Source organism: Pseudomonas sp. 18058 (assembly GCF_902706155.1).
Lineage (GTDB): Bacteria > Pseudomonadota > Gammaproteobacteria > Pseudomonadales > Pseudomonadaceae > Aquipseudomonas > Aquipseudomonas rustica.
The window spans coordinates 1-45,512 of the sequence record NZ_CACSJY010000046.1; the positions used below are offsets into that span (position 1 = coordinate 1).

At 57.6% G+C, this 45,512-nt stretch carries 43 protein-coding genes and 2 tRNA genes; 17 read left to right on the plus strand and 28 right to left on the minus strand.

Annotation, left to right across the window (positions count from 1 at the left end):
• Positions 1-277: 277 nt before the first annotated feature.
• The 4 genes from GVL50_RS21505 to GVL50_RS21520 form a co-directional block, all read right to left on the minus strand.
• A complete protein-coding gene (locus GVL50_RS21505) occupies positions 278-1,573 on the minus strand; it encodes a virulence factor family protein (protein ID WP_159814998.1) in 1,296 nt (431 codons plus the stop codon).
• Positions 1,573-4,212: a bifunctional lysylphosphatidylglycerol flippase/synthetase MprF gene (mprF, locus tag GVL50_RS21510; protein WP_053117756.1), complete on the minus strand. Its 2,640-nt coding sequence runs from the start codon at positions 4,210-4,212 to the stop codon at positions 1,573-1,575. Before mprF ends, GVL50_RS21505 begins: the two co-directional genes overlap by 1 nt.
• Before the next feature lie 278 nt (positions 4,213-4,490).
• Positions 4,491-4,567: transfer RNA gene (locus GVL50_RS21515), tRNA-Met, on the minus strand.
• Between the two features lie 221 nt (positions 4,568-4,788).
• Positions 4,789-4,865, minus strand: a tRNA-Met gene (locus tag GVL50_RS21520).
• Positions 4,866-5,145: 280 nt separating this feature from the next.
• Between GVL50_RS21520 and dinB the strand changes: the two genes are divergently transcribed.
• On the plus strand, positions 5,146-6,207 hold the full coding sequence (gene dinB, locus GVL50_RS21525; protein ID WP_159814999.1) for a DNA polymerase IV: 1,062 nt from the start codon (positions 5,146-5,148) through the stop codon (positions 6,205-6,207).
• An 88-nt stretch (positions 6,208-6,295) separates the two neighbouring features.
• Here the strand turns inward: dinB and GVL50_RS21530 are convergent, their stop codons facing one another.
• The 4 genes from GVL50_RS21530 to GVL50_RS21545 all read right to left on the minus strand — a co-directional run bounded on the left by GVL50_RS21530 (position 6,296) and on the right by GVL50_RS21545 (position 11,068).
• On the minus strand, positions 6,296-7,249 hold the full coding sequence (locus GVL50_RS21530; protein ID WP_008083883.1) for a hypothetical protein: 954 nt from the start codon (positions 7,247-7,249) through the stop codon (positions 6,296-6,298).
• A 17-nt stretch (positions 7,250-7,266) separates the two neighbouring features.
• Positions 7,267-8,982, minus strand: coding sequence for a proline--tRNA ligase (locus GVL50_RS21535; protein ID WP_159815000.1), 1,716 nt, complete (start codon positions 8,980-8,982; stop codon positions 7,267-7,269).
• A 129-nt stretch (positions 8,983-9,111) separates the two neighbouring features.
• Positions 9,112-10,671 (minus strand): AmpG family muropeptide MFS transporter, encoded by a 1,560-nt coding sequence (locus tag GVL50_RS21540; RefSeq protein ID WP_053117762.1) that lies wholly within the window; start codon positions 10,669-10,671, stop codon positions 9,112-9,114.
• Between the two features lie 43 nt (positions 10,672-10,714).
• Entirely contained in the window at positions 10,715-11,068 is a 354-nt protein-coding gene (locus GVL50_RS21545) for an MGMT family protein (protein WP_159815001.1), read from the minus strand.
• 164 nt (positions 11,069-11,232) lie between these two features.
• Here GVL50_RS21545 and GVL50_RS21550 point away from each other — a divergent pair, with 164 nt between their 5' ends.
• Positions 11,233-12,240: a DUF481 domain-containing protein gene (locus GVL50_RS21550; RefSeq protein WP_159815002.1), complete on the plus strand. Its 1,008-nt coding sequence runs from the start codon at positions 11,233-11,235 to the stop codon at positions 12,238-12,240.
• 154 nt (positions 12,241-12,394) lie between these two features.
• Here GVL50_RS21550 and GVL50_RS21555 read toward each other — a convergent pair whose 3' ends face one another.
• Positions 12,395-12,604: a cold-shock protein gene (locus tag GVL50_RS21555; RefSeq protein WP_002554837.1), complete on the minus strand. Its 210-nt coding sequence runs from the start codon at positions 12,602-12,604 to the stop codon at positions 12,395-12,397.
• Positions 12,605-12,958: 354 nt separating this feature from the next.
• On the opposite strand from GVL50_RS21555, the gene dcd reads away from it, so the two are divergent.
• Together dcd and GVL50_RS21565 are read left to right on the plus strand one after the other, a co-directional pair.
• Positions 12,959-13,525, plus strand: a complete 567-nt coding sequence (gene dcd / locus GVL50_RS21560) for a dCTP deaminase (protein WP_053117768.1) — start codon at positions 12,959-12,961, stop codon at positions 13,523-13,525.
• A 107-nt stretch (positions 13,526-13,632) separates the two neighbouring features.
• The gene (locus GVL50_RS21565) at positions 13,633-13,842 is read left to right on the plus strand and encodes a hypothetical protein (RefSeq protein ID WP_053117770.1); all 210 of its coding nucleotides are present in this window, start codon (positions 13,633-13,635) and stop codon (positions 13,840-13,842) included.
• Positions 13,843-13,960: 118 nt separating this feature from the next.
• Here GVL50_RS21565 and pdeM read toward each other — a convergent pair whose 3' ends face one another.
• From pdeM to GVL50_RS21620, 11 genes are all read right to left on the minus strand, one after another.
• Complete coding sequence (pdeM, locus tag GVL50_RS21570; RefSeq protein ID WP_159815003.1) at positions 13,961-14,617, minus strand: ligase-associated DNA damage response endonuclease PdeM; 657 nt, start codon at positions 14,615-14,617, stop codon at positions 13,961-13,963.
• Entirely contained in the window at positions 14,614-17,103 is a 2,490-nt protein-coding gene (locus GVL50_RS21575; RefSeq protein ID WP_159815004.1) for a ligase-associated DNA damage response DEXH box helicase, read from the minus strand. The genes pdeM and GVL50_RS21575 overlap by 4 nt, the downstream gene beginning before the upstream one ends.
• Positions 17,104-17,286: 183 nt before the next feature.
• Entirely contained in the window at positions 17,287-18,051 is a 765-nt protein-coding gene (locus tag GVL50_RS21580) for an ABC transporter ATP-binding protein (protein WP_159815005.1), read from the minus strand.
• Between the two features lie 13 nt (positions 18,052-18,064).
• Entirely contained in the window at positions 18,065-19,183 is a 1,119-nt protein-coding gene (locus GVL50_RS21585; protein ID WP_159815006.1) for a succinylglutamate desuccinylase/aspartoacylase family protein, read from the minus strand.
• 28 nt (positions 19,184-19,211) lie between these two features.
• Complete coding sequence (locus GVL50_RS21590; RefSeq protein ID WP_158832068.1) at positions 19,212-19,922, minus strand: ABC transporter permease; 711 nt, start codon at positions 19,920-19,922, stop codon at positions 19,212-19,214.
• Entirely contained in the window at positions 19,919-20,647 is a 729-nt protein-coding gene (locus GVL50_RS21595; protein WP_008083898.1) for an ABC transporter permease, read from the minus strand. Before GVL50_RS21595 ends, GVL50_RS21590 begins: the two co-directional genes overlap by 4 nt.
• 56 nt (positions 20,648-20,703) lie before the next feature.
• Entirely contained in the window at positions 20,704-21,486 is a 783-nt protein-coding gene (locus GVL50_RS21600; RefSeq protein WP_159815007.1) for a transporter substrate-binding domain-containing protein, read from the minus strand.
• A gap of 325 nt (positions 21,487-21,811) precedes the next feature.
• Positions 21,812-23,500: an ATP-dependent DNA ligase gene (locus GVL50_RS21605; RefSeq protein WP_159815008.1), complete on the minus strand. Its 1,689-nt coding sequence runs from the start codon at positions 23,498-23,500 to the stop codon at positions 21,812-21,814.
• The gene (locus tag GVL50_RS21610; RefSeq protein ID WP_159815009.1) at positions 23,497-24,531 is read right to left on the minus strand and encodes a ligase-associated DNA damage response exonuclease; all 1,035 of its coding nucleotides are present in this window, start codon (positions 24,529-24,531) and stop codon (positions 23,497-23,499) included. The genes GVL50_RS21605 and GVL50_RS21610 overlap by 4 nt, the downstream gene beginning before the upstream one ends.
• A gap of 161 nt (positions 24,532-24,692) precedes the next feature.
• A complete protein-coding gene (locus GVL50_RS21615; RefSeq protein ID WP_159815010.1) occupies positions 24,693-27,143 on the minus strand; it encodes a penicillin acylase family protein in 2,451 nt (816 codons plus the stop codon).
• 286 nt (positions 27,144-27,429) lie between these two features.
• Complete coding sequence (locus GVL50_RS21620; protein WP_053117786.1) at positions 27,430-28,074, minus strand: glutathione binding-like protein; 645 nt, start codon at positions 28,072-28,074, stop codon at positions 27,430-27,432.
• 147 nt (positions 28,075-28,221) lie between these two features.
• Between GVL50_RS21620 and GVL50_RS21625 the strand changes: the two genes are divergently transcribed.
• Positions 28,222-28,779, plus strand: coding sequence for a cysteine hydrolase family protein (locus GVL50_RS21625; RefSeq protein WP_159815025.1), 558 nt, complete (start codon positions 28,222-28,224; stop codon positions 28,777-28,779).
• A gap of 270 nt (positions 28,780-29,049) precedes the next feature.
• Here the strand turns inward: GVL50_RS21625 and GVL50_RS21630 are convergent, their stop codons facing one another.
• Together GVL50_RS21630 and GVL50_RS21635 are read right to left on the minus strand one after the other, a co-directional pair.
• Complete coding sequence (locus tag GVL50_RS21630; protein WP_008083915.1) at positions 29,050-29,259, minus strand: SEC-C metal-binding domain-containing protein; 210 nt, start codon at positions 29,257-29,259, stop codon at positions 29,050-29,052.
• The gene (locus tag GVL50_RS21635) at positions 29,256-29,750 is read right to left on the minus strand and encodes an LEA type 2 family protein (RefSeq protein ID WP_159815011.1); all 495 of its coding nucleotides are present in this window, start codon (positions 29,748-29,750) and stop codon (positions 29,256-29,258) included. Before GVL50_RS21635 ends, GVL50_RS21630 begins: the two co-directional genes overlap by 4 nt.
• Before the next feature lie 859 nt (positions 29,751-30,609).
• On the opposite strand from GVL50_RS21635, the gene GVL50_RS21640 reads away from it, so the two are divergent.
• From GVL50_RS21640 to GVL50_RS21675, 8 genes are all read left to right on the plus strand, one after another.
• Positions 30,610-31,290 (plus strand): hypothetical protein, encoded by a 681-nt coding sequence (locus GVL50_RS21640; protein WP_159815012.1) that lies wholly within the window; start codon positions 30,610-30,612, stop codon positions 31,288-31,290.
• Positions 31,287-31,529, plus strand: a complete 243-nt coding sequence (locus tag GVL50_RS21645; protein WP_159815013.1) for a hypothetical protein — start codon at positions 31,287-31,289, stop codon at positions 31,527-31,529. The genes GVL50_RS21640 and GVL50_RS21645 overlap by 4 nt, the downstream gene beginning before the upstream one ends.
• Entirely contained in the window at positions 31,526-31,897 is a 372-nt protein-coding gene (locus tag GVL50_RS21650) for a hypothetical protein (protein ID WP_159815014.1), read from the plus strand. Before GVL50_RS21645 ends, GVL50_RS21650 begins: the two co-directional genes overlap by 4 nt.
• Entirely contained in the window at positions 31,894-34,125 is a 2,232-nt protein-coding gene (locus GVL50_RS21655; protein WP_159815015.1) for a hypothetical protein, read from the plus strand. The genes GVL50_RS21650 and GVL50_RS21655 overlap by 4 nt, the downstream gene beginning before the upstream one ends.
• A complete protein-coding gene (locus GVL50_RS21660) occupies positions 34,125-34,415 on the plus strand; it encodes a hypothetical protein (protein WP_159815016.1) in 291 nt (96 codons plus the stop codon). The genes GVL50_RS21655 and GVL50_RS21660 overlap by 1 nt, the downstream gene beginning before the upstream one ends.
• Positions 34,416-34,551: 136 nt before the next feature.
• Positions 34,552-34,734, plus strand: a complete 183-nt coding sequence (locus GVL50_RS21665) for a hypothetical protein (protein ID WP_130926754.1) — start codon at positions 34,552-34,554, stop codon at positions 34,732-34,734.
• Positions 34,735-34,881: 147 nt separating this feature from the next.
• Positions 34,882-36,168 (plus strand): hypothetical protein, encoded by a 1,287-nt coding sequence (locus tag GVL50_RS21670; protein ID WP_159815017.1) that lies wholly within the window; start codon positions 34,882-34,884, stop codon positions 36,166-36,168.
• 1,174 nt (positions 36,169-37,342) lie between these two features.
• On the plus strand, positions 37,343-37,957 hold the full coding sequence (locus GVL50_RS21675) for a recombinase family protein (RefSeq protein ID WP_159815018.1): 615 nt from the start codon (positions 37,343-37,345) through the stop codon (positions 37,955-37,957).
• A gap of 379 nt (positions 37,958-38,336) precedes the next feature.
• Here GVL50_RS21675 and GVL50_RS21680 read toward each other — a convergent pair whose 3' ends face one another.
• The 6 genes from GVL50_RS21680 to GVL50_RS21705 form a co-directional block, all read right to left on the minus strand.
• Complete coding sequence (locus tag GVL50_RS21680; protein WP_159815019.1) at positions 38,337-38,720, minus strand: Rap1a/Tai family immunity protein; 384 nt, start codon at positions 38,718-38,720, stop codon at positions 38,337-38,339.
• An 83-nt stretch (positions 38,721-38,803) separates the two neighbouring features.
• Positions 38,804-39,235: a response regulator gene (locus GVL50_RS21685; protein WP_256671922.1), complete on the minus strand. Its 432-nt coding sequence runs from the start codon at positions 39,233-39,235 to the stop codon at positions 38,804-38,806.
• Positions 39,236-39,283: 48 nt separating this feature from the next.
• Positions 39,284-39,433, minus strand: a complete 150-nt coding sequence (locus GVL50_RS21690; RefSeq protein ID WP_159815020.1) for a hypothetical protein — start codon at positions 39,431-39,433, stop codon at positions 39,284-39,286.
• Between the two features lie 546 nt (positions 39,434-39,979).
• Positions 39,980-41,644, minus strand: coding sequence for a recombinase family protein (locus tag GVL50_RS21695; RefSeq protein WP_159815021.1), 1,665 nt, complete (start codon positions 41,642-41,644; stop codon positions 39,980-39,982).
• Between the two features lie 16 nt (positions 41,645-41,660).
• A complete protein-coding gene (locus GVL50_RS21700) occupies positions 41,661-42,140 on the minus strand; it encodes a YchJ family protein (RefSeq protein ID WP_159815022.1) in 480 nt (159 codons plus the stop codon).
• Positions 42,141-42,144: 4 nt separating this feature from the next.
• The gene (locus GVL50_RS21705) at positions 42,145-42,642 is read right to left on the minus strand and encodes a DUF6231 family protein (protein WP_159815023.1); all 498 of its coding nucleotides are present in this window, start codon (positions 42,640-42,642) and stop codon (positions 42,145-42,147) included.
• Positions 42,643-42,841: 199 nt separating this feature from the next.
• Here GVL50_RS21705 and GVL50_RS21710 point away from each other — a divergent pair, with 199 nt between their 5' ends.
• The 4 genes from GVL50_RS21710 to GVL50_RS21725 form a co-directional block, all read left to right on the plus strand.
• Positions 42,842-43,537 (plus strand): OmpA family protein, encoded by a 696-nt coding sequence (locus GVL50_RS21710; protein WP_053117794.1) that lies wholly within the window; start codon positions 42,842-42,844, stop codon positions 43,535-43,537.
• 88 nt (positions 43,538-43,625) lie between these two features.
• Positions 43,626-44,348: an OmpA family protein gene (locus GVL50_RS21715; RefSeq protein WP_053117796.1), complete on the plus strand. Its 723-nt coding sequence runs from the start codon at positions 43,626-43,628 to the stop codon at positions 44,346-44,348.
• A gap of 162 nt (positions 44,349-44,510) precedes the next feature.
• Positions 44,511-44,792, plus strand: a complete 282-nt coding sequence (locus tag GVL50_RS21720; protein WP_053117797.1) for a DUF1145 domain-containing protein — start codon at positions 44,511-44,513, stop codon at positions 44,790-44,792.
• On the plus strand, positions 44,785-45,512 hold a 728-nt coding region (locus GVL50_RS21725), incomplete at its 3' end, for a collagen-like protein (protein WP_159815024.1). The genes GVL50_RS21720 and GVL50_RS21725, both read left to right, overlap by 8 nt.

A 45,512-nucleotide genomic window follows, 5' to 3' on the forward strand; every position in this document is an offset into this window, starting at 1 on the left:
CGGTGGATCAGCTACCGGAGATGTCGTCTGACACAACGCCTTCGCGAGCAAGCCCGCTCCCACAATGATTCTGGGTATTTCCTGTATCCCGTGATCAACACAATCCTCCTGTAGGAGTGAGCCTGCTCGCGATAGCGGTGTGTCAGTTGGCAAATAGGTGGCTGACACTCCGCTATCGCGAGCATGCTCACTCCTACAGGGGATTGGGATGATCCTCTGAATGTAAAAAGCCCCCGCCATCGTGAGATGGCGGGGGCTTTTTTAAGGACGCTTCAGATCACTCTTCCGCGACCTGGCTCGCCGCCTGACGCTTCTCGATCAAGTCCACCAAGCGCTTCGCCAGCGCCGGGTAGTTCTCGTCGAAGTGGTGGCCGCCGGGCAGTTTCACTGCTTCACCGACTGCGGTCTTGTCGGTGCAACCACTTTCATCCGCCTCTTCTTCGCCATAGATGCAGATCACCTTGGCCGGTGGCAACTTGGCCATTTCCGGGCCAGTGGCGGCTTCTTTGCCGGCGTTGCCCAGCCAGCCCTCGACTTCGATTTCGAAGCTGCCGGTGCGGGCGAAGGCGAGCAGGATGATGGCGTCTACGCGTTGCTGCTCGGTGTCCGGCAGGCGGTTGTAGATTGCCGGCAGAACGTCTGCACCGAACGAATAACCGGTGAGGATGAAGCGCTTGGTGCCCCATTTTTGCCGGTAGTGCTGCATTAATTCACTCAGATCCAGTGCGCTTTGCTCCGGGCTCTTGTGCTGCCAGTAGTAGCGCAGGGTGTCGATGCCGACCACCGGGTAGCCGATCTTGGCCATTTCACCGGCCACATCGCGGTCGAGGTCGCGCCAGCCGCCGTCACCGGAGAGGAACAGGGTGACAGTGTCTTTGGCCTGACCGGCCGGCACTTCAACCACCGGAATCGCCAGGCCGCCGTTAGCCTTGTCGCCGCCAACGAGGATTTTGCGCAGTTCGTTGTTCAGCACTTGCGGCAGGTTGATGTCGTAGTCGCTGATGCTGGTTTCGGCGTTCGGTTGATCGCGCACGAAACCTGCGCTGGCGTCGTCCGGGTTGTCGTTCCACGCTGCCAGCCAGTGGCCGTGGGCAGCGGATTTCGGCAGCAGGTGCGTGCAGCCACCTTTTTCCAGTGCCAGGTCGACGGAAATGGCCTGGGCCTTGTCGTCTTTCTGTTCCGCCAGCCAGCGCCAGGCCAGCACGGCGCCCGGGCCGATGCCGCTGACCAGAGTGGCCGGGCCGTTCAGCTCGCGCAGACCGGTTTGCAGGGCGCGGCTTTGTTGCAGGCAGTCCTTGGGCAGAATCACCTGAACGATCTGCGCCGAGGCAGTGCGGCTCAGGGTGGTCAGTTGATTGTCGGTCAGCTTCTGCTCGCTATTGACCGCCACCAGCACCTGCGCCTTGGGCTTGGTGCCGGGGATGATGCGGGTCAACACGGTGCCGTCGGCTGCCGTAATGGGTTCGAGCGTCGGTTCCGGTGCCGGGCGTTTGAGGTACCAGTAACCGCCGCCGGCAATCACGGCCAGCACGATCAGTGCGGCCAGGATGTACTTCAGGGAGCGTTGAATCATCAGCGTTTCACCAATCCAGTCAAGCCGCCCGCGATCAGGGCAGCAGTGTCGGCCAGCGCCACCAACGGATCGAGTCCGGCGGGCACGGCCATATAACGGGGTTCCCAGTCAGGCTGGAACTTGTCTTTGAAGCGGCGCAAGCCTTGGAAGTTGTACAGCTGCTCACCACGGCGGAATACCATCGAGCCCAGACGCTGGGTCAGCGGTGCACCACGGCGGGGTTGCAACCCCGACAACGGCACCATGCCCAGGCTGAAACGCGCGTATCCGTGACTCTTATAATGTTGAATCAGGCCGACCATCATGAATTCCATGGTCAACTTCGGCGCGTCCGGGTGCGCGCGCATCAGGTCGAGACTGGCCAGATCATGGCTGAACGTCTCAAGCAAGTTGGCGAACGCCACTGGGCGACCTTCGAAGCGAATCACCGCGATGCGGAAATGCTTCAGGTATTCGTCGCTGAAACGGCCGAGGGAGAAACCTTTCTCGCGCACGTTCTTACCGGTCAGCCAGGCATCGGAAATCACTTTCAGCTCATCCATTGGCGCCTGGCCCGGCTCGTGGATCTCCAGCGACAGACCGTCGCGGGTGCCTCGGTTCCAGGTGTAACGCAGATCCTTCATCTCTTTGCCCTTGGCTTCCAGGTCAAAGCGATGCAGATCGACGCGGGCTTCTTCGCCGAGCTTGATCGCGGTCAGGCCGATGTCCATGTAGTACGGCAGGTTCTCCGCGCGAACCTGATAGAACACCGGGCGCGCATGGTAGATGTCGCAGAGGTCGCGGAACTGCCAAATCATTTCTGCGCGTTGCTGGCCTGGGCCGATCGGGTCGTACAGCGCCACCAGACTGCGGCCACGGCGGGCGTACATCAGAAACGCCTCGTCGTTGGGGTGGAACAGCAGCGCCTTGTCACCGGTCAGCGCGAGGCCGCCGTCGGGTTGCGAAGAGGCCATCAAAATCTTCGAGGCGCGCTCCAGTTCATCCGGCGTCGGCAAGTGAATCACCGGGCGCGCAGTGCGCAGCAGCCAGGTCAGAGCGATCACCAGCAACAACACCGCAGCGCCAAGCAGCGAACGCAAACCACGCGGTGCATCAGCGTCAAGGGTGAACTGCCACCACAGCTGATGGCTGTAAGGAACGTCCTGATAGGCGAACAGCAGCAGCCACGTCGATGCACCGAGAACGCACAGGCTGGCGACCAGATACAGCGGCGAAAACGGCAATTCGGTCAGGCGGCTCGGGCGGTAGAACGAGCGACGGAAAACCCCCAGCAACGCGGCGGTGAGGGTCATCAGTGTGGCTTCTTCCCAGTCGAAGCCTTTAAGCAGCGAGAGCAGGGCGCCGACCAGCAACAGAATGGTGGTCAGCATCCATGCAGCCGACAGGCGACGGCGCAGACCCTGGGCGAGCATCAGGCACAACACGCCAATCAGGCTGGCGCCGAAGTGCGAAGCGTCGACCAGGCGATGTGGAATCAGAAAACCAATGTGCTCAAGACGCGTGTCGATTTCAGGAGTGGCGCCAGAAAACAGCAGCACCACACCCGATAAGAACACCAGCACCGCAAGGATCGGCGCGGCCAGACCCGAGGCAGCGCGCATTGTTTGCGATTGAAACAGGCGCTGACCTTCGTTGATCAGTAGCACCACGCAGGCCACCAGCAACGGCAGCACTACGTAGATCAGGCGATACAGCAGCAGGGCTGCGGCCAGTGGTGCGGCGCCGAGTTTGTCGGCAAACGCTGCCAGCAGAATCGCTTCGAACACGCCAACGCCGCCAGGCACATGGCTGAGCACGCCAGCGGCAAGGGCGAGCAGATACACCAGCAGGAACGCGCCAAACGGTGGCGCTTCGGGCAGCAGCAGATACAGCACGGTCGCGGCGGCGGCGACGTCGAGTGCGGTGATGATCAGTTGCAGAAAGGTCAGACGGCGACCCGGCAGGCGCAAGGTGCGGCGACCGACCCGAACCAGCAGGTTGTCACGCAGTGGTTGTTCCGGCAGACGCCGACGATAGATGCCGATAGCCAATACCGCGCCAAGCAACAGGACGACAGCGGCAACTGTGCCGAGCAGACCTTCGGACAGACCGAGTGCCGCAGAGGCAGCCGGCAGGTCGCTCAGCGTCGCAAGTGCAGCCAGTGGCGGCAGGGCGCAACCCAGCGACAGGCTGGCGAACAGGGTCATGTGCGCGACTTCCGCCGCCCCCAGACCATGCCGTGCATATAAACGATAGCGAACCGAGCCGCCGGACAGCAGCGACAGGCCAATGGCGTTGCCAATCGCAAACGCGGTGAACCCGCCCATCGCCAGAGTACGCGGCGGCAAGGTCACGCCGGCATAGCGGCTGGCCGACCATTCATAGCCGAGCAGAATAATGAAGCCGACCACCGTCGCACCGAAAGCGCCGAGCAGGGCGGGTTTCGGTACCTCGAGAATCGAGTCGTGCAGAGCGTCGAGATCAAGCTCGGCCAATAGATGGCGACAGGCAATCAGCGCAATGGCGAACAGCAGCAACGTAACGGCCAGACCAATTGGCTGACGGTATTTGCTCAAACGATCCAGCAAGCGCAAACGCTCGGGCTTGATCGGATGTTCCGCTGTGACGGTGTCTTGTGGATCAGACGAGTTGGCGCGCATCAATCACCTCTTGGATTGTGCGCGACAGGATGGAGGTATCCAGCCAAGTTACCAATCCCTGTAGAAAAAAATAATCACAAAATACTACGCCTCTCACCGGGTATCGGCGAGGGCAGTTCCTGGATTGCAGACGTCGTGCCTGCGACACAAGCATAGTCGCAAGTCGGCGAGTCTGAAGATCCCAAGCGTTCACTGCACGGTGACAGATCATTGTTGCGAAAGGACTTTTTCAACAGATACAAAAAAGGCCACTCTTTCGAGTAGCCTTTTTTGATGTTTGGTTGCGGGAGCCGGATTTGAACCGACGACCTTCGGGTTATGAGCCCGACGAGCTACCAGACTGCTCCATCCCGCGTCTGTGTGGCGGCATTCTACAGAGGAACGACGGGGTGTCAACCGCTATTCCCGTAAAGGGTCAAATAAGTGTGCAATCGCGTCAAACGGTCGCAGGTCGCGCCTAAGTTTCGGAAATGCAACGAATTCCTGTTTGGCGATCGCTTCCTTATAAGTAGAAGAAATCTGCAAAACAGACGCGCACAAAAAAGGCCACTCTTTCGAGTAGCCTTTTTTGATGTTTGGTTGCGGGAGCCGGATTTGAACCGACGACCTTCGGGTTATGAGCCCGACGAGCTACCAGACTGCTCCATCCCGCGTCTGTGTGTCGGCATTCTACAGAGGATCGCCGGGGTGTCAACCCGCAATCTGGATAAAATCTGTTGAGGTTCAATCGGTTAGCGCTTTTTGCAGTGCCTGAAAAGGCGTGCAGGGCAGGTGGCACAAGGGTTTCAGCTCTATCGAATGGCTTCTTTCGATTGAGAAAATAAATTCATCGGCCTTTTCCTACGTGTCGAAAAGAACATTCTTACCACTGGTGCTATATACAGGTGTCAGTGAGATACTGCCGATCCGGCTCGCCATGTTTCCTTTTCTGTCATGACTCAGCGAAAAATCATCCACGTCGACTGTGACTGTTTCTACGCCGCCATCGAGATGCGTGATGACCCGAACCTCGCCGGCAAGCCTTTGGCGGTAGGCGGTTCTGCGGATCGGCGCGGTGTCATCGCCACCTGCAACTACGAGGCGCGGGCCTATGGCGTACGCTCGGCGATGTCGTCGGGGCATGCCTTGAAGCTGTGCCCGGATCTGACCATCGTCAAGCCGCGCATGGACGCCTATCGCGAAGCCTCGAAAGAAATTCATGTGATTTTCAGCGATTACACCGACCTGATCGAACCGCTGTCGCTGGATGAGGCATATCTGGATGTCTCGGACAGTGCGCATTTCGGCGGCAGCGCCACGCGTATTGCTCAAGACATCCGTCGACGCGTCTCCAATCAGTTGCATATCACCGTGTCGGCGGGCGTGGCGCCGAACAAGTTTCTGGCGAAGATCGCCAGCGACTGGAAAAAACCCAATGGTTTGTTCGTGATCACCCCGGATCAGGTCGAGGACTTCGTCAGCGGTTTGCCGGTGAGCAAGCTGCACGGCGTCGGCAAGGTCACCGCCGACAAGCTGGGCAGGCTCGGCATCGTCGACTGCTCGCAATTGCGCGAGTGGGGCAAGTTGGCGCTGGTGCGCGAATTCGGCAGTTTCGGCGAGCGAATGTGGAGCCTGGCGCGTGGGATTGATGATCGTCTGGTGCACAACGACAGTCGGCGTCAGTCAATCAGCGTGGAAAATACCTACGACGTTGATCTGCCGGATCTGCGCAGTTGCCTGGATAAATTGCCGGAGCTGCTGGAAACCCTGAAAACCCGCATGGCACGCATCGACAGCAGTTATCGACCGGGCAAGCCGTTCGTCAAAGTGAAGTTTCATGACTTTACCCAGACCACGCTGGAACAGGCCGGGGCAGGGCGGGACTTGGGCAGTTATCAGCTGATGCTGACGCAGGCGTTCAATCGCGGCGGGAAACCGGTGCGGTTGTTGGGGGTTGGGGTGAGGCTGGAGGATTTGCGCGGTGGGTTTGAGCAGATGGAGTTGTTTGAACGGTAAAAGTCAAAAGATCGCAGCCTTCGGCAGCTCCTACAGGAGAACGCGTTCCATGTAGGAGCTGCCGAAGGCTGCGATCTTGTATGAGGCCTTAATTCGGCCCCGGATCCGCCACCAGACGCCCGGCATCCTTGGTCAAAGACTTGAGAAATTCAGTCTGCAACTCAGGATCGTTGCGCGTCAGTTCGATCAGGCTTTGTTCCAGTTCGCTGGCTTCTTCTTCCAGACCCAGTTCCGACAGACGTTTGACCCGGTGTACCCACTGGCTCACTTCGTCGTCTTCCAGGTCGTCGTAAATCAAGCCGTGCGCTTCGAGCAACTTGCCACGCAAGTGGCTGCTGATCGCCAGGGACGAGTCGGAATGCACGTCATCCTTGGCGTCCTCGACGCTGATCTGCAGTTTGCCGACGTAATTGAGGTCATGCTCAGCGAATGGGCTGTCGAGCAGGTTCACACGCAGCACGCCGTTGCGGTCGGTGGTCATGTCGAAGGTCTGTTTGCCAGCCTTGACCTGCACCGGCCGCTCGCTCCACGGCAGGCTCGAATACTCCGTGCGCTTGTCGCGCTGGACTTCATCGATACCGGCCAGGTTCTGCTGCGCACGGCCGTTGGACTGCACGTTCATGAACGGGTTGAGCCCGGCAAAACCGTAACTCAGCCAATCCTTGGTCACGCTGTCCGGCAGATTGCCGAGGGCAAACACGTTGACCACGTTGGCGCCGACACCACCGACCACCGCCACCACGCCCAGCGGAATCTCGTAGACCTCGCGCCAAGGCTGGTAAGGCGTGTAGCGATCGTAACGACGTGTCACTTCGAACTCGGTGACTTCAAAGGTCTTCTGTTCGTTGATCTTCACGCGTCGCTGCGGCAGCTCAAGCTCCTTAGGCTCACCGACATCAATCTGCAGGCTGTGGTCGAGCAATTTACGCTCGACCCGCTCTTCGTGCTCGCTGCGCTGTGACATGTGATTGGCACAGCCGCTGACCAGCAGGGCACCGCACAGGGCGGTGCCACCGAGGCCTAAGGTGTTTCGCTTGAACATGACGTCTCTATCTGGTTTCAGCGGCGGATACGGGCCTGAAGGAAGGACAGTACGTCGGCGACCGGCAGTGCTTGCGCTTCGCCTTCGGTACGACTCTTGTATTCCAGGTTACCTTCGGCGAGGCCGCGGTCACTGACCACGATCCGGTGAGGAATGCCGATCAGCTCCATGTCCGCGAACTTGATGCCCGGGCTAGTTTTTTTGTCGCGATCATCCAGCAGCACTTCGAAGCCGGCCGCTGTCAGTTCGGCGTACAGCTTGTCGGTGGCTTCGCGCACCTGCTCGGTTTCATAACGCAGCGGTACCAGTGCGATCTGGAACGGCGCCAAAGTGTCGCTCCAGATGATGCCGTTGGCGTCGTTGTTCTGCTCGATGGCCGCCGCCACCACGCGGGAAACGCCGATGCCGTAGCAACCCATTTCGAGGGTGACTGGCTTGCCGTTCTCGCCCAGCACTTCGCACTTCATCGCCTTGCTGTACTTGTTGCCCAGCTGGAAGATGTGCCCGACTTCGATGCCGCGTTTGATTTCCAGCGTGCCTTTGCCGTCCGGGCTTGGATCGCCGGCGACCACGTTACGCAGGTCAGCCACGGTCGGAACCGGCAGATCACGCTCCCAGTTCACGCCGAAGTAGTGCTTGTCGTCGATATTCGCGCCGATGCCGAAGTCGCTCATCAGTTCGACCGAACGGTCGATGATGATTGGCAGCGGCAGGTTCAGCGGGCCGAGCGAACCGGCGCCGGCGCCAATGGCGTCACGCAGTTCGGCGTCGGTGGCCATGACCAGCGGGCTGGCCACGCCAGGTTGCTGGGCAGCCTTGATTTCGTTGAGTTCGTGGTCGCCACGGATCACCAGCGCGATCAGCTTGCCTTCTTCTTCGGCGCGCACGATCAGGGTCTTGATGGTCTTTTCAATCGGCAGATTGAATTTTTCCACCAGCGCCGCGATGGTTTTGGTGTCAGGCGTATCGACCAGACGCAGCTCTTCAGTCGCAGCGGCGCGCGAGGTTTCGCGTGGCACGGCTTCGGCTTTTTCGATGTTCGCTGCGTAGTCGGAACCGTTGCTGAAAACGATGTCGTCTTCGCCGGATTCGGCCAGTACGTGGAACTCGTGCGAACCTGCACCGCCGATCGAACCGTTGTCGGCTTCCACCGGACGGAATTTCAGACCCAGACGCGTGAAGATGTTGCAGTAGGCTTCATGCATGCGGTCGTAGGTGATCTGCAGCGATGCCTGATCCGCGTGGAAGGAGTAGGAGTCCTTCATGATGAATTCGCGGCCACGCATCAAACCGAAGCGTGGACGGATCTCGTCACGGAATTTGGTCTGGATCTGGTACAGGTTGATTGGCAGCTGTTTGTAGCTGCTCAACTCGTTGCGCATCAGATCGGTGATCACTTCTTCGTGGGTCGGGCCCGCGCAGAAATCACGACCGTGGCGGTCTTTGATGCGCAGCAGCTCAGGGCCGTATTCTTCCCAGCGCCCCGATTCCTGCCACAGCTCGGCCGGTTGGGTGCTCGGCATCAACACTTCCAGAGAGCCGGCAGCGTTCATTTCTTCACGAACGATGGCTTCAACCTTGCGCATTACTCGCAAGCCCATCGGCAGCCAGGTGTACAGGCCCGAGGCGAGTTTGCGGATCATGCCGGCGCGCAGCATCAGCTGGTGGCTGATCACGACCGCGTCGGAAGGCGTTTCTTTCTGTGTGGCGAGCAAAAATTGACTGGTGCGCATGGTTGGCCGTTGTCGGTTGCTATGACTGGAAATGACGGAGCAGTGTACCGGCGACTTTTGCTGACGTACAGGCGTGTGGCCGGTGGAGAGGTTCAATGGCGGGATTCCTCCCGCCATTGACGAAATGTCTTACGACTCTTCCGCGACGGGCGTCGGGACGGGCTCGGGCGTAGGTGTCGGGCCTTCGCGGCGACTTTCCTGGAACCAGTGCAGGGCGATCAGCACCAGCGTCGGCACACCGAGCAACGCGGTGATCAGGAAGAAGTTGTGGTAACCGAACTTCTCCACCATCACCCCGGAATAGCCGCCGATCAGGCGCGGCAGCAGGAGCATGATCGAGCTGAGCAGGGCGTATTGCGTCGCGGAGAACTTCAGGTTGGTCAGGCTCGACAGGTAGGCGACAAACGCCGACGTCGCCAGACCCGAACTGAAGTTGTCGAGGGAGATGGTCACCACCAGCATCTTCAGGTTCGGGCCCATATCGGCGAGCATCAGGAATAGCAGGTTGGTGCCTGCCGAGGCGGCGCCGCCGATCAGCAGAATCGGCAGAATGCCGAAACGCACGATCAACAGGCCGCCCATGCCGGCGCCGACGAGTGTCATGATCAGGCCGAAAATCTTGCTGACGCTGGCGATCTGATCCTTGGTGAAGCCCTGATCGATGTAGAACACGTTGGCCATTACGCCCATCACCGTGTCCGACATCCGGTAGGTCGCGATCAAACCGAGCAACAGCAGTGCCTGCCAGCGATAACGCAGGATGAAGTCGTTGACCGGCGTCAGCACCGGCGCCAGGCCACGGCGACCCATGGTCGACAGGCACAGACCGGTCAGCAGCGTATAGAGGATGGCGCGCAGGAAGGCGCGGTCTTCGAGCAGCAGATCGAGCGGACTCATGCTGCCGAACAGCACGCTGGCGAAATCGGTGTTGTACAGCTGGGTGAACATCGCCGGCACGGACACGAGCAAGACGATCAGCACGAACACCGACATCAATTGATGCATGAACGTATAGCGCCCGGCCTGCAATTGCGTGCGCAGCGGCACCGGCGGTTCGCGCATGAACAGCGTAGTGAGCAGGGCAGGGATCATCAACGCGCCGAACAACACATAAGTGCCGGTCCACGCCGAGTGCTTGTAGTTGAAACCGGTAGAGCCGAAGCCTTCGGCAAAAAACAATGCGCCGGCGGTGGCGAGCAGGGCGGCGACGCGGTAGCCGGACATGTAGCTGGCGGCGAGTGCAGCCTGACGATTGTCGTCGGCGATTTCCAGTCGATAGGCGTCGACCGCAATGTCTTGGGTAGCGGAAGCGAAGGCGACGACCACGGCAATCGCGATCAACCAGGACAGGTGCTTCTGCGGATCACAGAAACCCATGCCGATCAGGCCAAGGATCACCAAAACTTGTGAGAGCACCAGCCAGGAGCGGCGTCGGCCAAGCTTGCCGAGCAACGGCAGGCGCCATTGGTCGAGCAGCGGTGACCAGACCCATTTGAACGCATAGGCCAGGCCGATGAGGCTTGCGTAGCCAATCGTTTCACGGGCTACGCCCGCTTCACGTAGCCAGACGGAAAGCGTTGAAAACACCAGCATGTACGGCAGGCCGGCGGCGAAACCGAGCAACAACAGCACGAGCGTCGAAGGACTGGCATAAGCAGCTAGCGCGGCGCGCCAGGTTTTACGGGGCATGGGCTGAAGTCTGCCTCAAGATTGCGAAAACAAAGCGCGCACTCTAACCGCTGTGCTCTACCGGACGCCAGCCATGGCGCTGAATATCCACACGATTATTCTGGACGGTGATGCCTTCCACGCGCAAACGCGCCCGTTGTTCATCGCCCGACGGGCTGCCCACCGGCAAACTGATACGACCGCCGGCGCCCAATACACGGTGCCAGGGCAGTTTGGTATCACCAGGCAACTGACTCAATACGCGGCCGACCCAGCGGGCGGCGCGCCCCAACCCGGCCAGTTCGGCTAACTGACCATAGCTGACGACTTTGCCTTCGGGCACTTGGGCGAGTGTCGAGTAGAGCGCCGTGCGTCGGATTTGCGCTTCGCTGTCCCCTTCGAGGTTCGGGTCTTTCACGTACGGAGTTCCTGAACTTGATCGTATCGAGGCTCTAAGCGTAATCCCTCGTCGTGCAGTTGAGAAATGAACTCAATAGAAATAGTCCGGTCAGTCCTTGTCAGGGTCTTATTCCTACGGATAATGCCCACCTTTTTTCGCAAACTTGAGCCCTCGATTCGCTTATGTTGTCCAGAACCTTGCTGTGCCTTGCTGTTTTCAGTGCGTCCACGCCCCTGCTTGCCGACACCGTCTGGTTGAAGAACGGTGACAAGTTGAGCGGCACCATTTCCCTGTTCGACGGCGGCAAACTGTTGATTCAGACCAAGTACGCCGGAGCAGTCACGATCGACTGGAAAGAGGTCAAGACCCTTGAGAGCGATCAGCACCTGTTGGTCAAACAGGATGCCTACACCGGCGAAGTCTCCAAGTCGCTGACGGCGGCGGAAGACGGCAAGGTCACCCTGGCCAACGGCGAGGCGCCAAAAACTGTCGAGCTGGCGAGCATTCAGCAGATTCTCAAGCCGAAACCGGTGGTCGAGGATCTGGTCTGGAAGGGCAATGTCGACCTGGCAATGGATTATCAGCGCGCGGAAAAAGACACCGACGATTACGACATCGATTTCAAAACCTCCGCGCGTCACGGTCGCTGGCGTCACACCGCCGAGGGCGAGTACAACCGCGAAGTGCAGGACGACGAAGTCACCACCAACAACTGGCGCGCTGAATACTCCCTCGACCGCTTCCTGACCGATAAGTGGTTCTGGCAGGGGCGCCTGAATTACAAGCGCGACCATGTTGAAGACCTGTCGCGTCAGCGCGTGGTCGGTACCGGTCCGGGTTACCAGTTCTGGGATGACGAGTTGGGCGCGTTCTCGCTCGGTTCGCTGCTCAACCGTACCGATTACGAATACAGCGATGGCGGCAAGGACAATTTCTATTCGGTCGCGATGAAGTGGGATTACAACCGTTACCTGATCGGCAAGAAGGTCGAGTTCTTCACCAATGGCGAGTTTGGCAAGCCGTTGTCGGGTGTCGCGGATTACGCGCTGGATGCCGAGATGGGCCTGCGCTACAAGGTTACTGAATGGGCGTCTCTGAATTTGAAAGCTGAGCGCGACATTATCAGTGGTACCGATGATGCGGATTTGAGCAAGACCCGCTATACCGCTGGGTTTGGCGTTGCCTGGTAACGTTTAAAGCAAAAGATCGCAGCCTTCGGCAGCTCCTGCACGGATTGTGTGGGGCTGCTGAAGGCTGCGATCTTTTTTTTTGCGCCTGAAAAACAGACGCCCACAAAAAAGCCCCGCTTTTAAGGGCGGGGCTCTTTTCTAAAGAAGCTACAAGTTAGATAACTTGTACTTCCTCAGCTTGCATGCCTTTCTGACCGCGGGTAGCGATGAAAGAAACCTGTTGGCCTTCTTTCAGGCTTTTGAAGCCGTCGGATTGGATAGCTTTGAAGTGAACGAACAGGTCGTCACCGGATTGTGGAGTGATGAAGCCGAAGCCTTTTTCATCGTTGAACCACTTAACGGTACCGGTTTGGCGATTAGACATGGTGTAACTCCTTGAACAAAGATAACTGCGACACAGGAAGAACCCTGGCCGAGACTGAGTGCAAAGAGCAGGAAAAATTCTTGTAGATGGTTGGATCGAAATTCAACATATCGTGTAGAGATTCTCAGTGACACAAGCAGCACAGTGGCGCCACCTTAACCCTTTTTCCGGAACGTGCCAATGCTTCTTGCGAAGGTTTCTAAGATTTAGGGATCAGCGGTGTGACAGTTCGTCGCCAGCGCGCGTAAATACGGGGTGTTCGGCGAGAATTGCAGCGCGCACTTTGAAGAGGGCGGCGCGCCCGGTAAGATGCCGGACAGAATTTTTCCACCTCGCTATTCAGGACACCCCGCCATGAGCATCAAATCGGACAAGTGGATTCGCCGCATGGCGCAGGAACACGGCATGATCGAACCTTTCGTCGAGCGCCAGGTGCGCGGCAGCGACGAGAGCCGGGTCATCTCCTACGGTGTCTCGAGCTACGGCTACGATGTGCGCTGCACCAATCATTTCAAGGTGTTCACCAACATCAACTCGTCGATCGTCGATCCGAAAAACTTCGATCCGGGCAGCTTCGTCGACGTCCACAGTGATGTCTGCATTATTCCGCCGAACTCCTTCGCCCTGGCCAGCACCGTTGAATACTTCCGCATTCCGCGCAACGTATTGACCATCTGCCTGGGTAAAAGCACCTACGCACGCTGCGGCATCATCGTTAACGTGACGCCGCTCGAGCCTGAGTGGGAAGGTCACGTGACGCTGGAATTCTCCAACACCACCAACCTGCCGGCGAAAATCTACGCCAACGAAGGTGTGGCACAGATGCTCTTCCTCGAATCCGATGAAGAATGTGAAGTTTCCTACAAGGATCGCGGCGGCAAGTACCAGGGCCAACGTGGCGTAACGCTGCCACGTACCTGAGTCGTCCATCCGGCGGATGCCGGGAATTCTTTGGCGGGCAGACACTCTATGGGGTGTACTGCCCGTTTTTGTTTCAGCAAATGCGGGCCTTCGCCGAGGAGTGCTTTATGAAGATCGATCCGCATATCACTGCCGAACTGGCAAGGCTTGAGCCCAATCAGATTGGCGTATTGGCCTGGTCCTTGTTGGCACACCCGCCTATCAACATGGCCGGCGGAATTCCTGGTCAGCCTGATCCAGATACCCCCAATGAGCAACCGACCGAGCCGGGCGAGCCAACACTTCCGGACGAGCCACCACCGGCGCCAGTTGCCTGATTAATTACCTGCTTTTGTAGGAGCAGAGCTTGCTCGCGAAGCGATTTGTCTGATTCATCGATTTTGATTGGACGAACGCTTTCGCGAGCAAGCTTTGCTCCTACAAGGGCGGGTGTGATTAGTTGATGGGCCAGATTTCGTTGTCGCCGGTGACGAAGATTCGGCATTGGTCATCTTTTTCGACCGGATAACCGCCCGTAAACGCTCCGAATGCCGGTAGCAGGCTGATTCGCTCGCCCAGTCTGAAACAGGCTAGTCGTAAACTTTGCCGCCCTTTGCCAAACAATCGGTAAACAGGGTGGACGTGGCCGGCCAATACATGCCGTTCCGGATGCGGATCAGGCTCGTGTTGAAGCGCAAACGGCCCTAAAAGCAGCGGCTCTGGCACCACGCGAATGTTTAGCGACGCAGGCGGATCCCCTGCGCGTTTATCGTGATTGCCGCGAATCAACGTCATCGGCAGATCCGCATGACGCTCACGCCATTGCGCCAGCGCATTCAGCGTACCCACCGCATGCGAGCCCGGCCCGTGCAGGAAATCCCCCAGAAAGATCAGTTGCCGACACGGCAGCACCGCCAACAATCGGTCGATCACCGCAATGTTGCTCGCCGTCGTTCCCTGGGGCACCGGTTGTCCGAGGCTGCGATAGGCCGCGGCTTTGCCAAAATGCACATCGGCGATCAACAACGCCTCTTGCGCTGGCCAGTAGAGCGCCTTTTCCGGAAGTAACCACAACTCCTCGCCGGCCAAACGCACGGGATACGCCGCGTTCATGACGATTTACCGTTGTCGGCAGACTTCTCCAGATCACCGACCATGCGCCTGATCCGGTCGGCGAGTTTTTCCGAGCTCATGCTTTCGCGCATGCGTTCCACCAGCAGCGGGAACCCGAGCGGCGTAGGACGTTTGATTTGATGCACATCGAGTTTCATCCCGTTGATCCGCTCCAGTGTCTGTTCCAACCGACGAATATCCAGTTCTTCGCGTAGGACTTCTTCCCCGGCCTGGGCGAGCAACAGGTTGTCGGCGTCATATTGTTTGAACACTTGAAAAAACAATCCGCTCGAAGCCTGCACCTGCCGGGTACTTTTCGGCGCGCCGGGATAGCCGGCGAATACCAGCCCGGCGATTCGGGCGATTTCGCGAAAACGGCGCAAGGCCAATTCACCGGCATTGAGACTGGCGAGCACATCAGCCAAAAGATCCGCAGGGTCGAGCAGCTCGGCATTGATGTGCTGCGACCAATCCACCGGCGTGGCACTGAGCAGCTCCAGCCCGTAATCATTCACCGCGATGGAAAAGGTCACCGGTTGGCGCTGGCTGACGCGCCACGCCAACAGGCTCGCCAGCCCCAGATGCACCTGGCGCCCGGCGAACGGGTAGAGGAAAAGGTGCCAGCCTTCGCGGGATTTCAGTACCTCCGCCAGCAGATTATTAACCGTCGGCAAGCCTGACCAACGTGCCTGAGTCTCAAGCAGCGGGCGCAGCGCCTGCATTTCCGGGCCGACGAACTCACCTTCGGCGGCTGCACTAAACCGCGCAACCACCGCTTGCGCGAGTTCATTGGAGAGCGGCATCCGCCCGCCATTCCAGCGTGGCACTGCCGCTTTTTTCACGGTGCTGCGTTTGACGTACGCCGTCATGTTTTCCACCCGCACCAATTCCAGCAAACGCCCGGCGAACAGAAAACCATCACCGGGTTTCAATCGGGCGATAAAGCCTTCCTCGACGCTGCCGAGCTGCTTGCCACCGCCGCCCTTGCTCCAGAATTTCAGGTTGATGCTCGCATCGCTGACAATGGTGCCGACGCTCATGCGATGCCGCCGCGCCAGTCGCGCATCGGGCACGCGCCACACGCCGTGCTCATCCGGTTCAACCCGGCGATAATCCGGATAAGCTGTCAGAGACATCCCGCCATGGCGTACGAAAGCCAGCGCCCACGCCCAATCCGCAGGCGTCAGATCACGATAAGCCCACGCCGTGCGGACTTCTTCGTACAGCTCATCCGGTAAAAATCCGCCACCGAGCGCCATGCTGACCAGATGCTGTACCAGCACGTCCAGCGATTGATGTGGCGACAGGCGCGGTTCGATGCGCCGTTGTTCGACGGCGTCGCGCGCGGCAGCGGCTTCGATCAGTTCAAGACTGTGGGTCGGCACCAGCGTCACCCGCGAGGTGCGTCCCGGTGCGTGACCGGAGCGTCCGGCACGCTGCATCAAACGCGCAACGCCTTTGGCCGAGCCGATTTGCAGTACGCGTTCGACCGGTAAAAAATCCACACCGAGATCCAGACTCGACGTGCAGACCACCGCTTTCAACAAACCATTCTTCAAGGCTTTTTCGACCCAGTCACGGGTGTCGCGAGACAGTGAACTGTGATGCAACGCAATCAGTCCGGCCCAGTCCGGCCGTGCTTCCAGCAATGCCTGATACCAGATTTCCGATTGCGCCCGGGTGTTGGTGAACACCAGCGTACTGGCGCAGGCATCAAGCTCGGCGACGACTTGCGGGAGCATCTTCAGACCAATGTGCCCGGCCCACGGAAAACGCTCAATGGACGGTGGGATCAGGGTGTCGACCTTCAGCGTTTTTTCGCTTTGTCCCTGAATACTCACGCCGCCGCCCTGTGGGATCAGTACGTGTTCGGCGTGGGATTGATTACCGAGCGTGGCGGACACCCCCCAGACGATCAGATCAGGCTGCCACCGGCGCAAACGAGCGAGCGCCAGTTGCAGCTGCACGCCGCGTTTGTTGCCAAGTAATTCGTGCCATTCATCGACGACAATCATCTTTAGCGAAGCGAGCGCGGTCTGTGCGTCGGCACGGGCCAGTAGCAGGGTCAGGCTTTCCGGCGTGGTGATCAGCGTGGTTGGCAAACGTCGACCCTGCCGCGCACGTTCGCTGCTGCTGGTGTCACCGGTGCGCAGGCCGATGCTCCACGGGATTTGCAGGTCATCGACGGGTGTTTGCAGGGCGCGCGCGGTGTCGGCGGCAAGTGCCCGCATCGGGGTGATCCACAACACGGTCAGTGGTTCGGCAGGTTGTTTGCGTTTGCGTGGCGGCGCATCGACGGGAACGGTTTTGGCGAATCGATTGAGGGCGGCGAACCATACGGCATAGGTTTTACCGGCGCCGGTGCTGGCGTGCAGCAGACCGGATTCGCCGTTTTTGACGGCCGCCCACACCTGTTTCTGAAAGGCGAAGGGCTTCCAGTTGCGGGCGCTGAACCAGATTTTTGCGAGGTCGAGAGATTTCGCCATGCCGGCTGCGCGCGCTCTGGAGGGGTTCTTCCAGAGACCACGCTGACAAGCGAAAGGTTTAAAAACAACGCGAACCCCTGTAGGAGCTGCCGAAGGCTCGGGCCGCGATCGGACGATCTTTTGATTGTGAAAAACAAGATCAAAAGATCGCAGCCTTCGGCAGCTCCTACAGGGGAACCGGGGTTACTTGAGGTTGCCGCTTAGGAATTGTTTCAGGCGTTCACTTTTCGGGTTGCCGAGCACGTCTTCGGGGGCGCCTTCTTCTTCGACCAGGCCTTGGTGCAGGAACAGCACCTGGCTGGAAACTTTGCGGGCGAAGCTCATCTCGTGCGTGACCATGATCATGGTGCGGCCTTCTTCGGCCAGACCTTGAATCACCTTCAATACTTCGCCCACCAACTCGGGGTCAAGCGCCGACGTCGGTTCATCAAACAGCATCACCTCAGGCTCCATCGCCAGTGCCCGGGCAATCGCCACGCGCTGTTGCTGACCGCCAGATAAAAACGCCGGGTACTGATCCGCCACCCGCGCCGGCAAGCCAACCTTGTCCAGATAACGCCGCGCGCGATCATCGGCTTCCTGCTTGCTGCAACCCAACACCCGGCGCGGGGCCATGGTGATGTTTTCCAGCACGGTCATGTGGCTCCACAGGTTGAAATGCTGGAACACCATCGCCAGTCGCGTGCGCAAACGTTGCAGTTCATCGGCGTCGGCGACGTGCATGCCGTGGCGGTCGGTGACCATGCGGATGGTCTGGCCATCGAGGCTCATGGCGCCGTCGTTGGGTTGTTCGAGAAAGTTGATGCAGCGCAAAAAGGTGCTTTTGCCCGAGCCGCTGGCGCCGATCAGGCTGATCACGTCGCCGGTTCTGGCCTTGAGCGAAACGCCTTTGAGCACCTGATGGTCGCCATAGCTTTTGTGCAGGCCTTCAACGGTCAGTTTGTACATGGGACAGACATCCTCAAGGCGAAAGTAGGTAGCCGCTGCGATAGGCTTCGGCGCCCGCCACGTGGGCGATGACCATGCCCGCGGTGGCCATGCGGCGCAGCGAGCGGGCGTACATCAGCCCGGCAGTCGAGCTATGAATTGGAGTGATGCGGTCGTGGATCGGGTCGATGATTTCGGCGATCTGCTGCCCCGCTTCCAGGTATTGGCCGGCAACCGCCGTGTACACCAGCAAGCCACCGGCCGGCGTGGTCACCGGTTCGACACCCGCCAGTGGCGTAGCGGGATACGGCAGCGGCGGTTGCGGTTTGGTTTCACCAACGATCGCATCGGACTGAATCAAGTAGTCGATCAACGCCTGGCAGTCGCGGCTGGCCATCGGGTGATTGACGTCACCCTGGCCGCGCAACTCGACGGTCACCGAGAAACTGCCGAGTGGAATCTCGAAGTGTTCGCCGAAGCGTTCCTTCAGTTGCCACCACAGCAGGGTGAAGCATTCGTCGAACGACTGGCCGCCGGAATCGGTGGCCAACAGGCTCGCCTGGGATTCGATGTAGCGCGCCAGCGGCTCGACCTGCGGCCACGCTTCGGGCGTGGTGTAGAGGTGCACCACCGATTCGAAATCGCAGTGCAAGTCCAGCACCATGTCCGCATCGCAGGCCAGCCGTTGCAGGGTCAGGCGCTGCGATTGCAGTTGCGTGGTGGCGGTCTGGCGGGCGAGGGCGTCGCGCAGATGGCTGCGGATCAGTTCGAGGTTGTGCTGCGGATCGTCGCTGAGCTTGCCCTCGATGGCGTTGCCGATCTCTTCACTGAGGTCGACGAACCAGCGGTTGAAATTCTGCCCGCTCTCCAGTTCGTAACGGCCCAGCGGCACGTCCATCAGCACTTGTTCGAGGCCGACCGGGTTGGCCACTGGCACCAGCACGATCTGGCTGCGCAGGCGGCCGGCGGCTTCCAGCTCCGCCAGTCGCTGCTTGAGGTGCCAGGCGACGAGCATGCCCGGCAGTTCGTCGGCGTGCAGCGAAGACTGAATGTAAACCTTGCCCTTGGCCTGCTCCGGGCCGAAGTGGAAGCTGTGAATCTGTCGCGCAGTCCCCGGCAGCGGGGCCAGCAAGTCATGGATCAGGTGGCGCATTGGCATCTCTTTTTTTCTGGGGCCGGTCCTAGTGAGTCGGGCCGAGGAAGGCCAGCCATCGGCGTTCGGCAAGGCGGAACAGGCCGACCAGCGCAAAGGTAATGGTCAGGTAGATCAGCGCGGCGATGCCGAACGACTGAAAGGTCAAAAATGTCGCCGAGTTGGCGTCCCGCGCGACTTTCAGGATGTCGGGGATGGTCGCGGTGAAAGCCACCGTGGTCGAGTGCAGCATAAGGATCACTTCGTTGCTGTAGTAAGGCAACGAACGGCGTAAGGCCGACGGCATGATCACGTAGGCATACAGCTTCCAGCCTGTCAGACCATAGGCCTTGGCCGCTTCGACTTCGCCGTGGTTCATGCTGCGGATCGCCCCGGCGAAAATCTCCGTGGTGTAAGCGCAAGTGTTCAGGGCGAAGGCGAGGATCGTGCAGTTCATCGCGTCGCGAAAGAAGCTGTCGAGAATCGGCTGCGCACGCACGGCGGCGAGGCTGTAGATCCCGGTGTAGCAAATCAGCAACTGGATATACAGCGGCGTGCCCCGGAACAGATAGGTGTAGAACTGCACCGGCCAGCGAATGTAGAAGTGCGGCGACACCCGCGCGATCGACAACGGAATCGACACAAGGAAACCGATAACGATTGAGGCCGTGAGCAGCCACATCGTCATCGCCAGCCCAGTGATGTTCTGGCCGTCGGTATAAAGGAAGGCGCGCCAGTATTCCTGCAGAAGTTCGATCATCGTACGGCCTCCCGGGAACCGGCGGCGTAACGGCGTTCGAGCCAGCGCAGGATGAAGTTTGAAGCGCTGGTGATCAGCAGATAAATCAACGCGGCGAGTACCAGAAAGTAGAACAGTTGATAGGTGCTTTTACCGGCGTCCTGCGCGGCTTTGACCAGATCGGCGAGGCCGATGATCGACACCAGCGCCGTGGCCTTGAGCATGACCATCCAGTTGTTGCCGATGCCCGGCAGGGCGAAGCGCATCATTTGCGGAAACACCACGTAGCGAAAGCGCTGACCGCGTTTGAGGCCATAGGCGGTCGCAGCTTCAACCTGACCGCGCGGCACCGCGAGAATCGCGCCTCGGAAAGTCTCGGTGAAATACGCGCCATAAATGAAGCCCAGAGTCAGCACCCCGGCGCTGAACGGGTTGATCTCGATGTATTCCCATTCCATGTAGTCAGTCAGGGACGTCAGCCAGGTTTGCAGGCTGTAGAAAATCAGCAGCATCAGCACCAGGTCTGGCACGCCGCGAATCAGCGTGGTGTAGAGCTGGGCGGGCAGGCGCACCAATTTGATTTTCGACAGTTTGGCACTGGCGCCGAGCAGGCCGAGCAACACGGCCACCAGCAGCGACAACGCCGATAATTTGATGGTCATCCAGGTGCCTTCCAGCAGCAAAGGACCAAAGCCCTTGAGGCTGAAGGCGGAGAGCCCCAGATTTTGCAGGAGGGTTTCGAACATAAATCAGCAACCTGAGCGGATGGAAAAGGCGCCCATCGAAGATGGGCGCCGAGGCATTATTTGCCGCTGTACAGATTCAGATCGCCAAAGTGTTTCTTTTGAATCTCGGCGTATTTGCCGTCATCGTGTAACGCTTTGATACCTTTATCTAAAAGCGCCTTCAGCTCAGTGTTACCTTTCTTAATACCGACAGCGGTTTTGGCTGGCAGCAATTCGTTGTCGACTGGCTTGCTGACGTCATAGTCGGCGCCCTGTGGCGACTTCAAGAAGCCCAGTTCGGCTTGCAGCATGTCCTGGATACCGGCGTCGAGACGGCCGGAGGTCAGGTCGGAGTACACCTGATCCTGGTTCTGATAGGCCTGGGTTTTCACGCCGGCCTTGTCCAGCACGGCTTTGGCGTAGGCTTCCTGAATGGTGCCCTGCTCGTAGCCGACGGTTTTGCCCTTGAGGGACGCGACGTCTGCGGTGATACCGGAACCCTTCTTGAACACATAAGCGGTCGGGCCGGAGAACAGTTCGCTGGAGAAGTCGATGACTTTTTCGCGGGCCGGGGTCACGGTCATCGACGAGATCACACCGTCGAATTTGTTGGCCTTGAGGCCCGGAATCATGCCGTCGAAGTCACTTTCGACCCACTTGCACTTGACCTTCAGTTCGGCGCAAATCGCGTTGCCCAGGTCGATGTCGAAGCCCACCAGGCTGCCGTCGGCCGCTTTCGACTCAAACGGTGCATACGAAGGGTCAACGCCAAAGCGCAGCTCTTTGTATTCCTTGGCCAGCGCGGAGCCAGCGGCCATGCACAACGCCAGTGCAGAAAGGGTCAGCAATGCTTTTTTCATTATTCAATCCCTAAGAACCAATATGAGCGCTTGTGGCGCAGAATTATTGTTACTGGAACGCGTACGACCTATAGAAAGTAGCAATTTCCGAACCATAGTCCCGAACAAGTGTTTTAAAAGGTTGGGCGGGGAGGGATGAGGGCGATTGAATGCCCGGAAATGGGCATCGCAGAAAGCATGCACTGTTTTGTGGCTGATCGTTCCCACGCTCTGCGTGGGAATGCCTCAACGGACGCTCCGCGTTTGGCTTTTGGGGGGACGCGGAGCATCCCAGGCTGCATTCCCACGCGGAGCGTGGGAACGATCAATGTCCGGGAGATTGGGGTCAGGCCAACAGATCTTGCAACGTCGCGAGGCTATCCGCTTCTTCCACGGTTTTATCCTGCCGCCAGCGCAACATCCTCGGGAAGCGCACCGCGATCCCGCTCTTGTGCCGCCGCGACAACGCGATCCCTTCAAACCCCAGCTCAAACACCAGACTCGGTTTCACGCTACTCACCGGCCCAAATTTCTCCACCGTGGTCTTGCGCACAATGCTGTCGACCTGACGCATCTCCGCATCCGTCAGTCCCGAATACGCCTTGGCAAATGGCACCAGCGCCCGTTGGCTCGACTCCGGCGGGCCGTCCCACACGGCAAAGGTGTAATCGCTGTACAAACTGGCGCGCCGACCGTGCCCGCGCTGCGCATAAATCAACACCGCGTCGACGCTGAACGGATCAACCTTCCACTTCCACCACACCCCCATGTCCTTGGTGCGTCCGACGCCATACAGCGAATCCCGCGCCTTGAGCATCATGCCTTCCACGCCCAGTCGCCGAGAGGCTTCGCGCTGGCGGGCGAGGTCGAACCAGTCGCTGCCGGTCAGCACGGGGGAGGGCAGCAACACCGGGCTGTTACACCTTGCAATGACCTCTTCAAGTTGCGCGCGACGTTTGGCCTGCGGCTGGTTGCGCCAGTCTTCGCCCTGCCATTCGAGCAAGTCGTAGGCGAGCACCACCACCGGCACTTCTTCGAGGATTTTCTTGTCGAGGGTTTTACGGCCGATGCGCTGTTGCAACAAGGCGAATGGCTGCACCGCTGGCGGCTCTGTCGATTGCGGATCGAAGGCGTCTTCGGTGGTCGGGTGAGTGCTTTTCCACACGACGATTTCGCCGTCGATCACCGTGCCATCCGGCAAGCCGTGCACCAGCACATCCAGTTCGGGAAAACGCTCGGTCACCAGTTCCTCGCCGCGCGACCACACCCACAATTTGCCTTCGCGTTTGACCACTTGCGCGCGGATGCCGTCCCATTTCCATTCAATCTGCCAATTGCTCGCCGGGCCGATCAGCGCTTCAAATTCTTCAACCGGTTGCGACAACGCATGCGCGAGGAAAAACGGGTAGGGCTGGCCGCCGCGCTGAGCATGCTCGTCGGCGGATTCCGGGGCGATCAGTTTCAGGTAACTGGCGGCGTTCGGGCGGTTCGACAGGTCGGTGTAACCCACCAGCCGCTGCGCCACGCGTTTGCTGTCCAGGCCAGCCATTGAGGCCAGCGCGCGGGTGACGAGCAATTTCGACACGCCGACGCGGAAGCTGCCGGTGATCAGTTTGATGCACAGCATCAGGCTTGATCGATCGAGTTGCGCCCACAGCGTTGGCAGTTGCCTGCTCAAAAATTCGGGTGTTTCACCACGCAGCGGCAGCAGCTTTTCTTCGATCCATTCGGCGAGGCCGGCTTCAGAGCTGTGCGGATTCTCCGGGAGCACCAGCGAAATGGTTTCCGCCAGATCGCCGACCGACTGATAGCTCTCCTCGAACAGCCACGGTTCGAGGCCCGACATTTCCACGGCAATCTCGCGCAGAATCCGCACCGGCACCAACTGCCGAGGCCGTCCGCCGGACAAAAAATACACCGCCCATGCCGCGTCCTGCGGTGCAGCCTGGGCGAAGTAAGCTTGCATCGCCGCCAGTTTGGCGTTGCTGGAAGTGGTTGCGTCGAGCTCGGCGTACAACTCGGCGAAGGCTTTCATGTGGGAGTCTCGGCGACGGTGGGTTCGGCGGCGATGTTGTCTTCCTCGTCATCGCCGTATTCGGTGTTGAAGCCTTGCGCGTCGAGGCCTTGCTCACGCAAATGGCGCACCAGAACGCCAATTGAGCCGTGGGTGACCATCACGCGTTCCGCGCCGGTTTGATTGATCGCCCACAACAGGCCGGGCCAGTCGGCGTGATCGGAGAGAACGAAACCACGATCGACACCGCGCCGCCGCCGAGTGCCACGCAAACGCATCCAGCCGCTGGCGAAGGCGTCGCTGAAATCACCGAAACGGCGCATCCAGCTACTGCCGCCAGCAGAAGGCGGGGCGATGACCAGGGCTTGGCGCATGAGCGGATCGTATTTGCTGACGTCGCCGGCGTAGATCGTCGGCGGCAGGTACACGCCGGCCTCGCGGTACACGCGGTTCAGCGGCTCGACCGCGCCGTGGCTGAGGATCGGGCCGAGGCTTTCGTCGATGCCGTGAAGGATTCGCTGGGCTTTGCCGAACGAGTAACAGAACAGCACGCTGGCCTTGCCGGCGGCGATATTGGCTGACCACCACTGATTGATTTCACTGAACACCTGCGCTTGCGGCTGCCAGCGATAGATCGGCAGGCCGAAGGTCGATTCAGTGATGAAGGTGTGGCAGCGCACCGGTTCGAAGGGGGCGCAGGTGCCGTCCGGTTCGATCTTGTAATCGCCGGACGCGACCCAGACTTCGCCACCGTATTCGAGGCGCACTTGTGCTGAACCGAGCACGTGGCCGGCCGGGTGGAAACTCAAGGTGACGCCGTGGTGAGTGAGGCGTTGGCCGTAGTCGAGGGTTTGCAGGTTGATGTCTTGACCCAGACGCGCGCGGAGAATCCCTTCGCTGGCGCTGCTGGACAGGTAATGCTGATTGCCGGTGCGGGCGTGATCACCGTGGGCATGGGTGATCACCGAGCGCTCGACGGGGCGCCAGGGGTCGATATAAAAATCACCCGCAGGGCAATAAAGACCTTCGGGACGCGCGATAACAAGGTCCATGGCGTGACCACAATGGGGGGCTTGTTAGCTATGAGGCTGGCGCTGGGCTGGAAGTTCTATCGACTTTTCGCCGATTTGAAAGCAAAAGATCGCAGCCTTCGGCAGCTCCTACATTGATCGGTGTAGGAGCTGCCGCAGGCTGCGATCTTTTGCTCTTGCCGTTACTTACCCGGTGTCAGGGTCAAACGGGTTTTGCCATACACCCGCTCAAAGTTCTGCGGCTGCATCGGTAACCCGATGTACTGCCGCTTCAACCACTGATCAATCCCGTTCAGGTAATTCGGACTCAGCGGATTACCCGATTGCCCCGTACCGTTCTGCCCCATCAGCGGTTCGGTCTGGCCGAAGTCGACGATAAAACGCATCGACGGCGCGCGCGTGGTGTTGAAGTCCTGACCCCAAGCGAATGCCGACGTGTTCAACGTGGTGTGATCGCCGCCCGCCGCCAATGGGCCGCGTACGGTCTGACCATTGCTGTTCTTCCAGGCGTAGATGTGCAATTTGCCCCACTGCCAGGCCCGGTGATCGCCGCCCAACTGACTGTCGCCAGCGCTGATCGCCGCCGCAAGGCTGCGGGCAAGAATCAGCGCTTTGTCTTCTTTCTGCGGTGTGCGGATGTCGTCCCAGAACGGACTGTCTTCACGCCCCAACAGATGATCGGCCTGCGCCGCGTAGGACAAATCGCCGTTGGCGATAAATGCTTTCCAAGCCGGGCTCGATTCCGGGCCGAGTTCGTCGAGGAAGATCTGCTTCATGCTTTCTTGCAGAAACAGCTCATAAATCGCCGCGTCCGCCGAGGTCGGGCTGAGCTTGCCGTCGAACGCCATCAATCGTGTGAAAGCCTCGCGGGCCTTGCTGCGGTCGGTTTCCGGCAGGGCATCGATCGCCTGCTTCAGCGGCTGCTTCATGCCCGGCGCTTCGAAGACTTTCTTCAGCTTGGCGGCAAACGTGGTGGTCTGGTCGTATTGCATGGTGATCACGCTGCGGCTGTCGTGCTTGCCGCTGCCGGCCAGTTCGGCCAAGCGCTCGCCACGTTCAGGGGCGGCCCACGAGTTCGACAACTGCATGCCGTAACCGTGAGGAATCACGCGCTGGTTGGCGGTGCCGAGCCAGCCTTGCGCCGGATCCTGATCGTAGGGGTGCAGCATCGGGTCGGCGTAACCGTCCCAGTCGTAACGACCTTCCCAGCCCGGCGAGGGCAGCAAACCTTCGCCTTCGCGACGGTTAGGGAAACGCCCGGTGACTTGCCAGCCAATGTTGCTCGCATCGGCGAACACCAGATTCAGGGCGATGGCGCGGATTTCACGGCTGGCGTCCGAAGCACGTTCCACGGTTTGCGCGCGGGTCAGATCGAAAAATGCATCCAGCGATTTATCGTCGGTGAAGCTCGGCGTCTGCAACGCCAGACCGTAGCCACTGCCTTGCGCCGCTGCCTGTGCGCTGTTGAGCAACGCACCGTGACGGGTTTCGTACACCGCTTCGCGAATCGGTCGCTGACCTTTGATGAAGTAGGTTTCGTTGCGCACACCCAGCGGCTGCCATTTGCCGTTGACCTCGTAGGTCAGGCTGCTGCCCTGACGACGGATTTTTTCCAGGAACAGATCCTGGTTGTCGCCGAGCACGCTGGTCATGCTCCAGGCGACTTTGCCGTTGAAACCACCGAGCACCAGCGGCAAACCGGCGACGGTGACGCCGGCGGCTTGATACTTCGGTGCGCGGATCTGCACGAAGCTCCACAGCGACGGCGCGGCCAGCGGCCCATGGGCGTCGCTGGCGAGAATGCTTTTGCCGCTGCGGCTGCGTTGCGGGGCGATCGCCCAGTTGTTCGAAGACGTCGCGCCCAAGAGGTTCAGCGTCGACAGTTGCTGGCTGGCGCTGCTCAGTTCAGTCAGGCCGGGAATCTGCCCGTTGAGCTTGAGGCCTTGCAGCTTGTCGGCCTCGGCCAGCGGCAGATTTTCGTCCGGCGCCGACGGGGTGAGCCAGGCGAGTTTGTCGGTGGTCACGGTTTGCGCGAGCACCAGCGAGGAAATTTCTTCCGGCAGGTTGGCCGATTGGCTGAAATTCAGCAGGGCGAAAATCAGCGCCGAATCTTCCGGTTTCCAGTATTCGGGTTTGTAGCCGCTGGAGGCGAGGTCGCCCGGCAGTTTGTCGGCGTAGCGGAACAGGTAAGCGTTGACGCCCCGCGCATAGACTTCGAAGAAACGCTTGAGGCGAGGCGACGAGGCCTTGTACAACTCGGCAGCGCTTTTCTTCAGATTGACCGCGCGCATGTAGCGGTCGGCGTCGAGCATCGAGGCGCCGGACATTTCCGCCAGACGGCCCTGAGCCAGCAGGCGCAGGGTGACCATCTGGTTGATCCGGTCGCTGGCGTGGACGTAGCCGAGGCTGAACAGTGCATCATGGAAGGTATTACTTTCGATCAACGGCATGCCCATGGCATTACGTCGCACCGAAACATTCTGCGCCAGGCCCTTGAGCGGTTGCACGCCGGAGGTTGGCGGGAGGGTGTCCTGAGCGTTCCAGGTCTGGCAACCGGACAGGCCCAAAACACCGGCCACTGCTGCGGCAACGCCGAACCGGGGAAGAAAATGAGTAAGGGCTGGCGAGGCCATGGCAAAGCTCCTGCGGGGGGTAGCGTCAGTAAAGGCGCTACGTTAGTGAGCAGGAGGATGCCGCGCAAGCGGGGGCGGGGGTTATTTCAAGATTTGTCTGATAAACAGCAACCTGGAAGTCGAGTCCAGTACTTGTGGTGAGGGGATTTATCCCCGACGGGCTGCGAAGCGGCCCTGATTCCTGCAACCAGGATGAGTCTGGCACACCGTGAGTGCAGTTTTTGGGGCTGCTGCGCAGCCCAACGGGGATAAATCCCCTCGCCACAAAGGTCTTCCCTGACTTCAATCAGGATTTCGGCGGATTGATCTTCTGCACCAGCGCATACGCCTTCACCGTCGCCGGGCGATCCTTGATGTGGTTGAACCAGCGCTGCACATGCGGGAAGTCTTCAAGGTTCTGGCTCTGCCATTTGTGCGAGACGATCCACGGATAAATCGCCATGTCGGCAATGCTGTATTCACTGCCAGCAACAAACTCGTTATCCGCCAATTGCTTGTTCAATACACCGTACAACCGCGCCGTTTCATCAATGTAGCGCTTGATCGCGTAAGGAATTTTCTCCGGCGCGAACTGGCTGAAATGATGATTCTGCCCGGCCATCGGCCCCAATCCGCCCATCTGCCAGAACAGCCATTGCAACGCCGTTTGCCGCCCACGCAGATCCTTGGGCAAGAACTGGCCGGTTTTTTCCGCGAGATACAGAAGAATCGCCCCGGATTCAAACACCGACAACGGCTCGCCGCCATCAACCGGCTGATGATCGACGATCGCCGGGATGCGGTTGTTCGGGGAGATTTTCAGAAAGTGGGGCTGGAACTGCTCACCCTGACTGATATTGATCGGGTGAACCTTGTATGGCAGGCCGGCTTCTTCGAGGAACAGGGAAATCTTGTGGCCGTTGGGGGTGGTCCAGTAATACAGGTCGATCATGGAAAGCTCCAAATCAGAAAATGGCTTACGTGCGGACAGCAAACGCCAGCGTCAGGTGATCCCGTGTGCGTTCGATAGCTTGCCTGTTATCAGGAGGTGATGCTGAACTGCGCAGAATTCAATGACCCGCCCGTGAGAAAAATCACCATGGAGCTTCAGGCCAACGCAGCACTGATCATCATCGACCAGCAAAAAGGCATCCTGCAGCCACGTTTGGGACGACGGAATAATCCTCGGGCGGAAGAAAGAATTGTTGATCTGCTGGGGTTCTGGCGGCGCAGCGGGCGGCCGGTGATTCATGTGCAGCATCTGTCGCGCGAACCGGACTCGGTGTTTTGGCCTGAGCAGGAAGGCGTGGAGTTTCAGCAACGGTTCTTGCCGCAGGACGCTGAATGGCTGATTCAGAAACAAGTGCCGGATGCGTTTTGTGCCAGCGGACTGGCGGCGCGTTTGCGTGAGGCGGGGGTTGGGCAGTTGATCATTGTTGGCGTGGCGACGAATAACTCGGTGGAATCAACGGCGCGTTCGGCGGGGAATCTGGGGTTTGATACATGGGTGGCAGAGGATGCGTGCTTTACCTTCGACAAGGCTGATTATTTCGGCACGTTGCGGACGGCTGAAGAGGTGCACGGGATGTCGTTGGGGAATTTGCAGGGGGAGTATGCGACGGTGGTCAGTTCGGCGCAGGTGTTGGCGGCGGGCTGATATCTGTAGTGAATGTGCCGGCCTCTTCGCGAGCAAGCCCGCTCCCACAGTTAATGGCGTTCCAGCAGAAAGAACGCGGTCAATTGTAGGAGTGAGCCTGCTCGCGATAGCAGTTTGTCAGGTAACAAATTCATCAACTGACACACCGCAATCGCGAGCAGGCTCACTCCTACAATAAATGCATTCCAAGTGAAGGAACGCGGTCAACTGTGGGAGCGGGCTTGCTCGCGAAGGCTTCAGATCAGGCGAAGAAGCTCTCCGCCCAGAGCATCACGCCCCGTGGCACTTCTTGAATTTCTTGCCGTTGCCGCATGGGCACGGGTCGTTGCGGCCGACGTCTTTCAGGGCGTTGCGCACCGGTTCCTGGTGGGCGTGGCCGCAGTTCGGGCCGTGTACGTGACCGTGGTCATGATCGTGGTGATGGTCATGATCATGATCGTGGTTGCAGTCAGGGCCATGGACATGAGGTTGCTGAGTCATCGGTGTTGCTCCGGAATAAAATCGGCGGGGATTATCACGCCATTGCGCTCAAGGTGCACGTAGTGGGCGATGAATAAACCGGTTTCCATTTCACCCTGCAATCGATAAGGAATCTGCTGGTCGGGTTTTTTCAGCAGTTTCACCACGTCTTTGACCTTCGGCCACAGGTTGGTGCGGATCGGCACCTTGAAATACGCGCTGTGCTTCGGCCCGACGGTGAACCAGTGTTCATGCTCGCCTTCAGCCAAGAGCATATCGCCCAGATGAATGCGGTATTCGAGGCCGCGCACGGTCAGGTCGCTGTCATTGGGATTGTCGACGCGAAAATGCAGGATGAATTTCTGCTCGAGCAGTTTCGCCCGCACCACTTCGACGTTCACCAAGTGCACGGCGGGATCGACGCTGTCGTCGCTGAACCACGAGGCACAGCCGCCGAGGTTGAGGAACAGCGTGAGGATCAAGAATTGGAATGTGCGCCGACGACCGAGCATGGTTTAACTCCCTTTGGTGCCAGTCTAGACGCTAAAAGATCGCAGCCTGCGGCAGCTCCTACAGGAGATCGCGTCCCCCGTAGGAGCTGCCGCAGGCTGCGATCTTTTGATCTCCAACCTCAAGCGCCGAAATACCCCGCGCAGCACTTCTTGATGTGTTGCAACAAAACACTACCAGAAATTGGCATCACGTTTCGCCGTGCGGGTGATCTGGGTGCAAGCATAGCCGGTTGAAGCCGTGTAGGAGCAGCCCGCACCGCTCGCGCCGACCAAGCCGAACTGACGGCTCGTACATAATTGCGACATCCACAGTCTCTTATGCGAAGACAATGACGAACGGCTATTGACTTTTGAATAAAAGGCTTGACACGAGCGATATGTCATGTTAAAGTAGTGTACCAATAGAGAAGAAATCGCAGGCGCCCTCCGCATCACCAGCAGCAACCCAAATTCAAACATTGAGACCGACCCAGTCCGCTGAGGTTGGTTTTCGTGTGGCCGAAGGTTTTCAGAATGCCTTCTGACTCCAGTCACAAGTCTGGGCCAACTACTTGTAGACCAAGGCGCCGAGGCCTTTCAAGACTGCTGACAGGGCAGTCGGTCGAACTCCTTGTCAAACTGGCTTCCTCCCCTTGGGAGTGTCAACGCCGAGACAACTCCGGTGAGCCATGAGTTGAGAGGGCGTGTCGGTTAGATCCGCGCCCTCGAACCATATTCGTACTAAATGAAAACTCTTGGGAATGCTCCTACATCCCCTTTTGGCTGAGTCCTTGAAACGCTCAGCCTTTTTTCTGCGTTTCATCCAGTTCCGTTTCACTCGCCGTTAATTCATCAAACAACTTCGCCCATAGGAGATTCCATGGCACGTATCGTTATGCGTGCATGTCGCAACCCGTCATGCACTAAAGGGGAGTTCCCCAGTTCCACCGCAAGAGCGGCTTACTGTTCATCAGCTTGCCGATTAATCCACCACAGACACCAAAAGAAAGAACAACAATCCCAAACCCAAGAGGTAATACCAATGGCTACACCGTCCCAACTATTCCAGCCAGATGCAGCGCATCTAAAACGTCTACAAGACTTCGAAGTAGGTCAGTACAACACCCGCACCCAATGTAATATCCAAGGCCGAGAACAGCTTGGCATTATGGAAGAGTTTGAGGTGCAAGGCTTGCAACAAGCCCTCGACAAGTACGCAGAACTCACAATCGTTCAACATTACACCGCAACCAGTGAGATTGCCCATCTGCCGAAACTGATTGCAGGGCCAACAGTGGATTGGGTAATCCTCTCGTTGCGTAAACCAGAATCACAAATCGAAAAAGAGATCGCTCAAATCAAGTCTCAAGTTGAGCAGGATTATTTGCAACGCTTGGAAGCTGACAAAGCAGCGTGCGTGGCTAAGGAAGTTGAATCGCTCTTGGCTGGCGAGAAGCGCAGGAAGCAACAAGCTGAGTTGGATGCCAAAGCAGCACAAGAAGCCGAGGAATACGCTCGTGTTGAATCTGAAGTGTTGGCAGCTCTTGGAGGCAAACAATGACCGATAAAATCGATCCAGCTACTCTATCGGGTACGGAGTTGCTACTGCGTGAGAAGTATGCCAAAGATACACTTGCTACAAGCCCCTCAGAGCCCCCTGTAGATGCGGTAGATGAAGAAGCTTCGGAAGAGGATGTAAACGCATTTAAAGCGGCTCTGGAGCTACTTGCAGCCAGAGATCGTGCCGCGAAAATGATTGAGATGGCTAAACAAGCCCATAAGAACAAAGGAAAGCAATGACAGAAACTGGTACACCGATTCAAGAGCTGAAAAAATCTCCGCAACACCACAGCATCACCCACATGACAAGTCCCAAGATTCGCCTCTTCGCCTGCGCTATGGGTCAATGGCTTCGTAAATGTCATGGTTTCGACATCGATTACTCTTACCGCTGGGTTAAAACTCAGGATGGATCTATCTACTTCGCGTTGTCAGGTTCTCGCAGTGTGCAAACTGTCTTCGCCGATTATCTAGAGAATAATCGAGGAAATTACTATAACAGTGCGACCGTAACTCAATACGGAAACAACTCAGTTGCATTCAATCGTGCATTCGATAAGTTCTTGGAGCTGAAACGTGGTCTCGGTGCTTACGGTGAAACGAAATGAGTTCCCATCAAGATGTAATCGCTCAACTGATTGGCGTCTTAAGGTTCAACGTTGATCCAAGTGGCTTGCAACGTTTCACGGCGATGATGAGAACTGCTGAAAAACAAATGACCCAGTTTGGTAAACAAGCTGACGCACTTCAACGCAAGCTCAGTCGTAAATTTGGTATCACTACAACTAGTGCTGATAGAGCGAAACTTGATGGTGCTATCGAGAAGTCACTACAAAAAGAGATGGCGACTAAACAGAAGCTTGCGAGAATGCAGCATGCACAGAATACTGCCGCCCTCAGTGCTCAAAGACTAGTTGCCACAGGCAAAAAAGAAGAAGCGTTCCTACAAAGTGCATCTTTGAAGCAGCAAGTTACTTCGGCAATCCTCGCTGCTAAACAACAGAAGGTGCAGCAGGAGCTTTTGAAAACAAAGTTGGGTGAGCACAAAGTTCAAGCCGCGTCGGAACAGTCGCAAATTCGCCAAGCTCGTTACGCAGACATTTTGCTAAAACGTCAGGCTCAGACTGTACGACTACAGCAACAGGCTGCAATGCACCAAACCAAGTACCAGCGTGCAGAACTGGCGCTGAGCAGTGCCCGTGCCAGTGGTGTCAGACAGGCGGAACGTCACAAGGCTTCCAAGCTGGCAGCCGCTGCTCGTGAAGCCCGCGCCCAGATGACACAGGATCGAGCAGCTAAGCGTTTTGATTTTTCAGCAGAGCGCCATGCCGCTTGGCAAGCCAAACAGGCTCAACCTGAAAGCACCGGGTTCGGTGGTCTTGCCGTGGGCTTTTCGGCAGCGTCAGCGGCGGTGTATGGCCTTGTTAAAGGGCTTGGCTACCTGAATGAGCGCATTACCAAGCGTCAGGAAGTTGCATCGGACAATCAACAGTTCGATAACACCCTGTTGGCCGCTGGGAATAACGACGCCGAAAGAGCACGGATTAAACAGGCGTATATCGACAATAGCCAAGAGTACGGAATGAAGATTGATCGTGAGTCCGCCGTTGCTTACAGCAACATGATTCAAGGTTTCCGTGCTCAAGGGAAGTCGCTTGAACAAGCTATCCAGTTGCAGAAAGATCAAGCCGCCGTGTTCCGTATCGGTAACTTGGACAAGATGCAACAGTACAGTGCTGCCTTGCAACTCAATCAGGGTTATTCAAAAGATCGCTTCATGGGCCAGGATCTACGCCCACTAACTGACGCTCTCGGTACTCGCCTAACTACGATCCTGTATCGAGCAATTGGTAAAGCGCTTGGTTACAAGGGCGATCAGAACAAGCTCGCTGGTTTCGTTCTTGAGGCTCAGCACGACGGTAAAGTAAACGGTGCAATGGTTCAGCAAGGGCTGCGTGACATTGTCGCCCAATCTCCTGAACTCCTTGAACGTCATAAACGTTCATTGGATGCTCAAACTGTGAGAGTAGAGAATGATCGATACTTGCAGAATGAGTCAGTGAACAAAGATCCCGAGTTGATCGAGGCGCTGGGTCTTCGTCTAACTGCTGAGAGAGAATTGATTGCCAGCACTAAGGGATTGTCTGAGTCTTTCCGTAACTTTGATACCGGCCTTGTAAAAATGCAAACTGGGATTCTTCGTCTATTGGCCGGGAAGAACGCCGACGATACAGATAAGACTCCTGAACAGCGTGCTCAAGATATTGGTAGTGCTGGATTCCCTGAGGGGATTGCCATTGATCCAAGTGTAATGGGTTCTCCAGCGCCGGGAGATGGTAAGAAAGTGAAAGATCCGGTCGATAGGTTTTATCGCTGGCTATTCAATCAACCAGATTACTCCGAAGGGCCAGCAAAGGCACCTATGTTGAATTGGACGCTTACTAGTGTGGCGGGCCTCAAGTTTCCGCCGTTGGACATGTCCAAGTTTGGAGTTGCACCGCCAGATGAAACAGGGCAGATGCGTCAGTTCAGAATGCCTCCTGTATATACAGCAGCAGACATCATGGAGGCATCAGAACAGCAGCGCAAACAAACGTTGCTGCCAAGTGATTGGTTGTTGCCATCTGACCCTAATAGCGGCGTGATCAATAAGCCAACTGGAAACGTTGATCAATCAATGCACACAGACATCAAAGTGGACGTGACCGTTAATGCACTTGATCCAAATGGTAGAGAGCTTGGTAACGCTATCGGTGATGCTGTGTCTGAAAAGGTTGATGAAAAACTTAGCCAAATGTTGAGAACGGCTCGCGCTGCTCAAACGGAGGTGGAATGATGAAGGGCGTGATCTTAACAATCGCATTCGCCGCTGTACTGCAACTGCTGGCAGGAAGCTTATTCACTGGCTACATGGTCGAAAAGCTTAGCGTCGTAATGGAGCAACAATCAGAGTCGTTGAAGATGTACGTGGATGACAAGGATGTTTCCACGCGGCTGTACGTCGATCAGCAGAGTCGCGATCTATACAACGCAATGCAAGTTCAATTCAGCGATGAGCGTACCTCAATGAAGGCTTACGTAGAAAAGATCGTTGCGCTTCGTCTTTCCCAGCAAGAAAAGAAGTAACACCCACGTATGTATCTCGGATACGCCGAGTACATCGACTACAGGTCACGTCGCGTAAGGCGTGCAAGCCTTTTTCTTGTCACACCACCGTGTGCGTAAGCACACATCTAAATCCCATTTCACAGGAGACAATTGTATGGCGCTGCCATTCGAATTCAAATCATCAGGGGCGGCGTTAACCGCTGCCATGACCCTGATTGGAACAACACGTAAGAAGTTTGTGATCAAGCAGATCATTAACCCATTTGGTCAACTCCGTTGGATCGTCACACACCCAGACGGAAACCCAGCAATCCCATACGAGGTATTCACAGCATGAAGACATGCACATGTCGCCACTGCTCCACCAACTTTGTTACCGACAAGTTCAAACCGTTCTGTTCGCCGCTGTGCCGAATCACAGCTACAGCCCTAAATCCAGACAACAAGAAAACACACCAATCTTGCCCAGTGGGAGATACACCGAATGACCAATGCAACACCCGCAACACATAAGGCCGAGCGCCGTCCAAGATGTCCGCACTGCCGTAAACAGTTCCGCACCTCCAGTACCAAAGCCATCTTTTGCACTCGCATTTGTAAGGATCGCGCTACAGCAGCCAAGAAACGCACTGCATATGTAGCCAAGGCCACCGATAGCGCTTTCATGCAAACTCTTGCCTTTGAAGCTTCCCGTGCCGGTACATACGAGATCTTCACCTTTCACACCCCTGAATCACTGGCTGAGTTATATGGCCTGTACGTCCTCAAGCAACGTGCAAACCGCTTCGGCGATGCCAAGGATTACGAGCTGTCACACATTGCCCCATCACAAGGGCATGACATCGTGGGGCTGTACCATCCACAAAACCTGATCGTCGCCCCTAAGGCAATGAACCGCTCTCACGGTAACCAACACTTCGGCCACGGATTGAGCATTGATCGCAACAAGCTGAAACCACGCTACATGATTGAGAAGGGCACACCACAAGCCGACATCATCAAGGGGATCATCCAGTTCATCGGGCCTGATGTCATTGCCCAAGCGACGAAGCTTGCGGGCATCCAGCCACGTAGACGCGTCGCCATGCTCAGCTGGCTCCGTGAGCATTTGAACCCGCTCAACCCGCAACACCGTGACTGGCTGGACAACCTCGACACAATGCAGACAAAGGCTCTAACGGCATTGAAGGCGGTTGTGCAGGGGAAAGAAGCGAGTGATTTCAAAATCACCACCCGTGCCTACACCCAGCTTGAAGTGCTGCTCCTGGGACTGGAGCAACAAGCTCAATACCGCCCTGAGCTGATCGAGGCGAAAGACGCCGTTTACGCCGCCCTCAGCCATCTAATCAGTGAGAACTTCTCGTCGGAGTGGAAGCCCTACTGGAGTCTCATTCAGATGATCGAAGCCTTGAACAGTCAGCCATCAATGCGTGCCCATTTGGCAGCGCCAGAGCTGCTACAGGCCCTGTTCGATGTGTTGCACGGGAAAGATGTAGATGCCATTCGCCCAGTGCTGGAGGCCTTCGCAGAGCGTCACAGCGGAGCTGTAGAGCGTATCCCGCCATACAAGCCAATAGTGTTCAAGGCTCAGCGCCCGGTGCGAGTGGTGGCGACGGTGCAAAGCCCTGTCAGCGTTGCTGCTGACGCTCGTTCATTTGCTGACTGTCTGGATGGGGAAGGGCAGGATGATGTTCCAGCTTTCCTGCCGTTGTCGGAGCTGTATCAGATGGCTCCGCTTGCGAATCAAGTAGAACCTCTTCCATGGGACTGACCGGCAAGGGGCGAAAGCCCCGCCACACCCACTCAAGGGCGTACAACCCTCCGTAGGTGATCCCGGTTGCAATCACGAATCCCAGTAGGTAGCCCATCCCCGTTTCAGGCGTTGACGTGTCAACCGGGATCGGCGCATGTAGCGCCATCATATGGATGCACCAAATGCCTGCCCCAATGGAAGCAAGCCATTTCACCAGCGCCCAAAGCCTTTGCCATCCTTCTGCGTTCATACCAATCTCCAAGACTTCAATCACTCCTGCTCAGCGCTATTTGCCGACGGCAATAGGTCTGTTCCCGGTGCAAGCCACGCCATGACACCCCATACCGCCCTCAGCCGCACAGCTCCGGCGAGAACGATCAGAAGGGCTAAGTGTTTGGTTTTCATGGGTGTCTTTGCCAGTTAAACGAAGTGACTGAGAGCATTAAATCAGAATGTTAGTTCATGGGGCGAAACTCCCGCCATTACCACGGAAATCCCACTCAAAACCATGACAAAACCTATCGCACAAGTGGGTTTGATAGATTGAGTTGATTGTGAGCAGTGAGCTACACGCTAGTGTTTCCGGGGGCTGTAGGGCACGGGGTGTCAAGCTGGCGCTCGTGAGACTGCCCAAACTTTGGATATTGTTCAAAAAACGTAGTTTTAGCATGAAATCGCCAATTCTCACAGAATACACGCAACCTGCAACTCCAAGATCACAAGTTGACGCAAGTGTCAACCATTTCTCGCTTGTGGTATGCCATTTTCTGTGTGAGGCTGGCCCTGTGCTTCCTTCCTTTGGAGAATCCTCATGACCGACTTCACCCAGCAGCAATACCAAGAGACTCTTGCGGCAATCGCCAGCGGGGCGGTAACGGAGTGCATGGAGCCACACAGAGAAGCCGCCTGTGGAATGTTCCGCACCCTTCACAACGCTGGATACATCGACGGAACACAGGTGAGCACTCTCGATAGATTTGTCCTTGTAGACATGGCTCTCACTCCTACCGGCCACCGTTGCCTTGCCGCATTTAGTGGGTGCGATTAACGATTAGCGCGATGTACCGAATTGGCTATAGCTCAGGCAGTACCGCTAATCGGGTAGTTTCCTCCGTACCGAAATATCCCTTTCAAGACCCTAACCGGTACACCTATAATCGGTACATCCAAAACGGTATAGGGGGGATTTGAAATGTTCGTGCGTGCCTACCTGAGAGCTTCGACAGACACACAAGACGCTACACGTGCAAAAGAGCAGTTGAAGGAATTCGCTGCTGCCAACGGCCAGCGCATCGCAAGCTGGTACATCGAGAACGAATCAGGCTCAACTCTGCAACGTCCTGAGTTGTTCCGCCTGTTGGATGATTGCGAAGCTGGCGACATCCTGTTGATCGAACAGGTAGACCGGTTGTCCCGGTTGAATGACGCTGATTGGAAGAAGCTCCGTGCGATCCTCGACACCAAGGGTGTGCTGGTAGTGGCGCTGGATTTGCCCACCTCTCACGCCGCCATGCAATCATCCCGGAACGGTGACGACTTCACTGGCCGTATGCTGGCTGCGATCAACTCGATGCTAATGGACATGCTGGCCGCTGTTGCAAGGAAGGACTACGACGACAGACGCCGTCGTCAGGCTCAAGGTATCAAGAAGGGGCGGGAGGCCGGAGCCTACGCAGGGCGTCCAGTTGACGAGAAGCTGCACAAGCGAATCAAGGAATGTCTCGCTGCTGGCATGAGTCTACGCAAGACTGCGACAACTGTGGGTTGTGCTCTCTCCACAGTGCAGCGTGTTGCCTCAAAGGACTAGCCTCCAATGACTTCACCCAATGCCCGCCTTGAGCGGGCTTTTTATCGTCTATTGACGTGTAACAGCTTCGCATGATAGGTGCAATACATACTGTAAGCTCTTGAGAGCGCCATAGAGACGTTATTACTACAAGATGGCTACATGGGTAGCTGTAGGCTCTCACGGAGCCTTACGGAGCATTACAGGGGTGATCATATCAAATGAGAGCGGTTCTTATTTTGTAATCACTACGCATTACCCCTCACCCCTAGCGTTCCTGCTTGACGGCTCGGTGGTCGGACAGACCTCGCAGCTTATATTCCCGCCCTGAATCCTGAACACTCTTGCAAGTGGTCGAAATTTTCGGCGAAAAATGGGAATCTGAAAAATTGAGGTGGTGCTAACGCTTGCAGGGGTATGCATTTTTATACGCGATCATTGCGAGCGCAGCTGCTGGCATATGGAGTTGGTCGGGATTTTCGCGGAGATATTTCACAATGATTCTCGCCTTCTGGCCGTTGTTGATCCCAGTGTCTGGGTAACACGTCTTCAAGTTCGCAGGCAGCGAGTCATTGAGAATGAAAATTGAGCCTTCCACACCTTCAACGATGCCGGTGCAGTAGCCGATATCGAACGGGTCTACTTTCTTCTCGCCATCCAAGAATTTGATCACCACTTGGCAGGTGGTCAGTAACTGGTTTCCATCGCCCGCCAAGGCGACATTGCTCCCGATCAACCCTAGCAGTGCAATCGCCGCTGCTCTCCCTGCTTTCCCTGCTTTCATGGCAACTCTCTGTAGCGTGGGTGATTGGCTGAGCTTACATTCTCGTTAAGCACCGTGCCATCACGTCACACGTTGAACCTGGCCTATCCTTTTCTAATCGTTGGTGGCGCTACCACGATAGCCGCCCCGGTAACTTCCGAGACCGCCTTCACCAAAGTGTTGATAGACCACGGCTTGCCTAAGAATTTGATACCCGGTGGCATCTTCACGTAGCTCTCTGCCCAACCGCTGGTGACAATTGCAGAGATGGAGGGCCATTTGCTCCGTATCATTTCAACGAGTTCCGCCCCTTGAACAGAGCCCGGTAGTCCATGGTCGGCAATGACCAAAGCAAATTGGGCATGCGATTCCAGTAGGTGCATGAGCGCATCGTCTGCGTTCGAGAAGCCTTCACATTCGGCTCCCACTTCTTCCAATATGTCCGTCATGAGCGTACGAAGCATTTCTTCATCTTCAATGACGATCACTTTGCCATTGATAGGCGACAGCTTGTAGTTCACATCCACGGTGGTCATCCAAGCTTTTTCTAGGGTGGTCAGTGTTTCACCTTGGGTGCGCTTGGTCTACGCCTTGCGATTTAGATGGTCGCCGTAGCTGTACCCCAACGTCGGTTTCGTTTTCCTATCAGCTTCGTGGAACTGACTGAGGCGCAGGCTTATCCGGTTGTGTTCCACCTTGAGTGCAGCCAGCTCCTTGCTCAGCGTCTGGTGCATGACGATCATCCCGCCGATGGTTTGATGGGCGCGGCGTAGGTCGCGCCGGGGTCACCTCAAGCTCAGAGTGCAGCAAATCACACTCGTGACGGAGCATGTCCTCAACGGAGAGCATGCCCAGCTCAAAACCAGAATCATCGATCAAATCGTTTTCCATCGCACACACCAGATTCAAATAAAACACTGTATGTGCGTACAGTATCGTTTCGAGCGCGAGAGCATCAAGGAGGGCAAGACAGGCGGTGTGGCTTATGCACCAATCGTCTTAGAATTAAATTTGTAATGCTCTGGTGGAATAGAGTCGCATTATAAAAGGCGAAGCCCCGCTCTTGATTTTGCCCTTCACGTTGTCAGCGGGAGCTGACGTGTAATTCCCTGTGACCTTCGGTCACGAGTAACCCCTGACAGCGCTCGCTGTCGTTTCTGCACCCAAGACAAGATCAAGGGCAAAAGCTGCTTTGTGTAGATGGTGTATGTGGTCGAGGTGAACCCGTACCGTTGAGGTGTTCCCGCTGGGTGAGCCTTAGCTCAAAGGGAATACCACCGTCAGCGGCGCTGACGTTTCAGTTCTGGTGCGGCTGGTACTTTGATTTCCTTTATCCAGTGCTTCGCTGCCCGCTGCCAGTTTGGCGAATTCCCGTGCAGCTTTTGCAGTTCGTCAAACGCTTCCGATGCACTGTCGATTCGTATCTTCTTGTTCCTGTGGGTGATAGCGCCAATGATTGACGGCTCTGATCCATCAGCCGCAGTCACACTGATCAAATACGTTTCATTACAGCGTCCGTTCTTCCGAACAAAGATTTTCGTGCCTAGCCGTTTAGTCAGGTTGTTCGCTGCTGCACGTCCTTCGAATGATGTTACGTCTAGCTTCTCGAAGAAATCTGATTTGCTCACCACTCGGTCAACCGCCATTTGCTGACGAAGTGTGTCTTTCTCAGCGTCTACGGTTTCAAGCAGGATTTCCAACTCTTGCAACAGTTTCGCCGATCTCCTGCCGGGATGTTCGTTATGTGCATCCTCAGCGGCTGCAAGCTTGGCCCGTAGTTCTTCACTACGACCTTCCGCAACATCCAACTTCTTGCGGATTGCCCCTGAACTGCCTTGAACAAGGCTCAGGGAATCCAGCTTCGCGAGAATTTCCCGGAACACTGTTTCTGTCCGTGTGGCGCTGACAACTCCCGCGCTGCACATTCCACGGATGCTGTGGCTGCACTTGTAATATTTGTGGCCCCTCTGGCTTTGCAGGTGCATGGCAGCCCCGCAGTCGAAGCAAAAGAAGATGCCCGCCATTACGTTGAAGTTGGTCGTCTGTTTCGTGATCTTGTGCAGCCGCCGGGAGCCTCGTGCAGCCTGTGCCCGGTAGAAGGTTTCTTCATCCACTACAGCCGGGAAGAAGCCCTTGATGGGATCGCCATCTGGCGTCCTGACGCCATCGATGAAGATGTGGGGCTGATACTCGCCCAGCGTGGTGCGGCTATCTAGGATGTGGCGAACGGTGCTGAATCCCCAGAGGCCGGAGAAGTTCTTTCGGCCCGCAGAGAACGCCGGTATGCCTTCCTGATTCAGCGTGGCCGCAATGTTGCGTGATCCGTGGCCTTGCGTTGAGAGATCGAAGATCCGTCTCACCACTTGAGCGTGGTCAGGGTTGAGGGTGTAACCCTCCGGGGTGACATCCAGCCAAAGCGGCCTGAGCTTTCCTAGCGGCTTGCCTGTGGCACGAGCATCAGCCTGTTTCTTTCTCCATGCAGATGAAACCCGGCTTCCTTTGGTGGCGCTTTCTTCGTGCGCCCTAGACATGCTGATGATCGAAATGAACAGGTCGAGTTCGTTGTAGTCGCGGGTGTAAAGGCGCTTGTCCGTGCTGGTGTAGACGTTGATTCCCTTGGCGAGTAGATCGAGGAAGCGGGGTAGGGCATCCCGCACCTTTTCACGTGAAAGACGATCCAGTGACTCAACCACCAAAAAGCTACCGGGTGGAATGGTGCCGTCTTCTACGAAGGCGAGGAATCGCGCCAACTCGCCTGTGTCGTCTAGATGCTTTCCCTTGTAGGCGGAACGACCACGGTCGAAGAACAGATATTCAGTTGGGTCTGCGAGTTGTAGCCCGCGCTCTACAGCAAACTCCTTCGCGGCTCTCATCTGGCGGGCTTCGCTGTCGCCCGCTGACTGCTTCGCTGAACTGAAGCGGATATAACTGAACACCTTGGACATCGCACTACCTACTGATTCAAGATCCTTGTAGGTAGTTGTAGCAGCATTTCTTGAACTTCTGTCCGCTGGCGCATGGGCAGCTGTCATTGCGCCCCAGTTTCAATTGCACCGTCGGGTCGATGAAATACCAGCGCCCGGCGTTCTGCACAAACGAGGAACGCTCGCGATGGCTGTGCTCACCCTGATCGTCGTGCCAGCGCGCAGTGAAGGTGACGAAGGCGTGTTCCGGCTGCCCACCAAAGACTTCCGAACTCTCGACTTCCAGGCCGAGCCAGGTGCTCTGCGCGCTCCAGTTGCTGATCGACTGCCGATCCAGACCCGCTTGCTGAGCGGGCAGGGTGGTCGCCACCAGATAGTCGATCAGGCCCAGCACATAAGCGCTGTAGCGCGAACGCATCAAGGCTTCGGCACAGGGCGCCGGCAGGCCGTCGTGATAATGGCCGCAGCAGGCATCCAGCAGGTTGCCGCTGCCGCACGGGCAAATGGCTGTACTCATTGCATTACCACCAGTATTTGCCGAAATTTTCCGGATTGGCCCAGAACCGCGCGTTGAGCCAGTCGGGGACTTGTTTGTAGTCAAGCAGATCGTAGGTGAACAGGGTCAACACTTGATCGTCGCGCTGAAAACGTTCGCTGGCTTGCAGGGCCAGCGAATAGAAATCGGTTTCCTGCCAGCCGCAAGCCGACAGATCTGCCAGCACCGCGATGCGGCTGGCATTTAAATTTCGAATCCCGCCCAACAGATTCAGGCCATCGCGCTTGGGCAAATGTTCCAGGCAATCGACCACCAGCGCCAGATCAAAACGCTGCGCAGCCAGTTCGGCGGGCAACGCACCGGGGGCGGCGTGGGCGACAACGGAATCCGGGTGCGCCTCCTTGAAAGCAGTCAGGGCCGGGAATTCGCTGGCGCCGATCAACAGCAAACGCGCCGGGGCGTAGCGATCCAGCAATGCGGCCAACGCCTGTTGCGGCGTGCGGGAAGAAATGGCGACGTTCATCGAAGCTCCTCAATCAGACCGCCAAGACTAGCCTGCCTGATCACGCCCGCAAAGAGCCCTGTCCCGCGACTTTGCGGCAATTGCGGCGAAGTCCTGTGAACACGGTCGCAAACAGCAGTGGCCTATTGCTGGCGGAGATTAAAACTCCGGTCTTTACTCCCTGAATCGGTTTCAAGCCGATCCCTCAGGAGAAAACCAGATGAGCATAGTGCGGACAGCATTACCTTTGATTCTGCTAACCAGTGTGTTGACGGGTTGCGCAGGTTTGCAGAAAACCGACTGGCCGACCTGTGCGGCGGTCGGTGGTGTCGTCGGGGCCGGTCTTGGCGCGACGGAAAGTTCGGCGTGGGCGGGCTACGGCGCGCTGATCGTAGGCGGTACGGCAGCGGCGTATTGCTGGGTACATGGTGATGGCGACGAAGACGGCGATGGTGTGCCGGACAGCCGCGACAAGTGCCCGGGCACTCCAAAAGGCGTGCAGGTCGATGCTGACGGCTGCCCACCACCGGCTCCAGCCCCCGTGGTTGAAGAAGCGGTAGTGGTCAAAGAAGAAACCATCGTTATTCGTGATGTGCACTTCCAGTTCGACAAAGCCACACTGACCAGCCCTGACAAACAAGTGCTCGATAAAGTCGCGACGCGCCTGAAACAGGAATCCTCGACTGCACAACTGACCGTCACCGGTCACACCGACAGCGTGGGCAGCGATGCCTACAACAAAAAACTGTCGGATCGCCGTGCGCACTCGGTGGTGGAGTACCTGATCCAGCAGGGCGTGCCACGTGCCAGCTTCGTTTCGGTCTCGGGTCTGGGTGAAAGCCAGCCGGTCGCTGACAACAAAACGGCAGACGGTCGCGCGCAAAACCGTCGCACCGAAATCAAAATCCAACGCTAGCCCCCTCGCATCCGCGGCTTGTGCAGTCGCGGATGCGGGTCTTTACTCCTGTGTAACCGGTATGGGCCGGTGACACAGGAGCTTTCAAATGAGTGTTTTCTCAAGGTCCGTCTTGCCGGTTCTGCTGCTAGGCAGTTTGCTCACCGGTTGCGCCACGCACAGCGATGGCACTGCACCCCTCAATCAACGTACGTGGCCGGTCTGCAGCCTTCTTGGCGGCTTGGTCGGTGGCGGTCTTGGCGCCATTGAAAGTGGCGGCTGGGCCGGTGGCGGCGCAGCGCTGGGGATTCTTGCCGGCGGACTGATCTGTTACGCCCAGGATGGCGATGAAGACGACGATGGCGTGTTCGACCGCCGCGACCGTTGCCCCGATACGCCGGCCAATACCCCGGTCGATCACCGTGGCTGCCCGTTGCCGCAATATCCGGTCACCGAAAAAACACCGGAGCCTGTGCCGCAAACGGAAGTCATCACCCTCAGCGATGCCGGCGATGTCTTGTTCGATTTCGACAAGTCTGACCTGACGCCTTCGGCCAAAGCCCAGCTCGATACGCTGATGGACAAACTGCGTAATGCCGACGTGGTGAGCATCAAGGTCATCGGTCATACCGACAGCAAAGGTTCGGACGCTTACAACCAGGCGCTGTCGGAACGTCGCGCCAGCAGTGTCGCCTCGTATTTGCTGAGTCAGGGTCTGTCGCCGAATAAACTCACCAGTGAAGGGCGTGGCGAGAGTGAACCGGTGGCTGACAACGCAACCGATGAGGGCCGCGCGAAAAACCGTCGCGTGGAATTGCACATCAATCGTTAGGACGCGTCTGTAGGGCGCAGGCTAGAGCCGCCGGGCTTCGATCATCGTTGACCCGGCGGCCATTTGGCGACTTGTCTGGATTTTTTCTTTTCCCCTCTGGCTTATCCCCCGCAGAAGCCGTTACTGTGCGTCCAAAGAATAATTCGCAACACGGGGGAGCGTATGAAAGTGTTCTGGGGGCTGGGGCGGTTGTTGACCCTGCTGTTCTGCTGCGTGGTGCTGGCCAATCAACTGGTGCCATTCGTTCATCCGCTGCACCTGCTGGTCAATCTGGCTGGCGGTCTGTTGTTGCTGATCCACGTGCTCGAAGTGCTGCTGTGCAATCGCAGCCTCAAGGGGCGTCCGCACCCTTGGCGTGACCGTGGCCGCATCCTGTTGTTCGGCGTATTCCACCTGCAAACCATCCCGGCCCCGGCCGCTCCGGAGGCTTCTTCCCATGCGTAAACTCTGCCTGCTCGCTGCATTCATCAGCCCTTTGGCCTGCGCCCAAGTGGTGACGGTTGAAACCAACTCGCTGATGCGTCTGCCCAACACTACCAGCACCTTGCAACTTGAACGTCTGGACGTGGCCGATTACGGCACGTTGCTGATTCCATCGAATGTGACCGAACTGACCGTGGGCGAATTGCGTCTGGGTCATGAAGCACGCATCGCCATCGTCCCGGCCGAACAGGCGCTGGAGATGAAAGTGGCGCGCGCTGAATTGAGCGAAGGCAGCCAGATCACCGCACGCGGTGCTCCTGGTACTTATGAAAAAGCCGCGCGCGCGGGGCGCAATCTGAATCTGCAATTCAAAGCGTTGAACGCGCCGCAACTGTTGGTCGATGCCCGTGGTGGCACCGGTGCGCCGGGTTTTGTCGGTCTGGATGGCGGCAACGGTGAGGATCCGGGCTGCACTTATGGTTCGGCCGGGCATGGCTTTGATGGCAGTGACGGCGCTGACGGCCAACCGGGGGCACCGGGTGCGCTGGTGCGGCTGGAAGTGCCGCGCGAGTTTCCGGCTGAGCTGATCAAGGTCAATGTGACCGGTGGCAACGGTGGCCCGGCGGGTGTCGGCGGCAAGGCAGGCAAGGGCGGCAAGTCCAAGGGCTGCCTGGTGTATCGCGCCGATGGCGGCAAGAATGGCAAGGCCGGGGCGGATGGACAGCCTGGGCCAGTGGGGGC

Coding starts and splice junctions, on each gene's coding strand:
- GVL50_RS21530 (WP_008083883.1), bottom strand. CDS start 7,249: ATGTTCAAGCGAAACACCTTAGGCCTCGGTGGCACCGCCCTGTGCGGT.
- GVL50_RS21695 (WP_159815021.1), bottom strand. CDS start 41,644: ATGTCCAAGGTGTTCAGTTATATCCGCTTCAGTTCAGCGAAGCAGTCA.
- GVL50_RS21590 (WP_158832068.1), bottom strand. CDS start 19,922: ATGATCGAACTTCTGCAGGAATACTGGCGCGCCTTCCTTTATACCGAC.
- GVL50_RS21685 (WP_256671922.1), bottom strand. CDS start 39,235: ATGACCACCGTGGATGTGAACTACAAGCTGTCGCCTATCAATGGCAAA.
- GVL50_RS21710 (WP_053117794.1), top strand. CDS start 42,842: ATGAGCATAGTGCGGACAGCATTACCTTTGATTCTGCTAACCAGTGTG.
- GVL50_RS21670 (WP_159815017.1), top strand. CDS start 34,882: ATGACCAATGCAACACCCGCAACACATAAGGCCGAGCGCCGTCCAAGA.
- GVL50_RS21610 (WP_159815009.1), bottom strand. CDS start 24,531: ATGGACCTTGTTATCGCGCGTCCCGAAGGTCTTTATTGCCCTGCGGGT.
- GVL50_RS21715 (WP_053117796.1), top strand. CDS start 43,626: ATGAGTGTTTTCTCAAGGTCCGTCTTGCCGGTTCTGCTGCTAGGCAGT.
- pdeM (WP_159815003.1), bottom strand. CDS start 14,617: ATGAACGCGGCGTATCCCGTGCGTTTGGCCGGCGAGGAGTTGTGGTTA.
- GVL50_RS21680 (WP_159815019.1), bottom strand. CDS start 38,720: ATGAAAGCAGGGAAAGCAGGGAGAGCAGCGGCGATTGCACTGCTAGGG.
- GVL50_RS21505 (WP_159814998.1), bottom strand. CDS start 1,573: ATGATTCAACGCTCCCTGAAGTACATCCTGGCCGCACTGATCGTGCTG.
- GVL50_RS21540 (WP_053117762.1), bottom strand. CDS start 10,671: ATGCCCCGTAAAACCTGGCGCGCCGCGCTAGCTGCTTATGCCAGTCCT.
- dinB (WP_159814999.1), top strand. CDS start 5,146: ATGACTCAGCGAAAAATCATCCACGTCGACTGTGACTGTTTCTACGCC.
- GVL50_RS21625 (WP_159815025.1), top strand. CDS start 28,222: ATGGAGCTTCAGGCCAACGCAGCACTGATCATCATCGACCAGCAAAAA.
- GVL50_RS21635 (WP_159815011.1), bottom strand. CDS start 29,750: ATGCTCGGTCGTCGGCGCACATTCCAATTCTTGATCCTCACGCTGTTC.
- GVL50_RS21675 (WP_159815018.1), top strand. CDS start 37,343: ATGTTCGTGCGTGCCTACCTGAGAGCTTCGACAGACACACAAGACGCT.
- GVL50_RS21585 (WP_159815006.1), bottom strand. CDS start 19,183: ATGCGCCACCTGATCCATGACTTGCTGGCCCCGCTGCCGGGGACTGCG.
- GVL50_RS21615 (WP_159815010.1), bottom strand. CDS start 27,143: ATGGCCTCGCCAGCCCTTACTCATTTTCTTCCCCGGTTCGGCGTTGCC.
- GVL50_RS21705 (WP_159815023.1), bottom strand. CDS start 42,642: ATGAACGTCGCCATTTCTTCCCGCACGCCGCAACAGGCGTTGGCCGCA.
- GVL50_RS21555 (WP_002554837.1), bottom strand. CDS start 12,604: ATGTCTAATCGCCAAACCGGTACCGTTAAGTGGTTCAACGATGAAAAA.
- GVL50_RS21595 (WP_008083898.1), bottom strand. CDS start 20,647: ATGTTCGAAACCCTCCTGCAAAATCTGGGGCTCTCCGCCTTCAGCCTC.
- GVL50_RS21575 (WP_159815004.1), bottom strand. CDS start 17,103: ATGGCGAAATCTCTCGACCTCGCAAAAATCTGGTTCAGCGCCCGCAAC.
- GVL50_RS21565 (WP_053117770.1), top strand. CDS start 13,633: ATGAAGATCGATCCGCATATCACTGCCGAACTGGCAAGGCTTGAGCCC.
- GVL50_RS21720 (WP_053117797.1), top strand. CDS start 44,511: ATGAAAGTGTTCTGGGGGCTGGGGCGGTTGTTGACCCTGCTGTTCTGC.
- GVL50_RS21550 (WP_159815002.1), top strand. CDS start 11,233: ATGTTGTCCAGAACCTTGCTGTGCCTTGCTGTTTTCAGTGCGTCCACG.
- GVL50_RS21655 (WP_159815015.1), top strand. CDS start 31,894: ATGAGTTCCCATCAAGATGTAATCGCTCAACTGATTGGCGTCTTAAGG.
- GVL50_RS21690 (WP_159815020.1), bottom strand. CDS start 39,433: ATGCACCAGACGCTGAGCAAGGAGCTGGCTGCACTCAAGGTGGAACAC.
- GVL50_RS21605 (WP_159815008.1), bottom strand. CDS start 23,500: ATGAAAGCCTTCGCCGAGTTGTACGCCGAGCTCGACGCAACCACTTCC.
- GVL50_RS21580 (WP_159815005.1), bottom strand. CDS start 18,051: ATGTACAAACTGACCGTTGAAGGCCTGCACAAAAGCTATGGCGACCAT.
- dcd (WP_053117768.1), top strand. CDS start 12,959: ATGAGCATCAAATCGGACAAGTGGATTCGCCGCATGGCGCAGGAACAC.
- GVL50_RS21665 (WP_130926754.1), top strand. CDS start 34,552: ATGGCGCTGCCATTCGAATTCAAATCATCAGGGGCGGCGTTAACCGCT.
- GVL50_RS21630 (WP_008083915.1), bottom strand. CDS start 29,259: ATGACTCAGCAACCTCATGTCCATGGCCCTGACTGCAACCACGATCAT.
- GVL50_RS21650 (WP_159815014.1), top strand. CDS start 31,526: ATGACAGAAACTGGTACACCGATTCAAGAGCTGAAAAAATCTCCGCAA.
- GVL50_RS21660 (WP_159815016.1), top strand. CDS start 34,125: ATGAAGGGCGTGATCTTAACAATCGCATTCGCCGCTGTACTGCAACTG.
- GVL50_RS21700 (WP_159815022.1), bottom strand. CDS start 42,140: ATGAGTACAGCCATTTGCCCGTGCGGCAGCGGCAACCTGCTGGATGCC.
- GVL50_RS21620 (WP_053117786.1), bottom strand. CDS start 28,074: ATGATCGACCTGTATTACTGGACCACCCCCAACGGCCACAAGATTTCC.
- mprF (WP_053117756.1), bottom strand. CDS start 4,212: ATGCGCGCCAACTCGTCTGATCCACAAGACACCGTCACAGCGGAACAT.
- GVL50_RS21640 (WP_159815012.1), top strand. CDS start 30,610: ATGGCACGTATCGTTATGCGTGCATGTCGCAACCCGTCATGCACTAAA.
- GVL50_RS21535 (WP_159815000.1), bottom strand. CDS start 8,982: ATGCGCACCAGTCAATTTTTGCTCGCCACACAGAAAGAAACGCCTTCC.
- GVL50_RS21600 (WP_159815007.1), bottom strand. CDS start 21,486: ATGAAAAAAGCATTGCTGACCCTTTCTGCACTGGCGTTGTGCATGGCC.
- GVL50_RS21645 (WP_159815013.1), top strand. CDS start 31,287: ATGACCGATAAAATCGATCCAGCTACTCTATCGGGTACGGAGTTGCTA.